We start from the raw sequence: 57,671 nt of genomic DNA, 5'->3' as shown, positions 1-57,671 counted from the left end.
GTGCGAAGATGCCGGTGTGGATGCTATTGTTGCCGAAGGTTTCGAAGCGGGCGGCCACAACGGAAGAGACGAAACCACCACCATGGTGCTGATCCCGAATGTAAAACAGCATATTTCAAAACCTTTAATCGCCGCGGGGGGAATTGCCGTCGGTTCTCAAATGAAAGCCGCCATGATTCTCGGTGCCGATGGTGTGCAGATCGGTTCCCGGTTCGCCGCGACAGAAGAAGCCAGCGCACATACCGACTGGAAAACCAAAATAACCCAGCTCAGCGAAGGCGATACCCATTTAACGCTGAAAGAACTTGCTCCTGTGCGTTTGGTGAAGAATAAATTTTTCTATGACCTGGAAAAGCTTTACGAAACCGGCAGAAACGCCGAAGCATTAAAAGAAACGCTCGGCCGTGCCCGTGCAAAACGCGGCATGTTCGAAGGCGATCTGGAAGAAGGCGAACTCGAAATAGGGCAGGTTTCTGCGTTGATTAAAGAAATCCTGCCTGTAGAAAAGGTCTTCCAGAACTTGCTGAAAGAATTTAAGCAGGCAGGCTATACAGATTTTTAGTCATCAGCTCAACCCCGTAATAACCCCGTTTTTGTCGATCGACATTCCTTCGGCAGCCGGAACATTTGGCAAGCCCGGCATCCTCATCATATCACCCAAAATCGGAATAATAAATCCGGCTCCCGCCGCAAATTCGAATTCGCGGACCGTGATTTTGAAATTGCTTGGGCGTCCGATTTTCGTTTCATCGTCGGTCAGGGATTTCTGCGTTTTCGCCATACAAACCGGCAGTTTATCGAGGTTTAAATCGTAAATCGTTTTCAGCTGGTTTTTTGCTTTCTGCGAATACACCACATTGTCGGCACCGTAAACTTCACGCGCTACGGTTTCAAGCTTATGTTCAACCGATTCGGTTACTTTATACAAAGGCTGGAAATCGTTTCCACATTCGAAAGCGCATCGTGCCACTTCTGCTGCCAGTTCGGTCATGCCGGCGCCGCCATGTAAAAACTCATCAGCAATAATGGCTTTTACACCCAATTTTTCGCATTCATCTTTTACAAACTGTATTTCCTCTTCAGCATCGTTTGCGAAATGATTGATGGCTACAATCGGTCTTAAACCGAATTTAAAGGCATTTTCAATATGCTTTTTCAGGTTGTCGATGCCGTTTTTCACGAACTGAAGATTGGGTTTGTCGAATTCCCCTTTTTTCGTTGCGCCGCCATGATAACGAAGCGCGCGGATGGTAGCGACAAGAACATACGCGTCAGGTTTTAAATTTCCATAATGACATTTAATATGGAAGAATTTTTCCGCGCCCAGATCCGCACCGAAACCTGCTTCCGTCACAACGAAATCTGCCAGAGAAAGTCCGGTTTTGGTAGCGATAATGGTGTTGGTTCCCTGCGCAATGTTCGCAAACGGACCGCCGTGAAGAATCGCCGGATTACCTTCCAGAGTCTGAACCAAATTTGGTTTTATAGCATCTCTCAACAGAATGGCCATAGCGCCTTCAGCTTTTAAATCTCTGGCGTAAATGGGTTTTTTATCAAAAGTGTACCCCACAAAAATATTACCGAGTCTTTCTCTTAAATCCTCGAAATCCTTCGAAAGACACAGGATCGCCATCACTTCAGACGCCGGAGTAATATTGAAACCTTCTTCCCGCGCAATTCCGTTGTTCGATCCACCCAAACCAATCACAATGTGTCTCAGACTTCGGTCGTTCATATCCATTACACGCTTCCAGGTAATGGTTCGTGGGTCGATGTTCAGATTATGTTTTTTGTTCTGTAAATTATTGTCGATAAGTGCAGAAAGCAGGTTGTTGGCTTTTTCAATCGCCGCAAAATCGCCGGTAAAATGCAGGTTGATATCCACCATCGGAATCACCTGCGCATAACCGCCGCCCGCTGCTCCGCCTTTAATCCCGAAAACCGGCCCCAAACTGGGTTCGCGCAACACTGCGATGGTTTTCTTCCCAATTTTATTCAGGCCGTCGCACAGGCCTACCGAAACAGTCGTTTTTCCTTCGCCCGCTGGAGTGGGGTTGATGGCAGTGACTAAAATAAGTTTTGACTTCTTAATTTTTTCTTCATCGATGTACGATAACGGGATTTTGGCTTTGTATTTTCCGTAGTATTCCAGATCATCGTGGTCGATTCCAATTTTCTCAGCGATATGCTTGATGTGCTGAATTTTGGCTGCAGATGCAATTTCTAAGTCGGTAGGGAAATTCATTTTTACTTAATTTAGGTACTCAAAATTAATCATAAGAATTTTCTCTGCTCAATTTTCCGTAATGCGATTCGTCAGTTTTACGGTTTTTTGTGCACTTCGTTTGCCGCATAAAAAAAATATCCAGCCTGTTATTAAGCTGGATATTTTTTGTTGTTCAAAGCGACTAGTTTGTGGTCAGTGCTTTTGCCTGTTTTTTTCTGGCTTGTTTCTCTTCGTATTTTTTTACGACGTAACCTATTGCAATTGGCGCGACCCACATCAGGAGTCTTCTTAAAAGTGTTGGATTCATAATAATATTTTTTTATGAAGTAGCACTTTCAAGAATTACGCCAAACATTTTTGCAGATCAGTCTTTTTCAGCCAGTGCCTCGCTCTCGAAAGCAATTCCGCCCCAGCCATATTGCATAAAGTTGCGGATGTTCTGGTGGTCGCTGCCTTCAGGATTTTTCAGTACATCAGTCCTGTAGAAATCCCCGAACAGCGCCAGCGTTTCCTGTTCGTTAAGTCCCTTCAGCTTTGCAAAACTGAAAACCTTGCACGAGCCGTTGTTTTCCCCCGCCTCATTCACCGCAGTTCCGTTCGTGAATTTGGTCGGCGTGAAATCGTAATGTTCATCAATATAGGCAATTACTTCTTTAAAGTTGATGGTGGTAGGGGAGGTTTTGAGTTGGTATAGGAGCATTGTAGTTTCTTTTAAAGTTTGAAAGATCGAAATTATTTAGCGAATTCCCAAAACATCTTCGAAGGAATTTTTAAGGCTGTCGCTATAATTTGTGCGAAACTTGCTTATATTTGGATGGATTACTAAGATAACATTGATTAGACAAACAACATTATACGGTTGGATTTGTATTATTATATGTAATATGTATAGAAGTTATCTGTAGTTTTACAAAGAAAAGTTATCAAAAACCAATTTGAACCCATGGAAAAAAACATTATTCATTTAAAAGGAATAGGACAAAAAAATGGTGTTGTCATTATTGATAAAAAATTTGAAGTAGATCATAATGAGGTTGGAAAATACACAAGTAGTTCAACAAGGAAAGAATATATCCAAAGAGCAGTTGATTTTTACTATCCAGGCTTGAAAAGTCATGACATCAAAGGGGTTAGCGTAACTCGTGAAAAAATTAACAGCAAGAAAGACTCCAACAATCTTGAAAAAGCCGTAATAGGCGCTGCCGCAGGTTACGTTGTTGGAAAATCACAAAAAAAGAAAACTAATTCAAAGGATAACGCTTCTTTTGAATATTCTTTTGTCAATGAAATTTCTACTTTTCCACAAATTGACTTTAATACTAATGACGAAAGTGAAATCAAAAATTCATTGGATAAGATTTACAATGGAATTATTGATTACAAGTGGAAAAGCACAGGCCAAGATGAAATGCAGAATAAAATCATAACTGAAAATAATCGTGTTTTGAATATGTGCTTGAGAAACTATTCAACCGGGTTAAGAAGATTAAAGTCAGTTTCAGATAATGAGGAAGAAATAAAGTATTATGAAAAGCAATACAAAAAACTTTCACGAAAAAAGTATTTTAATAAATATGGCGCAATCATAATTGGCGTAGTTGCTTTCGTAGTTCTTATGTCTTTACTTGCAATAATGGAATAGATCTATGCATTCAAAATATTACGAGAAAATTCAAGAAATTTTTCAAATAAATTCTAAATCAGCATTTGTAAACGAATTGAAAAACAGAGGCTTTTGTTTTTCAGAGTTTCAGAAAAAGAAATTGCTTTTTGTTGGCATTAATCCTTCATATCTTAAACACTCCGTAAACGAGTCCCATTCATATAGCGTTAATGATGCTGTAAACAATTATAGAAAGCACTACGGAAAATTTCAAGACTTAGTTAACAAAACCAAATATGAAAATGATTGGACATATATCGATTTATTCTTTTTTCGTGAAACTGACCAAAATAAAGTTTACGATATTATAGATACTGACGTAGATTTTATAATTCAACAACTGAATATTACACATGAAATTATAAATGAAATTAACCCCGAAATTGTGGTGGTTTGTAATAGTGGAGCAAGTAATTTTTTCGGAATCAATAACGTAGATAGTAAAAACAATATTTGGTTAGGATATGATTTCAAATTTGATGATAATTTTGGAGTTGAGGTAGTAAAATCAATCAATAAAAAATCTATTCTAATAACTCAAGACAAAGAACAAAAAGTAATTGGAACACCTTTTTTGTTTTCTTCAACTTTAACTTATCTAGACAATTTCAACAAGAAAAGATTGAAATGGATTATTGAAAGAGTTGGAAATAACATTTCAAAAATAAAAGAGGTATAAGAAACTACAGATATTAACTAAGCTTTCCCCCGCTCCCGCGCGATTCCATCGCATGGTCCACTAAGCCCCAACCTCCGTAGTCTCCCGACCTGGGAGTTTTTCCTTTCCCCTACCATTCCCTGGACTCATGAAAAAACCACCTCAATCGAGGTGGTTTCATTATTTTAAAACTGTTGATTAGAATCCTTCCGGCTTCACATCATCAGTGTTTTCGCCTTCGTTCAATGGCTTGAAGGTATCTTCGCCAGCCGGTCTTTCTTCAGTTCTTCCGCTGTGTTGTGGTCTGTCGTTTCCAGGTCTGTGGTTTCCACCCTGTCTTCTGTCGCCACCGTCTCTTCTGTCGTTTCTTGGACCACGGTTTTCGCGGTTTTCGCGGTTGTCACCTTCACCTTCTTTACGTTCCGGTCTCGGAGGTCTTGGTAAAAGAACTTTTCTTGAAAGTTTCATTTTCTTACGGTCATCATAACCCATGAATTTCACTTCCACTTCATCACCTTCGCTGTAAGGAACTTTGTCAAGTCTTGCCCATTCGATTTCGGAGATGTGAAGAAGACCTTCAGTACCTTTGGCAATTGCTACAAACGCACCGAAATCCATAACTTTCACTACTTTACCGTTATAAACTTCACCAACTGTTGGTACGAAAGTAATTTCGTTGATCGCAGCGATGGTCGCATTGATATTCTCTCTGCTAACGCCGGAGATTTCAATTCTACCGATCTCACCGATTTCTTCAATCGCAATAACCGTATCGAAATCTTTCTGCATCTGCTGGATAATTTTCCCACCAGGCCCGATAACCGCACCGATAAACTCTTTAGGAATCTCAAGAACTTCCATTTTCGGAGCGTGTGGCTTCACATCAGCTCTTGGTTTGTCGATGGTTTTCAGCATTTCTCCAAGGATATGTAGACGTCCTTCTCTTGCCTGTCTCAAAGCTGTTTCCATGATGTCCATAGAAAGTCCCTGGATTTTGATATCCATCTGACAAGCCGTTATTCCGTCTGCAGTTCCGGTTACTTTAAAATCCATATCACCTAAGTGATCTTCATCACCTAAGATATCTGAAAGTACGGTAAACTTACCTGATTCAGGATCAGTTACCAATCCCATGGCAATACCCGAAACCGGTTTTGTAATCTGTACACCGGCATCCATCAAAGCTAAAGTTCCGGCGCAAACGGTTGCCATTGAAGAAGAACCGTTAGATTCTAAAATATCAGAAACGATACGAATGGTATAAGGATTCTCGTTCGGGATAATGTTCTGTAGTGCACGCTGTGCAAGGTTTCCGTGTCCTACTTCTCTTCTTGAAGTTCCTCTTAAAGGTCTTGCTTCACCGGTAGAGAACGGCGGGAAGTTGTAGTGAAGGAAGAATTTCTCGTCGTAATTAATAGCAACTGAATCTACCATGTTGGCGTCTTTTACAGAGCCTAAAGTTACTGCTGTTAAAGACTGGGTTTCACCTCTTGTGAAGATTGAGGACCCGTGCGCTCCTGGCAAATAATCAACTTCTGACCAAATCGGACGGATGGTTTCCGGTGTACGGCCATCGAGACGGATTTTGTCGTTAAGGATCATCTGTCTCATCGCTTCTTTTTCCACATCGTGGAAGTATACTTTAGCGAAAGGCTTCACTGTTTCCAGTTCTTCTTCAGAATACTGTGCTAAGAATTCATCTAAAACAGCTTTGAAGTTTTCACCTCTTTCTTCTTTTGCAGAAGGGGTTTTTGCAACCTGATATACTTTATCGAAGGTTTCTTTCCACACTTTAGCACGAATTTCTTCGTCGTGAGTCTCGTGGCTGTATTCTCTTTTAGGGAAAGCTTTTCCTACTCTCTCAGCAAGTCTTTCCTGTGCTGCAACCTGAACTTTAATTTCTTCATGCGCAAATTTGATCGCTTCGATCATTTCCTGCTCAGAAATTTCGTCCATAATACCTTCTACCATAACGATAGAATCTTTGGTTGCACCTACCATAATATCCAGATCAGCTTTTGCAAGATCTACCATACTTGGGTTTACCGAAAGTTCGCCATCAATTCTTACCACTCTTACTTCCGACATTGGTCCGTTGAAAGGGATATCGGTTATGGCAATTGCTGCAGAAGCGGCTAAACCTGCAAGGGCTTCCGGCATTACTTCTTTATCGTAAGAAATCAATGAAATCATTACCTGTACCTCTGCATGGAAATCTTCCGGGAAAAGCGGACGCAAAACGCGGTCTACCAGTCTCATCGTTAAGATTTCTTCATCAGATGGTCTTGCTTCTCTTCGGAAAAAGTTTCCTGGGATTTTACCTCCTGAATAGAATTTTTCTCTGTAATCTACCGTTAACGGAAGAAAATCTACGCCCGGGCTTGCTTCTTTGTTGGCAACAACGGTCGCTAAAAGCATGGTGCCGCCCATTCTTACTACTACGGATCCGTTGGCCTGTTTTGCCAGCTTCCCCGTTTCGATGGTGATTTCTCTACCATCTTTTAATTGAATTGTTTCAATAATTGCTTGTGGAGCATTCATAAAATTTGTTCGTCTTTGGCACTCCGTATTGAGTGCGGTTAATATTTAATCGTTTTAAATTATCGGAGGCAAAGATAGTTAAAATCACTGAAAATCTTTGATTTTAAACCACATTAGTGCAGTGTGCTTAAATCCCTTTATGTAACAAACAAAATAGATTTGCGACGAATCCGAAAACTTTAAACATGAAAATTTTATTAAAGCTGGAGTATGTTTCTTTATTTCTGATCGGCGTTTTGGCCTTTATACAAACCGGAATTTCCTGGTGGTGGTTTGCTGCGATGTTCTTTTTGCCGGATCTTTCGATGCTTGGTTATATGGCCGGAAGCAAAGCTGGAGCATTTTTCTACAACATATTTCATCATTTTACGGTAGGAATTCTCTGTTTCGTTGTCGGTAAATATTTAGGCAGCGATTATCTTACCGTTGCAGGAATTATCCTTTTCACTCACTCCGCTTTCGACAGGATTCTTGGGTATGGATTGAAATATCCCAACGGTTTCCATAATACTCATCTGGGAATCATAGGTCATCAGCAATGATTTTACGTTTTTAAAAATTATATGTTTTCTGAAGGGTTAGTTCCAGTGGCATAATATTGGAATTTAATCCGGAAATCATTAAAAAAATATTATTATGGGAATTTTATGGACGCTTATTATTGGCGCAATCGCAGGCTGGCTAGGCTCACAGATTTTTAAAGGAGGAAGCCTTGGCCTTATCGGAAACATTATTGTAGGGATCATTGGTGGTGTAATAGGATATTACCTTTTGGGCACCACTTTCGGAACTGCAGTTATAGGTCAAATTTTAACCGGAGCTGTGGGATCTATCATCTTACTAGCGGTGATTAATCTTTTTTCCGGCAGAAGGGTATAATGAATTATACACTTTTAAGCATAAAAAAGCAACTCAATTGAGTTGCTTTAATTTTTCTCGGAAAAATGATTATTTTCTTAAACCAAGTTCTGCGATAATCGCTCTGTATCGGTTAATATCTTTCTTCTTAAGATAATCCAAAAGCGCTTTTCTTTTACCTACCAACGCAACCAAAGAACGCTCCGTGTTGAAATCGTGACGGTTTGCTTTAAGGTGTTGAGATAAGTGGTTGATTCTGTAAGTGAAAAGGGCAACTTGTCCCTCAGCGCTTCCTGTGTCTGCATCAGACTTTCCGTGTTTTGCGAAGATTTCTTTCTTCTTTTCTGTTGTTAAGTACATTCCAATATTATTTTAATGATTATTATGTAACGGGTGCAAAAGTACGATAATTTTCTTTTCTACGAAAATATTATTGGATTAATGAGGGAAAAGACTTAGATATAAATGTTAAAAAAATCTTAATTTTCTTATTGCAATTCCGTTAAATGGCAGTATTTTTGTAAACACAAAATCATGATGAATCATCTTTACCTGTTTGCTTTAGGCACTTTTTTGTTTTTTACTGGCTGCCAGTCACTTCCGGCTCAAAATATTATTACTGCAAAGGATTTGAAGAACCGGAATATCATCTATTTCAATCCTGAAGTTTTTCCTGATATTGATGAAATTAAAGAGCCCACTTACACCGCTTTTTATGCTGCTGTTTCCGAAAAAACGCAGTATTTCCGCAATTATAATATGTTGCGGGTAGATTCATACATGCCTTACGATGCGGTGGATGTTGATGCAGTTGTTGAGTATTGCAAAAATAACAATGCGCAACTCGCGGTGATTCCGAAAGTAAAGTATTTTAAAGTAGGAGTAGGGAAGTATGTTTTCTCGAATCAGGTGATCATCAGTATGAAATTATACGATTCTCTCGGCAATTTCCTGGCAGAAACCAATTACGACACCTACCGCAAAAACGCCAGAATTTTGGGCTCGGCAGAAAATTCAATTAAAATTGGCGCCACCGGTGCAATGACGAATCTTGGGAAGAATCTGCGTAAATCTAGAACGTATTCAATTTCCGGGGCGAACTGATATTCCTTCGCTTTAATCATTCTTAATTTCGTTAGTTGTAAGTTTTTGAACTATTTTTGCAGTTCAACAGAAAATTTATTGTTTTTTGGAAACCCAGGACCTCATATTTAATCCGGCAGATATTGCAGAAACGCTCAGCGAACTTCCCGTTAAAGAGCGCGTTTTGGCATTTCTGAAAGTTCCGAAACAGTACAAGGCAGAAGTGTTCTCGCATCTGGATCCCGATTTTCAGGAAGAAACCATCAGAAATATTGGCAGCGAAGAAGTTTCTGAAATCTTAAATGCCATGACGCCGGATGACCGTACGGCTTTGTTTGAGGATTTTCCGGACGAACTTATCAAATATTCCATCAATCACCTTAATCCGCAGGAAAGAAGAATTGCCCTGAAACTTTTGGGTTACGATTCCGATTCCATCGCGAGACTGATGACGCCGTATTACATCCAGATACGAAAAGAATGGACTGTGAAAAGATGCCTGCAGCAGATTAAAAAAGTAGGCAAAAAGATGGAAACAATGAACCATCTGTACGTGGTGGACGAAAGAAACCAACTTATTGATGATATTGCGATCGGTTCGTTGCTTTTAGCGGAAGAAGATACTTTGATTTCCGAAATTACAGACAATCATTTTGTAGCCATTACCACCACCACGAGTAAAGAGGATGCGGTGCAGTATTTCGAAAAGTACGACAGAACCGCGCTTCCGATTGTAACCGAAGCCGGAGTTTTGGTTGGAATTGTTACCATTGATGACATCCTAGACCAAATCGAGCAGCAAAATACCGAAGACATCCAGAAATTCGGGGGAATGGAAGCGCTTGACGAACCTTACCGCCAAACGCACTGGTTTGAAATGATTAAAAAAAGAGGTTTCTGGCTTATTCTTTTATTTTTCTTTCAGCTTTTAACGGCTTCGGCGATGGGTTATTTCGAAGATGAAATTCAGAAGGCTGTTGTACTTACTCTTTTTGTCCCACTTATTATTTCAAGTGGCGGGAATACGGGTTCACAGGCAGCTACATTGATTATCCGTGCGATGGCACTTCAGGAAATTACCGTTAAAGACTGGTGGCTTGTAATTAAAAAAGAACTTGTTACGGGAATGGTGCTGGGTGGGATTTTAGGCATTTTTGGCTTCTTCAGAATTATGCTTTGGCAATATGCTGGGTGGTTCAATTACGGTGAACATTGGGAATTTATCGGGATGAGTGTAGGTGCTTCTCTGGCGATGATCGTTATGTGGGGAACGCTTTCGGGGTCTATGGTTCCTTTTGTCCTGAAGCGTTTTAAACTGGATCCGGCTACTTCTTCGGCACCTTTTGTGGCAACTCTGGTTGATGTTACCGGTTTGGTCATTTATTTTTCTGTGGCAGGACTGCTTTTGAGCGGCAAACTTCTATAAAAACTTTTATGAAAATCATTTCACTGGTTCCGAGTATTACCGAAACCCTTTTTGATTTGGGTTTATCTGAAAATGAAATCATCGGAAGAACAAAATTCTGTATTCATCCTGCAAACCGGCTTAAAAATGTATCTGTGATTGGCGGCACGAAGAACCTTAATATTACAAAGATTAAGGCCCTGAAACCTGATCTGATCATCGCCAATAAAGAAGAGAATATAAAAGAAGATGTGGAAGAGCTTCAGAAATATTTTAAAGTTCTGGTGACCAATGTTTCTAATCTGGAAGATAATTATTACCTTCTAAAAACATTGGGAAATTTACTTGGCAAACAAGAAATCGCTCAGAAATTTAATTTGAAAATCTATGAAATTCTTGCTAAATTTTCCACTTTAGAAAAGAAAAAATGCGCCTATTTGATTTGGAAAAATCCTTATATGACCGTCGGCTTCGATACTTTTATCCATGATATTTTGGATAAAATAGGTTTTCAGAACATTTTTAGAGATCATAAAAGATATCCTGAAATTTCAGTGGAAGATTTGAAAACTGCGGATTATATTTTTCTTTCTTCGGAGCCGTTTCCGTTTCAGCAAAAACATGTTGAGGAACTCCTAAAAGAGCTTCCAGACGCCAAAATATTTTTGGTAGATGGTGAAGCATTTTCCTGGTACGGAACCCGACTTGCGAAGTGCGAAGGTTATTTTCAAAATTTGGTTGAAAAATGCCAATAAAAAAAGAACTTCAAAAAGAAGTCCTTCAATTTATTTTAGAGAATATGATTAAAATTTAGCCATTTCAGCTTTAATTTTGTCCTGCAAACCTGCGCTTGCTGCCACCAAGGGAAGTCTTAAATAATTTTTGATGATTCCTAATTCTGCCAAAACGGTTTTAATTCCTGCCGGATTTCCTTCTGCGAAAATCAAGCGTGTAATTTCTACCAGTTTGTTGTGGATTTCGTAAGCTTCTTTCACTTTTCCTTCAAAAGCCAGCTGAACCATTGTTGAGAATTCTTTCGGATAACCTTGTCCAATCACCGAAATTACACCGTTTCCGCCCGCTAGTGTTACAGGAAGCGTAAATTCGTCGTCACCGGAAACTAAATTGAAATTTGCAGGTTTCAGTCTCAAAATATCGAAATACTGCAGGATATTCGGTGTAGCTTCTTTAATCATGATTAAATTCGGGAATTCCTCAGCTAAACGAAGTGTGGTGGAAGCTTCAATGTTCTGTCCTGTCCGGGAAGGTACGTTGTAAATGATGATTTTTTTTCCCGTTTCGGCTAAAACTTTATAATGTTGGTAAAGCCCTTCCTGATTCGGTTTATTGTAGTAAGGAGAGACAGAAAGAACGGCATCGAATTCCGAAAGATCGGTTGCTTCGATTTGCTTTTTTACTTCCATTGTGTTGTTTCCACCAATTCCCAGAACAAGCGGAACGCGTTTATTATTAACCTTTATAATGTGGTTGATAACCTGGTTTTTTTCTTCGGACGAAAGCGTTGCCGCCTCTGCGGTAGTTCCCAAAACCACAAGATAGTTTGTTCCGTTTTCGATGTTGTAATCTACCAGTTTGGTAAGTGAATCGAAATCTACGGATAAATCTTCATTAAAAGGTGTAACCAAAGCAACACCAACTCCTTTTAAATTGCTCATTGTTGTATAATTATCAGTCAAAATTACAAAATTTAAAACAAGAATTTATGAAAAACAATCATAAGTTTATATTCATATCTTTATATTTGCAACACTAGATTTTATTTTCATGAAAATTAAATTCCTGCTTATAGCATCAGCGTTTTTGTCTTTTACAGCCTGCAAAACACCGCTGAATATTGCCAAAGTAAGCCCCGAAAAAAACATTTCACTTTCCAAAGATTTACCGGAAGCTCAAAATTTTAAAGATTTTATTGAGCCTTACAAACAGGAAGTGGAAGGTAAAATGAACACCAAAATTTCGCACACTGCGGTAGATCTCAACAAACAGGGCGATAACAGCAATCTGGGGAATCTTCTGGCAGATTATACTTTTGAAGGTGCTGATGACTGGGCGAAAAAAAACGGAATCCCGGCCGGTGTTGACGCCGCGGTGATTAATGTTGGCGGAATACGATCCAGCATTGGCGCAGGAGATATCCTTACCAAACATGTGTACGAAGTAATGCCTTTCGAAAACGAAGTGGTAATTGTAAAGATGAAAGGTTCGGATCTGCAGGGGCTTTTTGATTATTATCTGAAAACCCAGAAAAACAACCCCGTTTCTCATCTCTATATTGAAACTGATAATGACAAAGTTATCAAAGGCCTTGTAAAAGGAAAAGAAGTAATCGAGACGCAGGATTATTATATCGCAACTTCGGATTATTTGGCTTTGGGCGGTGATAATATGGCTTTTTTTGGAAAGGGAGAATTAATTTCTACAGGTTTAAGGCTTCGGGATTTGTTCTTAGAAAAATTTAAGGCAAACTCTGAAATCGTGGCGCCAAAAGATGTGCGTTTAAACTTTAAAAACAAAAAAAACAGAACCGATGGATAGAAAGAAATTTCTGAAAACGATAGGAGGTGGAACTTTGGCGCTCACCCTTGCTCCGAATCTGCTGCTGGCGGAAAACTTTAAATTTTTAGAGCAGAATTCAGACTACAAACTTACAATTCTTCATACCAATGACCAGCACAGCCGGATTGAGCCGTTTGATTCCAGCTACAGCCGAAATCCCAATCAGGGAGGTTTTGCAAGAAGGGCAGCTTTAATTCAGAAAATCCGCGGTGAAGAAAAAAATGTGCTTTTACTGGATTCCGGTGATATTTTTCAAGGAACACCGTATTTCAATTTTTTTGGCGGTGAACTGGAGTTTAAACTCATGTCGATGATGGGTTATGATGCCGCGACGATGGGCAATCATGATTTTGATAATGGTCTGGAGGGTTTTAAAAAAGTTCAGCCAAATGCTAAATTCCCGTTTCTGTGCTCCAACTACGATTTTAAAAATACCATTCTGGACGGGCATACATTACCGTACAAAATTTTTAATAAAAATGGAATAAAAGTCGGGATTTTCGGCGTCGGTATTGAACTTTCAGGTTTGGTTGGCAAAAAGAGCTATGGCGAAACCCTTTATCTGGATCCTGTGGAAACTGCACAGCATTATGCTACATTTTTGCGGAAAGAAAAAAAATGTGATATGATCATTTGCCTCTCGCACATCGGTTATGATTACAAAGATGATCCTAAGAAGATTTCAGATAAAATTCTGGCTGCAAAGACCGATGGTATTGATCTGATTTTGGGCGGACATACCCATACTTTTTTACCCGAACCACAGTCATTTATTAATAAATCCGGCAAGAATGTACTTGTAAATCAGGTAGGTTGGGCCGGACTGCTTTTAGGGAAAATTAATTTTTATTTCGACAAAAATAAGAATGTAAAAAATATTTCCTGGAATAACCAGGTTATTGATGAAAGCATTTTGGTTTAAGAAAATATAAAAATTCCGGAGAAATAAGCTCTTCAAAAATACAACACGAATTAACCGATGAAAAAAATATTACCGTTATTAATGCTCTTGTACGCTCTGGATATTTCTGCACAGGTAATTTCAAGCAGTAAGTGGAGCGATTTGTTTTCCTATAATAATGTTTTGGCGATCCGGGAAGATGGAAATAGACTGATCGCAGCTACAGAAAACGGGATATTTTTTTACACCCCCGCAAGCGGCGAACTTAGCAAACTTTCGAAAGCAAATGGTTTGCATGAAGTGAAGATTTCTGCTTTTGATTATAATCCACAAACCAAAATAGGTTTAGTAGGTTATCAAAATGGTTCGATGGACGTCATTACACCAGAAGGGATAACTTATGTAGTCGATATTCCGATTGCTACAGGATACGCCGGAGATAAAAAAATTAATCATATTTCGATTACAGGAAATTTGGCAGTAATTTCTGTGGGATATGGTGTTTCGATTTTTCGTTTAGACAGAAAAGAATTCGGTGACTCTGCCTTTTTCACCAGTGGAGGTGTGTACGAGGCCGCCCGCGAAGCTGTGATTAAAGATAATGTGGTGTACGCTGTTACCGCAACCGGTTTAAAATCGCACGAAATCAATGTAACCTTCCCCATCTATTCAACATGGAACACGATAGTGGGAGAAAGTTACAGCCATATCAGCAATGGAAGCGTTATTGCGTATTCTAATACAAATACAGTGAGATATGGTAACGGTACTACATTTTCAAATCTACCGAGGAGTTTTTCTAATATACAGGATGTTTTGGTAACCCCGGAACATATTGTGGTTACAGATATTTCGTCAGTTTCTCTTTTTAGCACTGCGGGAATTTTTATTAAATCCTATGATGCCGGTGAACTACTGAATTCTGCAATTTATGCAGATTCAAAAATTTATGCAGGAACGAGGGTTTCAGGAATAAAAAATGAAGCGGGAGACAGTTTAAAACCAGACGGACCATATAGCAATACCTCGTATAAAATCAATCTTCACGAAAACCAGATCGTAATTTCTACCGGAGGTCGGGATGCTTTTAATACACCAATTTACAGGAATTTAGGATATTATCACTTTAACGGAACGAGTTGGGTATATCCTGAACTGTTCAGAAACTCTACTGTTCCTTTCAATGTTTTGGATGCCGTGATCAATCCTTCAAAACCCACAGAAATCTTCTTCACTAATTATACTTTTCAAGATGGAAGCAAAGGGATTTACCGGATGGATGATAATCAGTTTGCAAAAATTTATGCAAACACCGGTGGTGCATACAACCGGGTTGTGGGCTGTGTTTTCGACGAAAATAATCAGCTCCTTATTTCACAGTGGAGTGCCAAGGGAAGTTCCGGGGAAATTGGATTTTATCACTATAATCCCACTACAGACCAGTTTGGCTTCGTTTCTTCTGTAACCGCAGGACTCGTGCAGAAGCCATTTGCAAAAGGAGGAATTTTATATATTCCGGCTCCTTTCTTTTCATCAGGTGGTTTACTGGTCTACGACTACAAAAATACACCTGCAGTTACAGGCGATGACCGTTTTAAAATCCTAAGAAAAAATAATAATTTACCTGCAGATGGAGTGGTGTCGGCGAATATTGATAAAAATGATGATATCTGGATTGGGACAAGAATAGGTCTCCGGATCATCAGTAATCCATCTTCATTTATAAGTGAAGAAAATCCGCAGACAGAACCCGTGATTATTGAAGAAAACGGTCTTGGTGAAGAACTGTTCCGCGACAGCAGCATTTTGCAGATCGAGGTAGATGCCGGAAACCAAAAATGGATTTCAATTGATGATGGCGGTGTTTTTTATCTGAGTTCAACCGGCGAACAGACGCTGATGCATTTTACAAAAGAAAATTCACCTCTCCCAAGTAACAGCGTGACCGATATAAAAGTTGACAATAAAACCGGAAAAGTATATTTTGTAACGCTCGATGGAGTGATGGTTTATCAGGGTGATGTTTTGAATGTAACAGAGGATTTCGGGGATGTATTGGTGTATCCGAATCCTGTGGTTTATTCCAAATATAAGGGCAATGTACGGATTAGAGGTTTGGCTGAAAAAACCAATATCCGCATTACAGATGCTGCCGGAAACCTTGTTCATCAGGCTATTTCCAGAGGAGGATATTACGAGTGGAATCTCAATAACCATCGGGGAGTTCGGGTAGCGTCCGGGATTTATTTTGTCCTGATGACCAATGCAGACGGAACCGATACTGCGACTGCAAAAATTGCTGTAGTAAATTAATGTTTACCCAAACCTGCTACTTACTTTCGTATGTGAAATATGGAGATAATGGTGCTGTGCTGCATTGTTTTTCGGCAGATACAGGCTACCAGAGTTTTTTTGCACGAGGCATTTATTCTTCAAAAAATAAAAAGAAACCTTATCTTCTTCCATTAAATCTTCTAAACATCACGGTCGCAAAACCCAATGCTCAAAAAGGAATTTCAACGGCATCAAAAATCGAACTTTCTGCCGGTATCCACGATTTTAATGATGTGAAGATCAACTCAGTCCTGTTTTTTACTGCAGATTTTCTTCATCAGATTTTAAGGGAAGAAGATCAGAATGACTTGGCTTTTAATGAAATAGAAGAGTTCAGGCATGAAATTGCCCTCAATAACCATAATTCGCATATATCGTTAATTTTTAATTTTTTAAAAATTTCTGGAATTGCACCGCTTTTTAAAGACGAAAAATATCTGGACCCCGAATCAGGAATTTTCAGAGACCAAATTTCGCATTCACTTTTTACTGAAGAAATTTCACAGCTTTGGAAGCATTTTTTAAGTGCGCCCCAAACGTACTCAATTAAGCTTCAGCGAGCAGAAAGAAATGCTTTTCTCGATTCGCTGATGGTTTATTATCACTTGCATTTTTCGGGATTCTATACCCCTAATTCTTTGGCTGTTTTGCGACAGATTTACGAATAACGGGATAAAAAAAAGTTCCTCATTTTTGAGGAACTTTATAATTTATGCTCAGATATTATCTTTCTGCATCAAAATGTGTTGTTTTGTAAATTTGGAAATTAAATACAAAACTCCTGTTTCTGTATGCAAGACCGGTATAATTGAAATGTACATCTCTTGCAAAAGCTGCTCTGGAAGGAACAATGATCACACCCTGAAGATTATAATTGCTGTCATCGGGCATATCAAATGCCTGGAATTTTTTAATCGCTTCCTGAAATCCTTCAATTTCATAATAACTTCTCTCTTTGGCAGCGGCAACTGTTGCACTTGTGAGAACAGATTTTTTTACGTAGAAATAAGAAGGATCTACTTCCGGAACCCCAGCACCGTCGATGGTATTTCTGAAGGTTGATGGTGATGTAAAAGTAACCTTATTATCGGTATTTGTAGCAACATAAGTTGTCGATTTACTCATTAATCTAAGCAAATCATATTGGCCGATATTTGTTCCAGTGGTTGGCTGTGCGCCGGGTCGCACGATGTAAATAACACCGGACGGCAATGTTACAGGGTTCAAATCTGCTAACTTTACGTTTACCGTATCTGTAGCAACAAAATCCTTTATATTTCCTTTCGCATCAAGGTAATGAGTATCCAGAAAGTGCTGTGCCGCCTGGTCATCATATGTATTCTGTGTTTCTATGCTTACTTCCTCTGTTGTCTCAGGATTATCATCGTTTCTGCAAGATATGATGGCTATAGATGCTAATGCGAGATATAAGAATGTTTTCTTCATTTTTAATATTATCATTAAATTGCTAAAATTTTCAATCCAGCAAAAGTATAAATAAAATATGAGAATCGATAAATTTTTATGGTGTGTGCGGTTTTACAAAACAAGAAGTATTGCGGCCGATGAAATCAAGAAAAACAGAGTTTCTGTAGGAAATAATGTGGTGAAATCATCCAAAGAGGTGAATCCGGGAGATGTGATAAAAATTCGCAAAAATCAAATCGATTATCAGATTAAGGTTCTTGAGATCCCGAAAAGCAGGTTAGGTGCGAAGTTGGTTCCGCTTCATATTGAAGACAAAACAGATAAAGAACAGTACGAAATCCTTAAACTACGTAAGCTTACCCAGGATTACTACCGAGGAAAAGGCGAGGGAAGACCTACGAAAAAAGACCGACGGGATATGGATGAATATGTAGCCGGAGATGCAAATTCCGAAATGGCTGATGATGACTGGGATTTATTTTTCAGTGATGTGAACGAAAATACTGAAGATTAAAACAACGCTGCAATTTCATCGGCAATCTGTTCTGGTTCTTTACCATCGGTATCTACAGTAAATTTTGCCTGTGAATAATAAACGTTTCTTTCAAAAAGATGTTTGGCGATAAATTCGGGGAGATCTTCATCGTTTTGCGAAGCAATAAGCGGTCTTTTCTGTTTCTGTTTTAAAAGTCTCTCAGCAAGTGTTTTTACAGAAGTTCGGAGGAAAATACTTTGCGTATGCTTATTGATAAGTTGCATATTGTTATAGTAAGCCGGTGTGCCGCCACCCAGACTTAAAATACAGTGTTCAGAAGTTGCTAAAATCTCTTCAAGTAATTCCCGTTCCTGCTTTCTAAAGTAGATTTCACCCTTTTTTTGAAAGATTTCGTGAATGGATAAATTATTTTTCAAAGAAATTTCTTTGTCGAGATCAATTAATTTTAAATGTAGCTTTTGGCTCAAAACTTTGGAAATGTGAGATTTACCACTTCCCATGTATCCTATGAGTGAAATAATCATTTTTGAATTTTGTACAAATTACTAAAAAAATTTTGAGATTTTAAAAAAAGGCCTATCTTTGCACCACTCAAAAAGGGAAAATAATTACAGACTTCGGTTTTTAATTATTCGTTTTAGAGAGTGGCCGACTCGGTAGCTCAGCTGGTAGAGCAATACACTTTTAATGTATGGGTCCTGGGTTCGAATCCCAGCCGGGTCACTAGCTAAAAATTCCGTAACTGTTACGGATTTTTTTTGCCTGCGTGGTGAAATTGGTAGACACGCCATCTTGAGGGGGTGGTTTCCTAAGGATGTGCTGGTTCGAGTCCAGTCGCAGGCACAAGTTAAATTTATTAGAAAGTAAATTTTATTGTTTACATTTTCTAAGACTCGGTAGCTCAGCTGGTAGAGCAATACACTTTTAATGTATGGGTCCTGGGTTCGAATCCCAGCCGGGTCACAATTTTACTCTTAGGAGTAAATTTTTTTCATATTAATATTTTGTGATTTGGTGATCAAAAGTCTTCCCTCAAGGAAGACTTTTGACGTTTTATTAATCCAAGTGCATATTGTCTATCAACCGTACGTCGCCAACAAATACGACGATGAATGCGCGGTAATTGCGGTCTTTATAAAAAAAGTCGGTTTCTTTCAGGGTGGCTTCGTCCGCAATTTCAAAATATTCTAAAACCATTCCCCGCTGATCTTCGAATATATCTCTAACCCTTTGGTAGATTTCAGAAACGGTGATGATCCGGAACCAGTCGTTTACTTTTACCAGTGTTTCATAAATAACTTTTGCGGCTTCGCATTGCTCATGATCTAATCTTTTGTTTCTGGAACTCATCGCGAGCCCGTTTTTTTCACGGTAGATCGGTACGCCATGGATTTTTATTGGTAAATTGAGTTTCTCAACAAGTTTTTTTATGATGGCGAGCTGTTGGTAATCTTTGTCTCCGAAGTAAGCGTTGTCGGGTTTTACCTGGCGGAAGAGTTCTTCTACCACAGTGCCAACACCATTGAAATGTCCCGGACGAAATTTGCCTTCCATTTCATTTTCTAAACCATCGAAGTTATATTCCTTGCTTTTAAGTCCTTCGGGATAAATATCAGTGACTTCAGGGATGTAAACAGCATCTACGAATGCGGATTTTTCCAGAATTTCTATGTCCTTTTCAATTGTGCGCGGATATTTTTCAAGATCTGATGCGTTGTTGAATTGCGTAGGGTTAACGAAGATCGAGGAGATTACCAGGTCGTTTTCTTTTCTTGCGGCTTCGTACAGAGAGATATGTCCATCATGTAATGCGCCCATAGTTGGAGCAAAACCCACTTTTTTACCCATCTCTTTCTGCCTTTCTATATAATCCAGAAGAGTTTTCTTTGTTTTAAAAATTTCCATAGTTTATTAATGTAATGGTAAAAATAGTTATTTCTGAGAAAAAATAATACACTTGTAAAGAAATGTTTTTTACGCATAAACAGAGCAAATTCAATTATAATTATTAAAATTTGTTAATTGAAAAATATTAGCTTAAAATTTCGTAATTTTGCCCGACAGAATATTCTGCTTGATAATTGAAGAAACGATAGATTTTATGCCGAACCAAAAAATATTATACGTCACTACAGAAATGTTTCCATACCAGGAAGACAGCAATATGGCCGCCATGGTTAACAAAATGTCGCTAAAGATGCACCAGGAAGGCAACGATGTACGCGTTTTTATGCCAAGATTTGGCCAGATCAGCGAACGGAAGTTTCAGCTCCATGAGGTCATCCGCCTTTCTGGGATGAACATCATTATTAATGATCTGGATCAACCGCTGATTATTAAAGTGGCTTCTCTGCCGGGCGAAAGACTTCAGGTTTATTTTATAGATAACGATGAGTATTTTAAGAGAAAGCAGTTTTATGCAGACGATGAAGGAAATTATTTTCCTGATAATGATGAACGTGCGATTTTCTTTGCCAGAGGCGTAATTGAAACCATCAAAAAGCTCAACTGGGTTCCGGATGTAATTCATCTTAACGGCTGGATGGCTTCTTTCATCCCGGTTTATCTAAAAACTTTTTATAAGAACGATTCTTATTTTAAAGATTCAAAGCTTGTACTTTCTGTTTATAACGAAGAAGATGCAGCGCTTTCACCCACTGTAGAACAAAAATTGAATTTCGACAATATTACTTCACTAAAAGCGTTTAAGAAACCTAGTTTTCAGCAGTTCGTTATCGAAAGCATGGATATGGTAGATGTCGTGGTAAAAGGTGATGAATTTCTGCAGGATGAACTTGATGCGGCCTTCAATAAGACAAAAACTGCAAAATCTGAATATTTAGACGCTGAATCAATCGCAAAATTATACTAATCAATTTAAAATTTAATGACAAAAGATATTAAGAAATTCTTCAATATTACAGCTTCGCTGGTAATTGGAAGTTTAATTTTATGGAATTGTGAACCCGATGCAGATCAACTGGGTTCACAGTTTTTTCAGAACGGAGCTCAGGGGATAGATTCAACATATAGCGTAATTGCTTATAGCGTAAATAATAACGACACCATACGTACAGATGCGACAAGACTCCAAAGCGCTACTTTAGGAGCTTTCAACGAGCCGCAGTTCGGTCTTCAGAAATCAGCTTACGTTTCGCAGGTCAGACTTTCTTCTTACAGCCCGGATTTTGGGACAAACGCCGTTCTGGATTCAGCTGTTTTGGTTATTAAGCCGGCTTATGCTTCAGATTCTGCTACCACTACAACTGCAGATGATTATATTTATCCGGTGGGAGCAGTGCCTGCAAAAAAGGTGGTTGTGACTTATCCGGTGACCAAATACGGCAAAACCAAAATCGATGGTAAAACATTATTTAATATAAAAGTTAATGAAGTTAACGACTTTTTAGGCTCTAATACCGATAAGATTTTTTCAAACAAAGCTGTTACGACCGGGAATTTATTGGCAAATAAGGTTTTCAACGGTACGATTAACTCTATTAAAATTACAAAAGATTCAGATAATTCAGATCTTTATATACGCGAGGCTTCCCTTAGAATTGCTTTAGACAGTGCTTTTTTTCAGAATAAAATTATTGCCAAAGCTTCTTCACCTGAACTTGCCGACGCTGCGTCTTTCATCAGGTATTTTAAAGGATTGAAATTATCTGTGGAACAAAACGACGGATATATTTTCAATTTCGATCCCAACAGTGTTGTGATTAATCTTTATTATAAGAAGGATAAAGTTGAAAACGGCACCACAACAAGAGAAGAAGGTGTGTTTCCTCTTGATTTAGGCTCTGCGAACACCCACTTTAACCAAATTACCTATGACAGGACAAATGCTCCTGCAGCATCTGTCGCTGCGGTTCAGGACACCATCAGCGGAATGCTTAAAGTATATGCCCAGGGAATGGGAGGTCCGGGAATAGGAATTAAAATCCCGGAGACTACGATTGCAAGCATTAAGGATTTATATAACAATGATAAAGCAGGAATTATTTCAGCAAAATTAAGGCTTTACACCGATGTAGCGAGCTGGAGCAATAATTACCAGAAACCTTCTTATTTTGTAGTAAAACAAAAAGATCTTAACACCTATCTTGAGGATATGAGCACGCTTGCCTATACTGGAGTTTATAATCTAGTGAAGGCTTATGATCTAGATAAAAATCCGGCTAAGTACGAGATTGGTATTACGCAAACTTTGAAAAATATTGTCGAGAAAGAAGCTAAGTCCCGCCATTTCATCCTGAACGTAGGTAATTATACCTATGACCAAACCGGTGCTTTGTTGGGTTCGTTTTATGCAGATCTTGGAGCGCAGAACTTCAATACGAGGTCTTATACACCTCACAGAGCTGTATTCGTAGGAACAGATCCTGGTAATGCAAGAAGTGCGCAGCTCATTATTACTTACGGAAAAAAATAGATTAAGAATTTAAATAAAAATATAATTATATGTGTGGTATTGTAGGATACACCGGTTTTCAGGATGCATATGAAGTGGTAATCAACGGTCTTCGCCGTTTAGAATACCGCGGATACGACAGTGCAGGAATTGTACTCGACAGTGAAAACTCAGATTTTGCTGTAGCTAAAACCAAAGGCAAGGTTGATGATTTAGTTGCCATTTCCAAAGATCTTTCCGGCAAGGCAAATGTAGGAATGGGTCATACAAGATGGGCAACCCATGGCGTGCCGAGTGACAGAAATTCGCATCCGCATGTTTCAAATAACGGCAAAATAGCATTAGTTCATAATGGGATTATCGAAAATTACGATACCATTAAAATTATGCTTACCGATAAAGGCTTCACTTTTCAGTCAGAAACCGATACCGAAATTTTGGTAAACCTGATCCAGTATTTTATGGATACCAATTCGGAAATCGATTTTCCTACGGCAGTACGTTTCGCTTTGAATGAAGTTTATGGTGCCTATGCAATCACGGTAATGCACGATGATTTCCCAGGTGTACTTGTAGTAGCAAGATTAGGTTCTCCGTTGGCGATTGGTCTTGGCGAAAAAGAATATTTTATTGCTTCAGATGCTTCACCTTTCGTCGAATTTACCAAGGAAGCTGTTTATCTCGAAGAAGGGCATATGGCAACAATCTCTTTGGAAAAAGGAGTTGACATTAGAAACATTAAAGACAATGAAAAAGTTATCCCTGAAGTTCAGGAACTAAAATTAAGTCTGGAGCAAATTGAGAAAGGTGGATACGAGCATTTTATGCTTAAAGAAATTTTCGAACAGCCTAAATCAATTCATGATACTTTAAGAGGAAGATTACTTGTTGATGAAGGCATTATTAAGATGGCCGGAATCTGGGATCATCTTGACAGAATCAGCCAGGCACAGAAAATTACGATTATTGCGTGCGGTACTTCTTGGCATGCAGGTTTAATTGGTGAATATTTAATAGAGGAGTTTGCAAGGATTCCGGTAGAGGTAGAATACGCATCAGAATTCCGTTACAGAAATCCAATTATCTCCGAAAAAGATGTGGTTATTGCAATTTCCCAGTCCGGTGAAACGGCAGATACCATGGCAGCCATTAAAATGGCGAGAGAAAAAGGAGCTTTCATTTACGGAATCTGTAATGTAGTAGATTCTTCAATCGCAAGAATTACCGATGCAGGATCTTATACTCATGCTGGACCTGAAATTGGTGTGGCTTCTACAAAAGCATTCACAGCCCAGCTTACCATACTTTCGCTTATCGCTTTGAAATTAGGTAAACATAATGGTCATCTCAGCAACCAGGAATTCATGAAACTTATTACTGAGCTGGATGCTATTCCGAAAAAAGTTGAAGAAGTCCTTGAATCTACCAATGAAATTACCCAGAATATTGCTAAGAATTTTGTTGACGCACAAAACTTCCTTTATTTAGGAAGAGGATACAATTTTCCGGCAGCGTTGGAAGGTGCTCTGAAGCTTAAGGAAATCTCTTACATTCATGCGGAGGGATATCCGGCTGCTGAAATGAAACACGGACCAATTGCACTGATCGACGAGAACATGCCGATTGTGATCATTGCACCAAAACAGGGACATTATGATAAAATTGTAAGCAACGTACAGGAAATTAAGGCACGAAAAGGGAAAGTAATCGCGGTAGTTAACAAAGGAGATACACAGGTAGCTTCCATGGCAGACTATGTTATCGAGTTTCCCGAAACTTCAGAATGTTTCTCTCCAATTATTGCGTCAGTTCCATTACAGTTACTGGCTTACTACATTGCTGTTTACAGGGGAGCAAATGTTGATCAGCCGAGAAATCTTGCAAAATCTGTGACTGTAGAGTAAAATAAATGTTAATTTTTGTAAAATAATCCAAGCAATTTTACGTTCTGCAAAAAAAATCATAATTGTTTTCTAAAAAATTATATATATTTACCGCTTAATTTCTAAAAAATAGCATGAAAAGAATATTTCTTATATTAATATCAGCATCTGTAGTAATCTCTTGTTCCAAAGGTGGTGGTGCCTCTGCAGGTAAGCCCGGAATGAAAGGAGAACTTGTCCCAAAGGGAAAATCTAAATCTTTTGTAGCCGAAAGACCTTACGGGATGGTAGCGGTGCCGGCAGGTTCCTATGTGATGGGTATGGCTGATCAGGACTTTACTAATACTCCGGAAAAAGCAACTCTTAAAACAGTTACCGTTTCTTCATTTTTTATGGATGAAACAGAAATTACCAATGCGGAATATCGTGTTTTCATTAATTATGTAAGAGACTCAATTGCTCGTTCTCTTCTAGCAGAAGCTGCTGGGGAAGGTGGTTCCGGTGGTGACGGAACGTCGATCGCAGATTTTGCCTATGCTTCAAAAAAAGCAGCTGACGAGAAGAATGCTTATCAGGAATTTATGGAATCTCAGGGCGGGAGAGAAGGTTATGATGAATCTAAAAAACTCGACTGGTCTGTGCCTCTCCGTTGGAAAACTTCTGATTATCCGGATGCACAGTATGCAGAGATTCTGGAATCTATGTATCTTCCACCAGCTGAAAGAATTAATAATGAAAGAATTTTAGATAGTAGAAAACTTCTTTATGCTTACACCTGGGAAGATATAGAATCAGCGGTTAAAGATAAATCGAGAGGTGCAAATTATCTTAAGAAAGAAAGTATTGCTGTATATCCGGACACTACTGTTTGGATCAAAGATTTCAACTACGCTTACAACGAACCTTTATATGATGGATATTTCTGGCACAGTGCTTACAAAAACTATCCTGTTGTTGGGGTAACTTGGGATCAAGCAAGAGCATTCTGTGACTTCAGATCAAAACTGAAATCTGATTATAATGAAGCACTGAAAAAGAAAAAACAAAAGCCAATGGCCTTCCGTCTTCCTACAGAAGCGGAATGGGAGTACGCCGCGAGAGGAGGTAGAGAAAATGCAACATATCCGTGGGGTGGTCCGTACCTTCAGGATGACAGAGGATGTTACCTCGCCAACTTTAAACCAAAACGTGGTAATTATATAGAAGACGAGAAAAAAGGAACCTATACTTATACAGCACCTGTAAAACAGTTCCAGAAGAATGGTTTTGGTCTTTATGACATGGCTGGTAACGTAGCAGAATGGACCGAGTCTCCTTACAACAATTCAACGTATCAGTTTGCTTCAACTTTAAATCCTTATTTATCAAATGAAGCTTACAAAGAGCCAAGAAAATCTGTACGTGGCGGTTCCTGGAAAGATGTAGGATACCTCCTGATGACGGGCGCCAGAGATTACGAAAGAAAAGATTCGGCGAGAAGTTATATTGGCTTCAGAACGGTTCAGGATATTCCGGAGGGAACTGCAAAATTCAAGAAAAGAACAAACTAAATTCAGCGATAAAAAAACTAAACAAATAATTAACTACTAAAAATTCAACTGACATGTTTAAGACTAAAGAAGCTATTTATAATTTTATTTACTCCATAGGAGCTGCAATCGTAATTTTTGGTGCACTATTTAAAATCACGCACTGGAGTTTAGGCCCACTTTCCGGGAATACTCTATTGGCAATAGGACTGATTACGGAAGCGATTATCTTTATTATTTTCGCATTCGATCCACCGAAAACTGAAGAATCTTACGCGTGGGAAAATGTATATCCTGAATTGTTAGACAAAGATGCAAACCCAAACCCTAAACACTCTACATTAGGCATTCAATCTGCAGAAGTTAAAGAATTGGAAGTTTCTCTATCCGATAAATTAGATCAAATGCTTGCTGATGCAAAATTAGATGTAAACTTATTCGAAAGATTAAGAACCGGTATTGATAAGTTTTCAAGCTCAGTTGATCAGATCAATCAAACTGTTGATGTTACCACTTCTACGCAGAAGTATAACGATCAGTTAACTTTAGCTGCAAGTCATTTGGAAAGCATGAACGCTTTATATGCACTTCAGTTAGAGCATGGTAAAACACAAACTGAGTACAGCAAAAAATATGTTGAAGATATGCAGAAATCTGCAGCACATTCAGAAAAATTCAATGAAGAATTAACAGGATTAACAGCAAACCTTAATAGTCTTAACAGAGTTTACGGCGGCATGCTTAGTGCAATGAAATCATAGTTTTCTAACCATTTATAATTAAAATTTAAGATTATTAACAAAATTTACTAAAATGGCACAAGGAAAACAGACCCCTCGTCAGAAGATGATTAACCTGATGTACCTGGTCTTTATTGCAATGCTTGCACTGCAGATCGATCAGGAAATCGTGAGATCATTTTATGATACACAGGTTTCACTTACCGAAACCCGTAAATTAACAGATGCAAAAAACCAGTTATTTGAATATAATCTCTCGGAAAAAGCACAAATTTCACCTGAAGATAAAGCATCTTACGACAATTACATGCAGCTTAAGCAGCTCGGCGACGATCTCATTGGTGATATCGAAGGTAAAAAACAGAAAATGATCACACTCTCCGGCTTTAAGTATAGTGAAACAGATTTTGATTACAACACTTTAAACAGTGCAGATCCTGCTACCTCTCTTTTTTTCCAGGGAGGGGAAGAGTCTAAACCTTCAGCCGAAGCAAAATCAATGATGTCAAAGATTGATGTACTTCGAAATTTTATTGTTCAGAAATTTGAGGGAGAAGAAAATTTCCAGAACGTAGTAGCACGCGCTAAGCAGAATATCATTACAGAATATCCAAAGAAGAAGAACGGCAAATCATGGCTGGTTCACAAGTTCTACAACCAACCTATGGTAGCTGCACTGGCAAATTTAGAAGTATTGGAAACCGAGATACGAAACATCCAGTCAGACGTTTTATCCGTTTATCTACAGGGGAAAAGTGTCATGGCTGATCCTAACGCAACTCTGGTAACTGATACGCCTAAAACAGTTCCTCCGATGATTTCCAATTCTACTCATCAGGAAGATAAAAAAGAAGATTTTACCGCAACAATTACCTCTGGAACTGTATTATATCAGGGCTTCCCGAACCCGGTTAATGTTGACGGTGCAACTTCCTCAACTTCCATTTCGGCATCAGGTGCTACGGTATCAGGTGGCGGTGGGAAATGGACAGTAACTCCTGGTCCGGTGGATGAGGTAACCCTTACAGTGGGAGGTAAATCAACCAAATATATGGTTAAGAAATTACCGCCAGTGGTAGGAACAGTTAGAGGCAAAAGTGCAGTAGCAATGCCTGCAACGTCTATCAAAAATCAAACTGTAGCGGTAGATATGCCAGGATTTGTATATCCTGTAAGTTTTGCGGTAAACGGTTTTAAAGTGAAAGTTCCAAATAAACCATCGGTATCGGTAACAGGTAATTCTTTAGCTGAAGTGGCTAACTTATTTACGAACCTGAGAGCTGGTGATAAAGTGACCATCCACGACATCGAGGTTACTGCAACCGGAATGGGGAACAGTATTCCGAAAACGCCAAGCAACGTTACAATAAATGTGACGAATTAATATGAGATAAAATTAAATTCATCTACCATAATGAAAAAGTTAATAGTAAGTATATTCCTCGCATCAGTAGGTTTCTCGCAGGCACAAACCATTCTTAATTCGAAGTCTCCCGAAGAGTTCCGGCAACTGCGCGAAGAAAATAAGATGATGAAAGGAGACAGCATCATCTCCAAAGAAGTGGTACCGCTTTCTTACGGGTATATCGATGAGAAAGACGTGCTGAAAAGTATCGTGGTTTGGGAAATCATTGATATGAATGATAAACTCAACCAGCAATTATACCATAATTCCGACGGTCTCGTTACACAGAACAAGTCGCTTTTCCAAATTTTAATAGATGGAATTAACTCAGGTAAAATCAGCGAAGTGTATGATGACGAATATTTTACCACACGATTAGAGCCGGAAGAAATCAAGAAGAGAACCAGTAAATTAGTAATTTCTGATGATCTGATTGATAAAATTAATTCCGGAGCTAAAGTGACAGAAGCAGATAGAGCAGCCGGTACAGACGTGTACGAAACCAAGTCCGAGGATGTGAAACTCCTCAAGATTAAGGGAATGTGGTATATTGACAAAAGAGATTCCCAAATGAAATACCGCTTGCTGGGAATCGCGGCAATGGGGAAAGATCCACAGACAATGGGCGTAATTGGTGGTGATGGAGAACTGGTGGATTCTGGTGACGACTATATCGACTTATTTTGGGTATATTACCCAAATGTACGGCCACTTTTGGCTAATTACGTCGTATTCAACGGTAAAAACCTTTCCTCGGATATTACTTATGATGATGTGATGAATGCAAGGAGATTTTCGTCGATTATCTACAAATCTGACAATGGTTTAGGAAACGGTGTAATCAAAGATTATATCCCACGTGATGCTGATGCACAGCTTGAAGAGAGCGAGCGAATCAAAGCACAGATTCTTCAGATGGAAAATGATATGTGGAATTACTAATCATTTCCTTTGAATATATACTAAAACCTGAGTACTTTTACTCAGGTTTTTTTTTAACCAAATTTCTAAAGAATGAAAAATGTAGATTATATCATAGTTGGAGGCGGATATGCAGGATTTTTTTTCGCCCATCAGTTAATACAGAACAATAAAAGTTTCCTCATTTTTTCTGAAAACGGTAAAAGTGCGTCTCAGGTTTCTGCAGGCATCGTGAATCCTGTTGTTTTAAAGAAATTTACCACCTTTTGGCTTGCTCAAGAACAGATCAGTTTTCTGAAAGGTACATTAAACGAAATTGAAAAATATACTGGTAAAAACTACTTAATCAACGAAAATATTCACCGGATTTTTCACGATAAAAAAGAGCAGGAACTCTGGCTATCAAAATCTGAAACAGAACAACTGGAGCCTTTCTTAAACCCAGAATTTAAGAATCTGGAGACTGTTCTGAACCCGTTTGCGGCTGGATCTGTAAATTTATCTGCGAGGCTTAATGTGGAAGAATTTTTTAATGATTTTAAAGCTTTTCTCAAGGAAAATAATCATCTAAGAGAACAACATTTTGATTATTCAATAATTACTGATAATTCATATGAACAAATCAGTTTTAAACATATTGTTTTTTGTGAAGGTATAGGAGTGAAAAATAATCCATTTTTTTCCGAAATTCCTGTAATGGCAAACAAAGGGCATCACTTGAAAGTGCAGCTATCAAAACCACTCACAAACTCATTTACGCTGAAGAAAAAACATTTTCTTTTTCCTTTAAACGGAGATAATTATTATTACGGTGGAACTTACGACCCCAACGAAAGGACGAACGAAATTGATGATTTCGCAAAGCAGCAGCTAATAGAAGGACTTTCGGAATTCTATCCTCACGACTTCGAAATTAATGAAGTAAACTTTGGGTTCCGCCCCACCGTAAGAGACCGAAGACCAATTTTGGGAAGTTATCCCGAACATCCCAATTTCTACGTTTTCAATGGCTTGGGCGCACGTGGAATTTTAAACGGATGTTTCTTTTCAAAAGAATTATATGAACATATTGAAAATCAAAAACCTTTAATGCCTGAAGTAGATTTAAAGAGGTTTAGTAAATAAAAAAATCTCTGAAGAAAACTTCAGAGATTTTTTTTGCAGAGAGGAAGGGATTCGAACCCTCGATACAGTTACCCGTATACTAGCTTTCCAGGCTAGCTCCTTCAACCACTCGGACACCTCTCTAATTGAAGACTGCAAAAATAGAATATTTAATCGAGAACTGAAAATTGAAACTCATTTTTTTGAAGTTTAATTCACAGAAACTTCACCACAGATATTTCTGGAGAATATTTCGGCAAAATTACCCTCCAATTTTGGGTTGTCCAGCAAATGCATTGCTTTGGTAATGGCACTTTCAGCAGTCATGTCATGCCCGCTGATGGCCCCTATTTTAGTAAAAATATTAGAATTCGAGTACTTGCCAAAACTTATTCCACCCGAAACACATTGCGATACCACCACAATTTCGGTTCCCCGGTCGCGAAGCAGCTGTAGCGTCTGTTGTGTTTTCTCGGTATTAAAAATCGTTCCGGAGCCAAAAACCTGCAGAATCAGTACTTTCATTTTTGGCATTTGTAACAAATGCTCAAGATGCATTCCGGGAAAAATCCTCCAGAACAGTACATCCGTTGAGATGTGGTTATCAACGCTGAAATTTTCTTTGGTTTCAGAACGCCACAGGAAATCTTTCTCGATATTCAAATGAACGCCCGATTGTCCCAAAACAGGATAGTTTGGCGTTTGGTAAGCATCAAAATATTCCGCAGAATATTTCAAGGTTCTGTTTCCCCGCAGCAGTTTATATTCAAAATAAATGGTAACTTCCTGTATTACCGCTTCGTTGTTTTCGTAAAGACTTGCATAATAAAGACTTGTGAGGAGATTTTCTTTCGCATCAGTTCGTAAGTCACCAATTGGTAGCTGCGATCCTGTAAGCACAACGGGTTTTCGGAGATTTTTCAGCATAAAACTCAGAGCAGAAGCCGTATAAGACATGGTGTCGGTGCCGTGAAGAATCAAAAATCCGTCGTAATGATCGTAATTTTTACCGATATAGTTCGCGATAATTTTCCACTCCTGGGGCCCCATATCCGATGAATCCAGTGGTTTTTTGAAAGGATGCACAGAAACTTCACATTCAATAAGTTTCATTTCCGGAAGTTTTTGAAAGATATTTCCGAAGTCGAAAGCCCGCAGGCTGCCTGTTTCATAATCTTTTTCCATGCCGATGGTTCCACCGGTGTAGATCAGGAGTACTTTTCTTTTCATAGCTTCAAAAATACATCTTTTCACGCTAATTTCTTTTGTTTAAAAGTTTGTTTCAGAACGAGGGCATTGAAATTTAATTTTTTTTGGGCGCCAGTTTCCGTCTTCCACTCCCGCTTTTTTGCTCCGCTTCGCTACACAAAAAGAGCTCCGTTCAAGCCGGGGCGCGGTAAAGTTTTTAAAAATCATTCGAGTTACAAATTATTCAAAATTTATTAATTGCACCTTTCAACACTTTTTGGCGCTCGCTTCGCTCGCGCCTCCTACAAAAATCCTTATTTTTGAAATATGAATCATCAGCATACCTTCAACTATCTCAAACAATTTTTAACCGATGAAAGACTCAAAAAAATCGAACATTTCGCGCCGGAAAGTTCAGATTTTGTATTGCCGGTAATGGAAGATATTTTTCAGTTCCGCAATGCCGCTGCGATTGTAAGGTCGGTAGAAGCGTGCGGATTTCATAAGATTGTAGCGATGGAAAGCGAGAACGAATTCAATCCGAATCTTCGCGTGACCAAAGGAGCTGAAACCTGGGTGGAAGTTGAAAAACTTCCGCATAACCTGGAGAGTTTGATGGAAATAAAAAACCGTGGTTACAAAATTCTGGCGGTTTCACCCGAAAAAAATGCGACGATGCTTCCGGATTACGAGGTCAAAGAACCTGTAGCGTTGGTCTTCGGGACGGAAAAAGAAGGCGTTACGGAAGAAATTCTGGAATTTGCTGATGAAACGTTAGCAATTCCCATGTATGGATTTACCCGGAGTTTTAATGTTTCGGTTGCTGCCGCAATTTGTTTTTATGAACTGAAGCAGAAACTGATTAAATCCGGACTCGACTACAAACTTTCTGAAGAGAAAATTTGGAAGATGAAAGTAAGATGGGCGGTGAATTCTATTCCCAGCGGTCCGCAGATTTTAGCGAAATATTTAAAAGAACAGAAAATATAATGAATCAGCTTTTTGACGATCCGTTTTTCAATATAACGGCACTTGTAGGAGGAGTTTTTGTAGTCGCAGGATTTATTATGTTGAAATTTCCACCAAAGAAAATAAATTATCTATACGGCTATAGAACAAGTGCTTCTATGAAAAATCAGGATCAGTGGGATTTCGCGCAGAGCTATGCAGCCAAGGAAATGATGTTAACCGGAATTGTATTAGCAACAAGCGGCCTGCTTACATTAATTACAGATTTTGCAACTTCCGTAAAGCTTCTGGTTGGTCTGGCAATGGTTGGTTTGGCAGTTATAGTTCTTCTGGTTAGAGTTGAAAAGGCGATTAAGAAACGTTTTCCCGTGTAATAAACTTTTTACATCATCTTAAAATAATTCCACGCCGCGACAAAAACACCGGCTGTTTCCGTTCGCAGTCTTTGACTTCCCAGCGAAACTGCTTTAATTCCGCGTTCTGCCAAAAGTTGGATTTCTTTATCGGAGAAATCACCTTCAGGACCAATTAAAAAAGTGATATTTTTTTCTGGGGTAATTTCTTTTATATCAATTCTTTCCAGATTTTCATTACAGTGTGCGACAAATGTTGTTTGCGGATCCAATGTTTTTATGAAATCGGAGAATTTTACCAACTCATTAACCACCGGGAAATGAAATCTCAGACTTTGTTTCGACGCAGCGATACTCTGCTTTCTGAGTTTATCGATGTTGAGGATTTTCCGTTCCGTTTTTTCGGTTTGAATTAAGGTGACTTCAGAAATTCCCATTTCGGTGGCTTTTTCCAGAAAGAATTCAATTCTGTCGATGTTTTTGGTAGGCGCAATTGCGATATGAAGTTTCGGCGAAAAATCCGGAAGATTTTCTTGGATTACTTTCGCGTTTAATGAAACTTTTTTGCCTTCAAATACCAGATTTCCTTTGGCGAGATTTCCTTTTCCGTCGGTTACGAAAATTTCTTCGCCTTCACGCATACGGAGGACTTTTGAGATGTGCGTTTGTTCCTCGCCGTTAATTTTTACTTCCGGTAATATTTCTCCAAAAAATAATTTCATATCCTAATCATTTTTCTGGCGGAAACCTTCTTCAATATCATATCTTGCAGTAGCAGAAACCGAAAGGTCAGCAAATTCACCTCGGTCGAATTTCAGTTTGGCAACCATAGCGATCATTGCTGCGTTGTCTGTGGTGTATTCGAATTTTGGGATGTAAATATTCCATCCCAGTTTTTCGGCGTTTTGCTGCATTGCTTCCCGAAGTCCGGAATTTGCTGAAACGCCACCTGCGATTGCCACTTCGTTGATATTTAATTCTTTTGAAGCTTTTTCAAGTTTATCCATTAAAATTTCAACAATAGATTTCTGTACAGAAGCGCACAGATCTGCGAGATTTTCTTTAATAAATTCCGGATTTTTTTTCACTTCTTTCTGAATAAAATAAAGTACAGACGTTTTTATACCGCTGAAAGAATAATCGTATTGCTCAAGTTTCGGTTTATTAAATTTAAATGAATTTTTATCACCTGTTTTCGCAAGCCGGTCAACAATAGGTCCAGCCGGATAATCAAGATTTAATATTTTTCCGATTTTGTCGAATGCTTCTCCTGCAGCATCATCAATTGTTTTTCCGATAATTTCCATATCGAAATAGTCTTTCACGAGGACAATCATGGTGTGCCCACCGGAGACGGTGAGGCACAGAAAAGGAAATTTCGGGGGCATAATATTTGCATCGTCGATGAAGTGCGCCAGAATGTGTGCCTGAAGGTGATTAACTTCAATCAAAGGGACATTTAAACTCATCGCAAGTGATTTGGCGAAAGATGTACCTACGAGCAACGAGCCGAGAAGTCCGGGGCCGCGCGTAAATCCCACGGCAGAAATATCTTTTTGTTGTATATTTGCTTTGGACAGTGATTTTTCAACCACGGGAATAATATTTTGCTGGTGCGCACGTGAAGCCAGTTCCGGAACCACACCGCCATAATCGTTGTGAATTTCCTGATTAGCTGCAATGTTTGAAAGGATTTTATTCCCCTGAATAATTGCTGCTGAAGTATCGTCGCAGGACGATTCTATCCCTAAAATTATTGAGTCGCTCATAACAATGGCAAATTTAGAGAATAATAACGATAACGAAAACAAAAAATCTGTAGCCCAGAACATTGGCGATTCTGTGCAGAAAGGTGTGGAAAACGTTCAGGAAACTGTAAAAGAAACCGTAAAAGGTGCTGCAGAACTGGCTTCCGACGCAATTACAAAACCTGTAGAAACTGCCGGCGAATTTGTGGATCAGGCTGCCAAAGATGTTACCAGCTATAAGTGGTGGGCAAAACTTTTACTTATTTTATTTTGGTCCGGGCTTTTTCTGGTCGCGTCTTTTTTGGTTATTGTAAGTCTTCCTTCAACAAAGAATTGGGCAGCACAAAAAGTGATTGCAAAACTTAATACCGACATGAAATCGCAGATGTCGTTTAAAAGTGTTGACATCAATTATTTTGGAGATATCCATATTCACGAAGTTGCGATTAAAGATTATAAAAACTTCCCTTTTCTGAAAGCCAAGGAACTTTACGCAGACTCTAATTGGTTTGCAATCATCAGTGATTCGCGGAATCTGCAGTTTCAATCGCTGTCTTTGGAAAAAATGGATTTAAAGGTCATTACGTATAAAGGCGACAGTATTTCGAATTTCATCCGATTTGTGGATCTCTTTAATACCCCGGCACCTACGGTTAAAAAAGAGCCATTTCAGTTAAAATCCAGAATCTTTATTACTGATTCCAAAATATCTATTGTAAATCAGAATAGTGAAGGTGAAGCCGGTAAATGGCTTACTGCGCAGAATGTTAATCTTGTGGTACCAGAACTTCGTGTAAATGGATCTGATGTTTTTGCGCAGATTAATAATATGCGTTTTACTACCGAAAGATGGGGTAAAAAACATTTTGTCGATACATTTTCTGCGGATTTTGGATTGACAAAAGAAGCCCTTACGCTGAAGGACTTAACCCTAAATACAGATCATTCACTGCTTCAGGGCGATTTAATTTTAAATCTGAATAACGGTTCCTGGGCTGATTTTACGAATAAAGTGAAATGGGATATGACCTTGCAGCCCGGAAGCCAGATCAGCGGTTACGATATCAGCTATTTTGTCACCAATTGGGATAATTATAAACCGATTAATATTTCTGGTGATATGACCGGCCCACTGAACGATTTTTATCTCGATAATTTTTTGGTTAGAAATCCGCAGGTTAACATAAGAACTGCTAAAATGAAGGTTGAAAATATTCTGAATGGTAACTTTCAGATCGAGACCAACTCACTTTCTACCGATTTTACGTACAAAGAACTGAAAGCAATGATGCCCACTTTCATTTCATCAAAAATGAAAAATTTTGCTGATGATTTCGGAAGGTTAAAATACAATGGCGCTGTACGCCTAAATCCTAAGCAGGTTTATGTGTCCAACGCAAATTTAATTACCGGGATTGGCCAGGCAAAAATAAATAATTTCTACCTTGAAGATTACAGTTCTAATCTCCCGAAATACCGTGGTTATGCAGAATTAAACGATTTGAATACTTCGGTGATTACCAAAATGAATCAGGTGGGATTAATTTCCGGTAAGTTTAATATCCAGGGGCAGAGTTTTGATGTAAATACCATGAAACTGAGAACCCGTTCACAGATTTCGAAAATTGAAATCATGAACAGGGAAATTAATAACGTTTATCTGGATGGTTTGCTGGATCACAAAACCTATAACGGAATTGTAAATGTAAATGACGAACAGGCGCGAGCAAATGTAAAAGGATTTGTAGATTTCCGCACCAGCCGTTTGCTTGCAGATGTTGTTGCGGATGTGAAGTATCTGAATATCAACTATTTTACTGGCGGAAAAGGCACGCAGATTGTGAGTGGATTGGTTGACGGTAAAATTGCAATGACCAATATCAACGACTTAAATCTTGATGCTGATTTGCGGAACGTAAGTTTTACAAATGCCGCACAAAAGTACTTGATTCCCAATGCTAAAGTAAGAGCTTATTTTGAAAACGGAAACCGTATTGTTTCTGTTGACGCGCCGGGAGCTGTAAATGGCAGAATTTCCGGAAAATTCAATCTTGGTGATTTAGCCGGGATGGTTCAGAATGGGCTCGGTAAGATATTAGTCGGGCCACCGCCACGAAAATTATACAGAGGGCAGCACTTTACGATGGACTTTGATGTGAAACAGGGATTGGTAAGTTATTTTGAGCCCAATCTGCAGATTCCAAAAGGTGCGACTGTTAGTGGCGCCTACGATGGTAACAGTAATAATCTGGTCTTAAATGTTGATGCAGCTTCGCTAAAATATTTGATGACCAAAAAAGAAGAAATTACCGATGCCGACAAAGCCTTAGCCGCCGCGAATCCTGCATATAAAATTACAGAACGCGATAAAATTACCCGCGACAGTGCGATGGTCGACAGTTTAATCGTTCGGATTAATACGGCAAATCTTAATGAACAGATTTTCGCGAAGGTAAATAGAGTAGAATACAATACCAATATTCTGAAAGACATCACTTTAAGCGGACGTAACGAAAATAACAGAATTCTGCATATTGCAGCTAATTTCAAACACGGCACTCCAGAAGACGAAATTAAAGAAACACTTAAGGAATATGCGGTAAATCTTAACCAAACTACAGATCGGGCGGGAGATTATGTTTTCCGTTTCGAGCCTACTACCGTGAAATTTAATGATGTCGCATGGAGTGTGGACACGAGTCCGGAATTAAATCATTCGATTACATACAGAAAAAAAGCCGGTGATTTCTACATTCAGCGTTTGAGGCTCTATTCCGATAACAGCGAACTTTTCCTGAATCAGGCTGTCTTCAAATCAGCCAAGGATTTTTCAGCAGATGGAGAAATTAAAAACCTGGATATTGCCAAAGTTTTTGCACTTACCAATAGCGACAACAGTATGGATGTACAGGGAATTGCTAACGGAACCTTCGATATTACCATGGATAAAAACAATCTTGAACCGCTTATCGATTTGAATATAACTGATATTCTGATGAATGGAAAAGATATGGGTAATGTAGTTGTATCCGCTAAAAAAAGCAGTGTACCGAATGTTTTCGATGTTGAAGCCAAGGTGGTTTCCGCAGGAATTATTGGTGACAATAACCTTCACCTTACCGGGACCATTAACAACAATACTTCTTCACCAACGCTTGATTTAACGGCTGATATGAATGATTTTGATATCGCTTTTGCCCAGGAATTCGTAAAAGGTGTTTTCGGAAATCTAAGAGGAAAAGCTTCAGGAGATCTTAAAATATCCGGTAAACTTAGTGATGTTGACTACAGTGGCGATATCGCGATGAAAGACATGGGGCTGAAACTTAACTTTACCGGCGTTGATTATTCGTTTGAAGATACCGTGATTTCACTTTCCAAAGGTTTGGCGATTCTGAATGACATTGGCGTAAAAGACGGAAGATCGAACTCCCGCGGATCAATTTCCGGAGCGATTCAGTTTGAAACTTTATCTTCAATGGGCGTCAACTTAGTGATGAGGGCTGATAATTTAATGCTGCTCAACACCACGCAGAAAGATTATGATCTTTTCTGGGGACGGATTTACGGTACCGGAACTTTATACGTGGACGGACCGGTTTCGGCTTTAAATATTTCCACGCCGGAAATGCGGGCTTTAAACAACAGTGTCTTTACCTTTAATTCAAATTCAACTTCTAATGTTGAAGAATTCAAGATGCTGAGATTCCTGAAAAGAGACGAAGCGGGAATTGTTTCCGTAGAAGAAAAGAAAAGATCCAGCGCCAACATGAATATCGATTTTACGATTGCGGTTGATAAGGGAACTACCGTAAACGTTATGGTGGGCGATGATATTGGTGATATAACCGTACGTGGAAATTCTGAGAAACTCCGATTCCAGATGTCCAGAACCGGAGCAATTTCAATGAACGGAAATTATTTCGTCGATAACGGAACCTTTGTTTCCAAAGCGATTCTTAACCGAACGTTCCAGATTTCCAAAGGAAGTAGCATCCGTTGGGATGGTGATGCAATGGCGCCGCAACTCGATATTAATGCAACTTATTTAAGAACCGTAACCAATGCCGGAGCCTATCTCAACATGGGAAGTCTGCAGCCAATCAATGTTTTGCTTTCCACAAGAATTTCGCAGACACTGAATAATCCGAAAATTGAATTGGGTGTTTCCGCACAGGATGTATCGAGCAGTTTGAGGGAAACTCTCGCTGAAAAAATGAGTAATGAAGACGAAAAAATCATTCAGTTTGGATCTGTTCTGGTGATGAGCAGTTTTAATGTTGGAAATTCTGCATTCGATATCAATCTTGGTAATACACTGGAAACTTCTGGTTATAATATGCTTTTCAAGCAGTTAGGTTCTGTATTGAACCAGATCAGTAACGAATTTCAGGTAGATTTAAATTACCTGAAAGGCGATGCAAATTCTAACAGTGGCGACCGCGCTAATGCAAGTGTGAGTATTGCGCTTTCGCCGAGAGTAACGGTAAAAACAGGGTTAGGAATCCCAATTTCCAGATCAGATAACGCGAATACCGATTATCTTTCGGGTGAAGGGATTGTAGAATACGATTGGTCTAAGAAAAACGACGGTACAAGATTGTTGCGAGCTTACAGTAAACCGACAAATATCGGATTGAACGGTGCTGGAGCCGGAAATGCAAGTGCCAACCAAAGCTACGGAGTAGGTGTAGTTTATAGTAAAAGTTTCAATACCATCTTCAAAAGGAAGAAAAAAGACAAAAATAATAATCCTAAACAGGCAGAATCTAAAAGAGATTCAATTATAAATGATACAATTAAATAAGGATAATCACTTAAATACTAAAGATTGCGTTAAAACCTGTTAATATTTATCTAAATTTTTTCATTTTAATATTTTTTTGTAAATTTGCAAAAATATTTGCAAACGATTATCAATTATACAATACATATATAAAATGAACTATCAACTCGACGAAATAGATAAAAAAATCCTAGATTTTTTAGTAGAAAACACCAGAATGCCTTTCACGGAAATCGCTAAACAAATGGAAGTTTCTGCAGGAACCATTCACGTAAGAGTTAAAAAGATGGAAGATGCCGGGATTATCTTAGGCTCTTCACTTAATATCGATTACGGTAAACTCGATTATCATTTCACAGCTTTCATCGGAATTCTGCTCACCAAATCAAACAGAACCCAGGAAGTTTTGAAAGAACTTTCGACCATCCCGAACGTTATCGAGGCAAGTGTAATTTCCGGTAAGTACAATATTTTCTGTAAAGTAAAAGCCAAAAATACAGAAGATGCTAAAAGAATCATTTACCAGATTGATGACATTCAGGATGTAATGAGAACTGAAAGTATGATCTCAATGCAGGAATATCTTTCTGATAAAAACAGATTAATCGACGCAGTTTCAATCTAACTGAACTGAATCTTTAGTAATAACTGAAAACTTTTGAATTCTTTCAAAAGTTTTTTTAATTTTACCCTATGAACGAAGAATTTTCTAACGAAAGTCCGAAAAAAGATTTAGGATTTATTTTATCACTTTCGGCTTTGCTGCTCTTCACGCTGATGGGAATTGGGATCGATTCCGACGAATATGTTCAGCAGAACGACCTCAATATTCCCGGATTTTACTTCATCCTTATTTTCCTTATCGATTTGCTGATGATTATTGGGCTAATCCTCATCTTTTTCTACAGAAAAATGGGAGTTTATATGTTCCCAGCGGCAGTGGTGCTGCATTTCTTTCTTCATAATTTTTATCTTTCGACCTTTTTGTATACCGATGTTACCAATCTTTTTATTTTTATATCGGTTGGTTTACTCGCATTCATCCCGAAGTGGCAATTCTTTAAATAACATTTATGTTTTCAAAAGCCTGCGAATACGCCATTAAAGCTTCCATTTACATTGCGCGGCAAAGTCTGCAGCAAAAAAGAGTGAATGTGAAAGAAGTATCCCAATCGATTGATGCTCCCGTAGCCTTTACCGCTAAAATTCTTCAGCAACTGTGCAGAGAAAATATTTTGGAATCGGTTCGTGGTCAGCAGGGAGGATTTGTTTTTGATAAAACTAAACAAAAAGAAATTACAATTTTTCATTTGGTAAGAATTTTTGATGGAGACGGACTTTTCACCCAGTGTGGTTTGGGACTTCAGAAATGTTCAGCAGAGAATCCTTGTCCCGTGCACGATGATTTTAAGGTAGTGCGTGAAAAACTTCTCGAAATGACCCAGAAACATTCCCTCTACGACTTAGGACTTAAAACCGAAAGCGGTCTCGCCTGGCTGAAATAAAATAGATATTTCAGTTTTCAAAATTTAAAGAACTCAACAATAAATTACTTTTAAAATTAATTAGGATAAATTTGTCCGAATTAAAAATATTTTTTAAATTTGTACTATAATTTAAAACCAAAAGTAAATGCTTACTCAAGAAAAAACAATCGGCGACTTCGTTGCAGAAAATTTCAGAACTGCAGAAGTTTTTAAAAAATACAATATCGATTTCTGCTGCAAAGGCGGAAGAACGGTAGAAGAGGCTTGTGATAACAAAAAAGTAAGTCCGGAAGAAATTTATAGAGAACTGGAAGAAGTAGCCAACAGAAAATCTGAAGATATCGATTTCAATTCGTGGCCACTGGATTTATTGGCAGATTATGTTGAGAAAACCCACCACCGTTACGTGGAAGAAAAATCTGCAATGTTGATTCCTTATTTGAATAAACTTTGCAAAGTACACGGTGAAAGACATCCTGAACTTTTTGATATTAACGAACTTTTTATAGGCAGTGCCCAGGATTTGGCAGCACACATGAAAAAAGAAGAACTCATTCTTTTCCCGTTCATCAAGCAGATGGTAGAAGCGAAGAAAAATGGCGACGCATTGCCGGCGCCTCGTTTCGGAACAGTAGAAAATCCTGTTGCCATGATGAAGCACGAGCATGAAGCTGAAGGCGAACGTTTCGTAAAAATTGCTGAACTTACCAATAATTATGAGTTTCCAGATGACGCCTGTGGAACTTACCAGGTAACGTACAGAATGCTGGAAGACTTCCAGAACGACCTGCACAAACACATTCACTTAGAAAATAACATTCTTTTTCCAAAAGCAATCGCGATGGAAAAAACATTCTAAATTAATTCCGTAGTTGTTTATTTGATAAGAATCCGTTTCAGAATTTTTGAGGCGGATTTTGTTTTTTGCCTATTTTTGAGGAAAATTTATAAATCATGAGCAAAGCCATATTCACGATTTTATTTCTCGTGATTTCCAACGTTTTCATGACACTCGCTTGGTGCGGACATTTAAAATTCGAGGAGATGGGTTGGCTGAAAAAGACAGGAATTTTTTCCATCATCATTTTAAGTTGGGGACTGGCTTTATTTGAGTACATGTTCCAAGTTCCCGCAAACAGAATTGGTTTTGAGGGGAATGGCGGTCCTTTTAGTTTATTTCAGCTGAAAGTGATCCAGGAAGTGATAACGTTGGTCGTTTTCGTGATTTTTGCCGTGGTTGCTTTTAAGAATATTAAACTTAATATGAATCATCTTTATGCTTCTGTATGTTTGGTTTTGGCGGTGTATTTTGTGTTTAAAAAATAATTGATGATGAAGATTCAAAATATATTGCGCTTTTTTATTTTGTGCGTGACTTTCGCATTTTCAATTTTCATAAATTATGAAAACCGAAGCTATGACTGGGATTTACCGGGCTATGTCGGAAGTGTTTTGGCGGCTGAATTTCCCGGGAATTTTGATAAAGTTCATCAACTCACGTTCCAGTCAATAAAACAGGAAGCTCCAGAAAGTGAATTCACCCAAATCATCAAAGGAAATAATGCGAGGAAATCCTTTTATGAAAATGCGCAATCATTCTCTGAACAGTTGCCGTATTATCAGGTTAAAGTTTTATTTGTTGCCGCAATTGATTTCTTCTACAAATTGGGATTTTCTTTGCCAAAATCGGTTTTGGTGACCAATTTAACGAGCTGTTTTCTTGCAGGAATTTTTGTTTTCTTAATTCTGGGACATATTTTTCCGCAGAGAGGTTGGTTGGTTTTTTCGCTTTCGCTCTTCATTTTTTTACTTCCACTCTTTTCGGATTTAGCCATCGCACCAAATCCTGATATGTTTGGCTTTATGGTTTTGCTGGCTTTTTTCTATGCCTATTTAAAAAAGTATCCGTTATTGTTGAGGTTTCTTTTGATGGTCTGTCTAGTTTTAATCAGAGCAGATTATTTGATTTTCGGGTTAAGTTATCTCTTCTTTGAATTATTAGTTAATTATTCAAAATCTAAGAAAGTTGATTTTAAAATTATTGGGTATTCATTGATATTGTTCGCGATGTATTTTTCCCTCATCAAATTTTACCATTATCCAGGTTGGAAAGATTTGTTTTACGATTCTTTCATCAGCAGAAGGAATTTTATTTCTAAACAGAACCCCGACTTTACTTGGAGAGAATACACCAATGTTGCTTTCGGAAACTTGCTGAACATGAAAAAAGTAATTCTGTCCTCATCAATTTTAATGATTGCTTCGCTTTATCTCGGAAAAAAGAAAGAAGAAAAGCTGTTTGCCATTCTTCTTTTTGTGAATATTTATATGAAGTTCTTCTTATTTCCTGCGGCGGGACAGTTCCGTTTTTTCTTTCCGTTCATTATTTTGCAATTGTTTTGGATGTTTATTTTGATGCAAAAAAATCTTAATAACAAATCCCTGAAAACAGTTTTTGGTCAATAATTATGGTCTTAAAATCTTTTCAATCGCTTTTCCTTTTGCCAACTCGTCGACCAACTTATCCAAATATCTAATTTTCTGCATTAAAGGATTTTCAATTTCCTCCACACGGTAACCACAGATGACGCCCGTAATTTTGGAAACATTAGGATGGAGTTGCGGAGCATTCTTAAAGAAATCCTCAAAATTGGTTTTGTCTGCAATGATTTTATGTAAAGTCGCTTCATCATATCCCGTTAACCAAAAAATAACTTCGTGAAGTTCGGCAATGGTTCGTCCTTTTTTCTCCACTTTTGTCATGTAATGCGGATAAACTGAGGCGAACGACATTTTGAAAATGCGGTTATAATTTTTCTCATTCATAAACTAAATTTAACAAAAAAACACGCCTTAAAAAAAGCGTGTTTTAAAATTTAGGAGACCTAACAAGTTTTTAAAAGATTGTTAGGTCTTATTTTTTACGATTATCTTTCCAAAATCCTCATCACCGCCTCTTTCACAGCAGCAGCATCGATTTTATATTTCTTCATCAGTTCCGCCGGTGTTGCTGATTCACCGAAAGTATCGTTTACTGCAACAAATTCCTGGATTGTAGGTCTTTTTCTGGCTAACATACCTGCAACCGATTCGCCTAAACCACCTAAATAATTGTGTTCTTCAGCGGTTACGATTTTGCCGGTTTTTTCAACAGATTTCAGAATAATTTCTTCGTCCAGAGGTTTAATGGTGTGAATGTTAATCACCTCACACGAAATTCCCTCTTTCTCCAGTTCATCTGCAGCAACCAAAGATTCCCAAACCAAATGTCCGGTTGCAACGATGGTTACATCTTTTCCTTCTTGAAGTAAAATTCCTTTCCCAATTTCGAACTTCATATCTTCCGGAATAAAAACCGGAACGACGGGACGACCAAATCTCAAATAAACCGGACCTTCAAAATCGGCAATCGCCAAAGTTGCGGCTTTTGTTTGGTTGTAGTCGCAAGTGTTGATAACCGTCATTCCCGGAAGCATTTTCATCATTCCGATGTCTTCCAAAACCTGGTGTGTTGCGCCGTCTTCACCCAAAGTTAATCCGGCGTGAGAAGCACAAATTTTTACATTTTTGTTGGAATAAGCGATACTTTGACGAATTTGGTCATACACTCTTGATGTTGAAAAATTCGCAAAAGTTCCCGTGAAGGGAATTTTACCATTAATAGTTAATCCGGCAGCAACGCCAATCATATTCGCTTCTGCAATCCCGACCTGAAAGAATCTTTCCGGTGCTTTTTCGATGAATTTTTCCATCTTTAAAGAACCGATAAGGTCTGCGCAAAGTGCTACAACATTAGGGTTTTTATCCGCCAATTCAGCCAATCCGGCTCCGAATCCGCTTCTTGTATCTTTTTTATCTAAAACTTCGTATTTCATTTTTTACTTTTTGGTGGAACTTTTGGTTCCTTATTTACTTTTTATTGATTTAATCTAAATTTTCCAGATAACGGTCCACTTTCCGTTGGTCTGATTTGTTGAGTTTCCCTTTATTTTTGTTGATGTAGAGATATTCCCGACGAATATCATCCAAAGTCATCTTAACGGCAACGGTGTGTTGGCTGGATTGTGTAAGATACATATCGCACATTTGTCCGGAAAGGTTTCTCAGATGTCCTTCAAATTCTTTGTTGGAAAGTTGCGGTAAATCTTTATCCAAATTTCTGCAGTGCTTCGGAATTCCGTCCCAAAGTTTTTCGGTATTAACACTTTCAATCGCGTAAGAGGTTTCCTCCGGCGCTTTTTTCCAGGTAGATTCATATTTTGGCAGTTCGTCATAATAGTCGTCCCAATTTGCTGCTGCTACAGAGTCCACAATTGCTGCTGCTGAATCTGCATAAACAGCAGCTGTATCTACAGCATATTCGCTTTCCCACTTTTGTCTTTGCAAAGCAATAGAATCCATCATTTTTTGCTGTTTCATCATCGCAGAACGGTGGTCGAAATATACAAAATCTTTAGATTCTTTCATGGAACTCAACACCATGTAATCTTTAGAATATTCTTCTTCCGGAGCGATTTTCATCACCAAACCTTTCATAGAACCTAAAGCAATTTTTTTACGCCCAAACTGACCTAAAATTCCGGTAAGAACCGGAACATTGTTCAGCGAATTTTTATCATCAAGACAAACTTTCATGGTTTCTTTTCCGGCATCTACAGCATCTTCACCTTCGTAATAATGCTCATCATAACTTTTTGGATAGGTTATAAGATAATGACTGCACGAAAGTCCCAAAATGGTTTCCTTCGTATTCAGCTTTTTGATTTCCGCGTCATACGTTTTACCGTCTGAAAAAGCACTTCCGTGTCCAAACATCATCATTCCAGCGGAAGAATTGCTCAACTTGTTGTTTAAGCCAATATTCACCGTGGACATGCCCAAATTATCAGAAAACATATTAATGGGAAACATATTAAAACTGGCTTGCGTAAGGAATTCTCCGGAAGTATTTCCCAAAGATTTAAAGGAAATGTCCGTCGTTTTTTCTTTTCCACCAACAAAACTGTATTTCAGTTCTTTGCTGAAATCAATTCTTTTTTCCTGCGCATTTAAGGCCAGAAAAAGAAAAGCCGCAATAAAGGTTAAAGTTTTTTTCATTTATTTTTTTTCTGTGTTTTAGTAATCTGCAGGAGCTTCAAGATAAAGCTGTTTGAAAGCGGTATCCAACTGTTCGTCGTTTGGTGCTTTTCCGTGCCATGCGTGAGTTCCCATCATATAATCTACACCATAACCCATTTCTGTATGTAGGATAATCGCGATTGGTTTCCCGTTTCCGGTTTTGGCTTTGGCGTTTTCCAGAACTGCAATAACGGCTTCCAAATCGTTTCCGTTTTTCTCTTCCAAAACGTCCCAACCAAAAGCACGAAGTTTTGCATTTAAATCTCCCAAACTCAAGACATCATCAACGTCACCGTCAATTTGTCTGTTATTGAAATCGATGGTAGAAATTAAATTATCCACTTTGTTGTGAGCGGCATACATCAATGCTTCCCAAATTTGTCCTTCCTGAAGTTCACCGTCACCGTGAAGCGAGTAAACTAACGATTGATCTCCGTCCAATTTTTTTCCTAAAGCAGCTCCAATCGCAACAGAAAGTCCTTGTCCAAGCGAGCCCGAAGCGATTCTAACTCCCGGCAAACCTTCATGAGTTGTTGGGTGACCCTGCAATCTGGAATTCAATCTTCTGAAAGTTTTCAGTTCTTCTACCGGAAAGTAGCCAAATCTCGCCAAAGTTGAATAGAACACCGGCGAAATGTGTCCGTTGGAAAGGAAGAATAGATCTTCATTTTTACCTTCCATGGTGAACGGAAGTTTATAGTTCATCACTTTTCCGTACAGTGCGGTGAAGTACTCGGTACAGCCCAAACTACCACCGGGATGCCCGGAATTCACGGCATGAACCATTCTTAAAATGTCTCTTCTGATCTGTGTTGTAAGAGATTTCAGCTCTTCAATACTTTTACTCATTATTTTGATTTATTTGCCAGCGAATTTACGAATTTTTGATGGTTTTGCGAAATGAAAAATTCCGGGTTTTCGCCCCGGAATATTGTTGATTATTTGTTAAGATTTTATTTCTTTCTGATCAGCCACAGCCCTATAAAAGTGAGAAGACCGTTAATTATAATAAGTTCTACACCAATTCTGTAATCTGTATTCTGGGTTACCAGATAGTTGATGAAATAGGTTAAAACCGGTGCCAGCAAAGTTACGGCAATGATTGCATATTTTTTGGTAATCTGATATTTGGTTAAAATCCCGAAGGCAAAAAGTCCCAGAAGCGGTCCGTAAGTATAACCGGCAACTTCCATGATGAGATATACGATTGATTTATCATCAATGGCTTTGAAAATCATGATTAAAGCGAAGAAAATGGCGGTGAAGATTAAATGAATCTTCATCCGCAGTCTTTTTTTCTGCTTTTCAGTTTTGGTTGTGTCTTCATTGATGTTTAATAAATCTACACAGTATGAGCTTGTAACGGCAGTTAATGCGCCATCTGCAGAAGGAAAAAGTGCGGAAATTAAACCAATGATGAAAATTACCGAGATAAACAGCGGGAAATAGCCCTGAAGCGAAAGTGCAGGAAAAAGATCGTCGCCCATGATATTATGTACAGTGCCTGTTGCAGCATCTTTAAAACCAAAAACATTGGTAATGTTTTCTTTCCCGTTTACGATATCAACGATTTTTGCGTATTCAGCACCATTTTCCATGGCGAACAGGTATAGAAGTCCTCCCAGGAAAAGAAAGGCAAGATTCACAAGTAAAAGTGTTCCTGCAAAAGTGAGCATATTCTTCTTGGAATTTTTAAGATTGTCTACAGAAATGTTCTTCTGCATCATCTCCTGATCCAGACCAGTCATGGCGATCGTGATAAACATACCGCCGAGAATTGTTTTCAGGAAAAATGTTTTCGAGTTTACATCGAAATTAACGAAATGCGTATAGTTTTTAGCCGCCAGCACATTGTATGCTTCGCCTGCGGATAAATTAAGATTGGAGAGAATAAAGATAATACAAACCACCAAACTCAGGATCATAAATGAAGTCTGAAGTGTATCGGTAATTACAATTGTTTTTACCCCGCCTTCGAATGTATAGAGTAAAACCATGATAAGAATAACAGCAGAAGTTACCCAAAACGGTACGCCTAAAGCCGAGAGAAGAAATATCTGCAATACATTTACCACTAAGTATAATCTTGCTGTTGCACCAATGGAACGTGAAATAATAAAGAACAGAGAACCGATTTTGTGAGCTTCTACATTAAACCTCCGCCCCAGATAGGTATAAATGGAAGTGAGATTCATCCGGTAATAAAGAGGCAGAAGAACGAATGCCACGATAAAGTAGCCGATAAAAAAACCGATTACCAGCATATAGTATTCGAATCCACCGAAGGGATAATCTCCTGCTGTTATTTTGCCGACAGTTCCCGGAACCGAAATAAACGTAACGCCACTCAAACTGGTGCCAATCATCCCAAACGCTACAAGCCACCATTTGCTTTTTTTGTTTCCGATAAAGAATGACTGGTTGTCGGCATTTCTGCTGGTGATGTACGAGATCACCAATAAACCGATAAAATACGCGAAAACAAATAAGAGCAAAATCGTTCCTGGGTTCATTTTTTTAAGAATTTAATGAGCAAATATAGTTTTTTTACGGTATTTCTCCAGAAGCCTGTCCTGCGTTTCTTATCGGTGATAGATTTCTCTGGTTTTACTTTCCTTTAGCATTACTTGGTTGGTCAGTCACCAGTAACAAAAAACCCCTCAGTTTTAGCTGATGGGGTTTGGAAAGTAAGTATTTAATTCTTTATGCCAGAACATCTTGCAGTTCTGCATTTCTTGCAATCGTAGCTTTAGCGTACGAGCAAAGGGGGATCACTTTTTTCCCATTTTCTCTTGCGTATTCTATACCTGCAATTACCAGCTGTTTTGCATATCCTTTTCCATTAAAGGCCTCATCAACACCGGTGTGATCGATGATGAATTTATCTGTACCTGCCCAAGTGTAGGTCATTTCTCCGACTTTTACGCCGTCTTCATAAATTTCGAATACGCCGTTTTTTTCGTTGTTGTGATGTTGTATTTCTGCCATGTTTTTATTTTTATAGTATTGTATAAAAGAAAAAAGTGAAAGGTTGAGTTTCACTTTTTTCTGGATTTAAGATTGAGTTGGTGCCCACTGATCATAAGGCGACATATCGAAAGCAAAAACCTCCATCATATCCAGTCCAAGGGCTTTTGCTACTCCTTCCCCATATTCAGGATCTGCTTTGTAGCAATTTCTGATATGGCGGATTTGGATGAATTTCTCGGCTCCACCTACATTTGCGGCAGTGTTTTTAAATAAAACATCGGCTTTTCCATCGGCTTTGATGATTCTGAACAAATCCCCTGGTTGGGTGAAGTAATCTTCATCATCATCCCGGAAATTGTGAGCATAAGCATCACCGGAAAGTTCCAATGGTGGTTCTTTCGCGCTTGGTTGTTCCTGCCATTCACCGTAACTGTTTGGTTCATAATGTTTTGTTGCGCCGTAATTTCCGTCCACGCGCATTTGTCCGTCTCTGTGGAAAGCATGATAAGGACATCTTGGCTTGTTTACAGGAATCTGAAAATGGTTTACGCCCAATCGGTATCGCTGCGCGTCGCCGTAAGAAAATAATCTTCCCTGGAGCATTTTGTCCGGTGAAAAACCAATTCCGGGAACAATATTGGTGGGGTTGAAAGCCGCCTGTTCAACATCCTGAAAATAATTTTCTGGGTTTTTATTAAGTTCAAATTCACCAACTTCAATGAGTGGAAAATCTTTTTTAGACCAAACTTTGGTTAAATCAAACGGATGGAACCGGTAAGTTTTTGCCTGTTCTTCGGTCATGATCTGTATAAACATTTTCCATTTCGGGAAATTACCTTTTTCAATATTTTCGAACAAATCTTTCTGTGAAGATTCGCGATCCATTCCGATGATTTCAGCAGCTTCTTCATCTGATAAATTTTCAATTCCCTGCTGCGTTCTGAAATGGAATTTCACCCAATGACGGACATTGGCGTGATTGATAAAGCTGTAAGTATGGCTTCCGAAGCCATGCATGTGGCGGTAACCGTTTGGGATTCCCCGGTCGCTCATCACAATGGTTACCTGATGCAGAGATTCCGGCAGTAAAGTCCAAAAATCCCAGTTGTTATTGGCGCTCCTCATATTGGTTTTCGGATCGCGTTTTACGGCATGATTCAGATCAGGAAATTTCATCGGATCACGGAAAAAGAATACCGGAGTATTGTTTCCCACCAAATCCCAAATTCCCTCGTCGGTATAAAATTTTAAGGCAAAACCACGAATGTCTCTTTCTGCATCGGCAGCACCGCGTTCTCCGGCCACGGTAGAAAACCGTGCAAACATTTCTGTTTTTTTGCCTATTTCATTAAAGATATGGGCTTTTGTATATTGCGAAATATCGTGGGTTACGGTAAATGTTCCAAATGCGCCGGAACCTTTGGCGTGCATCCTTCTTTCCGGGATAACTTCTCTGTCGAAGTTGGCCATTTTTTCCAGAAACCAGAAGTCCTGCATCAGCATCGGTCCTCTGGCTCCCGCGGTCTGTACGTTTTGGTTGTCTGGCACAGGCGCTCCGGTCTGTCTTGTCAGTTTTTTCTTTTCTTCCATGATTATAATATTTTGTCAGATAAAGTTACAAATTAAAATAGCTTCATAAAATTCATTCTATCTAATTGTATGATATTTTTGGGTGAAAAGATAAACTGACAGGCAAGTTAAATGAAGATAGCGTTTGTTATTTCGAAAGTTTTCCGTTCAAAATCGCTTTTGGAAGTGGTACATATTCTTCTTCATCACCCGGAACGAGTGGAAATGCTTCGTGGTTTTGTTTATGCCAGTTGATTTTGGCTTTCTCGATGATTTCTTTATCAGAATTCACGAAATTCCAGAAAATAAAACGTTCCTCTTCGAAAGGATCGCCACCAAAAAGATAGATGGTGGAATTTTCACTGATTTCAAATTCGCATAAATTCGCATTTTTAGCAACCAACAATTGTTTTCCGCCGAAAGTATTTCCTTCGATGGTTACATTTCCTTCCAATACATACATCGCCACTTCGCCGAATAAATCCTTTCCGATGCTTACCAGCTGAGATTTTTTACTCTTAATTTCAAGAAAAAACAGTTTGGAATGTACCGGAACCGGGGATCTTCTTCCGAAAAGTTCGCCCGCAATCAGTTTGTACTGCAAATCTCCTTCGTTCCAAACCGGAACGTCTTCCGCCTCGGTGTGATGAAAGGTAGGTTCGCTTTGTTCCAGATTTTTCGGTAAACCTACCCAAATTTGAAAACCGTGAAGATTTTTTTCGGAACTTCTAAGGTATTCCGGGGTTCTTTCGGAGTGCACTACGCCTTTTCCGGCAGTCATCCAGTTCACCGCACCTGGTTTTATTTCGATATTACTTCCCAAACTATCTTTGTGCTGAATGGATCCTTCAAAAAGATACGTTAGGGTAGAAAGTCCAATGTGCGGATGAGGCGGAACTTCTAAATTCTGATATTCCTTCAACGAAGCAGGGCCCATGTGATCGATGAAAACGAAAGGTCCAACAGCGCGTTTTTCTCTGAAAGGAAGCAGCCTTCCTACTAAAAAGTTTCCAATGTCCGCAGCTTTTTCTTCAATGATGAGTCCGATGTTTGACATGATTAAATTGGGTTTTAATGTTATAGAATAAACAAGTTCGGCAATATTTTAGTGCATTCCTAATCTTCTTTTGACCTCCGGAATGACCTGCGTTGCAAACAATTCGATGGATTTCATCGTTGTTTCATGTGGGACAAATCCCATGCTCGCCTGCGCAAAAAATCGGGTGAAGCCGAAAAGTTCATATTCATAAATAATTTTTTCAACAACTTGTTCTACGCTTCCGACCATCAGTGATCCTTCCGGACTTCTCATGAACTCAAATTGTTCGCGGGACATCGGTTGCCAACCGCGGCTTTTCCCTACACGATCCATCATTTGGGCGTAATAAGGGAAAAATTCGTCGGCAGTTTTTTCGCCATCTTCTCCTACAAACATATGGTTATTGATTCCCACCTGTAAATCTTCTGGTTTTACTCCATTTTCTAAAGCGGATTTTTTATAAAGATTAATAAATGGCGCAAACTGACTTGGCATTCCACCGATAATTGCAAGCATTAGTGGAAGTTGAAGTTTTGCAGCTCGCACTGCCGAAGCCGGAGTTCCTCCCGCTGCAAGCCAAAAGGGAAGTTCTCCGTTTAATGCTCTTGGATAAACACCTAAATCATGAATCGGCGCACGAAGAGTTCCCTGCCAAGAAACTATTTCTTCTTTATTAATTTTAAGCAAAAGATCGAGTTTCTCATCAAAAAGCTCGTTGTAATCATTCAAATCAAAACCAAATAATGGAAAAGATTCTATGAAAGAACCTCGTCCGGCCATGATTTCTGCTCTCCCGCCGGAAATTGCGTCCACCGTTGCAAATTGCTGATAAACGCGAACCGGATCTTCGGAACTTAAAACTGTTACCGCACTCGATAATTTAATATTTTTGGTGATTGCAGCAGCTGCCGCCAAAACCGTGGTTGGTGACGATACAGCGTAATCCGGACGGTGATGTTCGCCAATTCCGAAAACATCAACGCCCAGTTCATCGGCTAGTTTTATTTCTTCTAAAAGATTTTGTATTCTTTGGTGTGCATTAAATCCTTTCCCGGAAGCAGTTTCCGGAGCCATATCGGCAAAGGTCATCAATCCAAATTCGATCTTTTTCATATTTGCTGTTAAATTTAATAAGCCGCCGTGAAAATTTGATGTTTGAATTTTTTGTTTTCAAGTTCATCAACAACCGCAACTGCCAAATCCTGAACGGAATGTCTGGAACGTCCCTCTTCATCAAAAATAGGTGAGTCGGTTGCCACTCTGTATTTTCCGGTTTTTACTTGGTCTTCGCTGAACATGCTCATTTCAATGGCGGGACTGAAAAATTCCCAATCGAGATTTTCGTTTTTGGAAAGGTTTTCAACAAAATAATTCTTCACCGCACTTGCAGCGGGATAAATTTCTTTCGGGAAATTTGGTCCGTCAACCAGGTGGTTTCCATCAATTTTTAATGTTCCTGCACCTCCGATAACGATTAATCTTTTCACTCCTGAATTTTCAACTGCATTTTGAATGGAAGCTGCACCTTTTTGATATTCCTCGTGAATGTTGGGATTGGTCCATCCTGGGTTGTAAGCGCTTATTACGGCATCGCTACCTTTCACTGCTTCAGCCAACTCAGCTTCGCTAAAAACATCAACGTTTTTTTTCTCCAGATTTTCATTTTCGATAGTGATTTTATCTGTATTTCTTGCGATTGCAGTTACGTGAAAATTTCTTTCCAAAAGTTCATTTAGAATGGCATTTCCTACAAAACCTGTAGCGCCGATCAGTGATATTTTCATTTTTTTATATTTTAAAATTTAAAGATTTTTTTTCATTAATAAAGTTAGAGGAAAAATAACAACTCAAATAGTTCGCGGTTATTTTTAACAAAACTTTAATCTTCCAGATATCCAAACTTGCCAGTATTGAAATCATCAAAAGCTTGAATGATTTCTTCGCGGGAATTCATTACAAAAGGACCATGAGGGAAAATTGGTTCGTTCAACGGTTCACCGCTAATGATTAAAACGATAGCGTTTTCCGATGCCTCGATGGTGAAATCTTCACCTTGATTTTCGAACAAAACGAAATGATCAGTGGGAACTTTTTCTTTACCATTAACCAAAATATTTCCTTCAATCACCAAAGCTGCGGTATTGAAATGGGGAGGAAAACTAAAATTTGCTTTTCCATGTTCTTTCAATTTCGCATTCATCAAATTTACGGGACTGAAAGTGGAAGCCGGACCTTTTTGGCTGTTGTATTCTCCCGCAATTACTTCAATAAAACCATTTTCTCCTAAATCCACCAACTTCATCTCAGAATTTTTAATGGCTTGATATTTTGGAGCGCTCATTTTATCTTTGGCAGGCAAATTCACCCAGAGTTGCACCATCTGGAAAATTCCACCTTCTTTTGCCCATTCTGTTTCGTGAAATTCTTTGTGAAGAACGCCTGAAGCAGCGGTCATCCATTGCACATCACCTTCACCGATGATTCCTCCGCCACCTGCACTGTCGCCATGTTCAACACGACCTTTGTAAGCGATGGTTACCGTTTCGAAACCGCGGTGTGGATGTACACCAACTCCGCGCGGCGTGTCTGTGCCGGAGAAATGAAATTTCGAATTATAATCCAACATAAGAAAAGGATCCATTCTTTTCATGTCCAAATGATATCCGCTGGGAATAAAATTATGTACCCTGAAACCATCACCAACAAAATGTGGAGGTTTTGGAGCTGCGATTAATTCTATATTTTTTGTTGCCATTGTGTTATTTTTTGATGATACAAAAGTACTTCATCACAAAGGCAAAAGCATTGATGTAAGATAAGAACGAATCCCGTTGTAAATCAGTTTTTTTTTCTGAAAAACTATTGATTATTCCGATTTCATGTTTTCTCCATCTTTTACATGAAGGCGTCGGAAAACAAAACCTGAGAGAATAGTGAGAATTCCTACCACAAAGAAGGTGTAACGAAAGGCAAGGTGGGGATTTTTCAACTTTGCTTCGAAGGATTTTAAAATAATCAGCCCGAATGCGATTCCGAAACCAATGGCTAATTGCTGGTTTACGGCAAGCAATGAGTTTCCACTGCTCGTATGATCATTTCGCAAATCGGCGATAGAAATCGTATTCATCGAAGTGAACTGAATGGAATTGAAAAATCCGAGCACTGCAATAATGGGAATAAACCAGAAAATGGAAGTATGAATTCCCGGAATTCCGAGGCAAGAAATGAGTGCACCGATGATAAAGGTATTGGTCATCAGTGTTTTTCGGTAGCCGAATTTATTTAAAATAGGTATCACGAAAGATTTCCCAAACATCGCAGTTAAAGCCATCGGGGCGACAATCCAACCCGAAATTACCGCACTTTCCTGGTAAGCAATTTGAATCACTAAAGGTAACAGCAAAGGAATTGAGCTGATTCCCAATCGTGTAGCGAGATTTCCTAGAATTCCTACTCGAAAGGTTCTTACCTGAAAAAGGTTTAAAGGAAAAATCGGATTTCTGGTTTTAGTGGCGTGTTTATAATAGTAATAAATCATTAAAAATCCCAAAATGAAAATCAGCAATACGGGAGTGGTATGTGTAGTATTTCCAAATAATTCCAAGGAAATTGAAAGCAGCAAAGACGCTGAGGCGAAGATGATAAACCCTTTCAAATCAAATTCCGAAGACGCAGACTGATAATTGGGCATGTACCTGAGTCCTAAAATTATTCCCAGCAAGCCAATAGGAATATTGATGAGAAAAATCCAGTGCCAAGAAAGATAATCCACCATGTATCCGCCAACCAGTGGCCCTAAAACCGGACCGATTAATGCAGGGATAATTGCGAAATTCATCGCTTTTAGCAATTCGTTTTTCGGAAAAGTTTTGATCAGTGCCAATTTGCCCACTGGTGTCATTAAGCTTCCACCAATACCCTGTATCACTCGGGAAATTACCAAATGCATCAGGTTTTGAGAGATTGCGCAAAATAACGATCCTATACTGAAAATAATCAGAGCGAAAATGAAAACTTTCTTGGTTCCGAATTTATCGGCCAAAAAACCGCTTACCGGCATGAATAAAGCCAAAGTTAATACATAACTGATAATTGCATTTTGCATATTCAGTGGCGATTCGTTTAAATCTTTTGCGATTGATGGCAACGATGTGTTCAGAATAGTAGAATCGAGCATCTGCATGAAAATTGCCGTCGCCAGAATAATGGGGAGAAATTTTTTAACAGATGGTTTTGGTGTATTGATGGATTCAGACATTAAACAAAAATAAAAAAATCCCGTGATAACTCGCGGGATTTAGTAATTAATAAAATCGATTAGTAACTATCTTCGTGAACTGTTTTCACGGCTCTACCACTTGGATCGTTGGCGTTTTTGAAGGCTTCATCCCATTCTAACGCGATGGGAGTGGAGCACGCAACTGACGGAACCGACGGAACGGTAGCCGCTGCGGTTTCGCTAGGGAAATGCTCTTCGAAAATCGTTCTGTAGCGATATTCTTCTTTGTTTTGTGGCGTGTTCAGCGGGAATCGGAATTTTGCGTTCACCATCATCTCATCTGTCACTTCTTTTTCGGCAACTTCTTTTAAGGAATCAATCCATGAATAGCCAACTCCGTCGGAGAATTGCTCTTTTTGCCTCCACGCAATAGATTCCGGCAACAAATCTTCAAAAGCTTTTCTTAACATCCATTTCTCTATTTTTGGCTCGTGCGCGGTCACCATTTTGTCTTTTGGATTTTGGCGCATCGCCACATCCATAAATTCTTTATCCAGGAAAGGTACGCGACCTTCGATTCCCCAACTCATCAAGGCTTTATTGGCACGCAAACAATCATACAAGTGAAGTTTTCCCAGTTTTCTCACGTTTTCTTCATGAAATTCTTTTGCATTAGGCGCTTTGTGGAAATACAGATATCCTCCGAATAATTCATCACTACCTTCGCCCGAAAGCACCATTTTTATTCCCATCGATTTGATTACTCTTGCTAATAAATACATCGGTGTGGAAGCCCTTACGGTAGTTACATCATAAGTTTCCAAGTGATAGATCACATCGCGAACCGCATCCAAACCTTCCTGAACGGTAAAATGAACTTCATGATGAATAGAACCGATGTGATCCGCAGCTTTTTGTGCAGCAGCCAAATCTGGGCTTCCTTCCAAACCTACCGCAAAACTGTGTAAACGAGGATACCAGGCTTCCTGAGTATCGCCACTTTCGATACGGTTTCGCGAATATTTTGCAGTTACCGCAGAAATAATGGAAGAATCCAGTCCTCCGGAAAGCAAAACACCGTAAGGAACGTCACTCATCAACTGTCTGTGAACAGCTTCTTCCAAAGCTTTTCTAAGTTCAGCTAAATCGGTCTTATTGTCTTTTACGTTCTCGAAATCCTCCCAATCTCTCTTGTACCATTGTTGCAGTTGATAACCTTCCGGGCTGTAAAGAAAATGGCCAGGTAAAAAAGTTTCGATGGTTTTGCAAACACCTTCCAAAGCTTTAAGTTCAGAAGCTACATAATAATTTCCGTGTTGGTCCCAACCTTGGTAAAGCGGGCAGATTCCCATGTGATCGCGGGAAACAAAATATACATTGTTTTCGGTATCGTATAAGGAGAAAGCAAAAATTCCGTTTAGTTTGTCCACGAAATCTTTGCCGTATTTTTTAAATAAAGGAATAATTACTTCGCAATCGGATTCGGTTTGAAATTCGTAGTCCGGAAACTCTTTTCTAAGTTCGCGGTGATTGTAGATTTCACCATTTACGGCAAGAACGATTTTTTTATCATTAGAAAATAATGGCTGTTTCCCAGAAGTTGGGTCTACAATAGCCAATCTTTCGTGGGAGAAAATCACTTTTTCGTCCTGAAAAATTCCGCTCCAATCTGGTCCGCGGTGGCGAATTTTTTTAGACATTTCTAAAACCTGAGGTCTTAGAATTTCGGTTTTTTGTTTAGCATCAAACAAGCATACAATTCCGCACATAGATTTATAATTATAAGTAATTGTTAATAATTGATTAATTTTGTTCTGCAAACATAAAGTAAATGTTTATAAAACAAAATAATATTAAGCAAAATAAGAATATTTTACTAAAATTAGCTTTTAAAGCGGAAAAAATTAAGTTGAAAGGAGAAATTTAGAGAATCTGGTGGAAAAAATTCAAAAAAAAGCAGACAAATGCCTGCTTTTGGTTTCGTTAATCACTTTTATTTAATCATTCCGCTGAATCAGCGCCATATAGAAACCATCGAAACCATCGCTCGGCATTATT

General features: G+C 38.8%; 56 protein-coding genes and 4 tRNA genes (2 of these 60 cut by a window edge). 33 read left to right on the top strand and 27 right to left on the bottom strand.

All coding sequences use genetic code 11. The features are described 5' to 3' along the window. Positions 1-562, top strand: the 3' portion of a protein-coding gene (locus CDW55_RS00825; RefSeq protein ID WP_179285884.1) for an NAD(P)H-dependent flavin oxidoreductase. The gene continues 422 nt to the left of window position 1, outside the view; 562 of the gene's 984 nt are visible here — the last part of the coding sequence; its start codon lies off the left edge, out of view; the stop codon is at positions 560-562. Positions 563-565: 3 nt separating this feature from the next. On the opposite strand, the gene CDW55_RS00820 is transcribed toward CDW55_RS00825, so the two are convergent. From CDW55_RS00820 to CDW55_RS00815, 3 genes are all read right to left on the bottom strand, one after another. Next, the gene (locus CDW55_RS00820; RefSeq protein WP_088467847.1) at positions 566-2,245 is read right to left on the bottom strand and encodes a formate--tetrahydrofolate ligase; all 1,680 of its coding nucleotides are present in this window, start codon (positions 2,243-2,245) and stop codon (positions 566-568) included. Positions 2,246-2,408: 163 nt separating this feature from the next. Then, positions 2,409-2,534 carry a hypothetical protein gene (locus tag CDW55_RS12590; protein ID WP_262484627.1) on the bottom strand — a complete coding sequence of 42 codons (126 nt, stop codon included), beginning with the start codon at positions 2,532-2,534 and terminating at the stop codon, positions 2,409-2,411. Between the two features lie 57 nt (positions 2,535-2,591). Continuing rightward, the gene (locus tag CDW55_RS00815; RefSeq protein ID WP_088467846.1) at positions 2,592-2,927 is read right to left on the bottom strand and encodes a HopJ type III effector protein; all 336 of its coding nucleotides are present in this window, start codon (positions 2,925-2,927) and stop codon (positions 2,592-2,594) included. A 243-nt stretch (positions 2,928-3,170) separates the two neighbouring features. On the opposite strand from CDW55_RS00815, the gene CDW55_RS00810 reads away from it, so the two are divergent. Both CDW55_RS00810 and CDW55_RS00805 read left to right on the top strand, forming a co-directional pair. Beyond that, positions 3,171-3,869 carry a hypothetical protein gene (locus CDW55_RS00810; protein WP_088467845.1) on the top strand — a complete coding sequence of 233 codons (699 nt, stop codon included), beginning with the start codon at positions 3,171-3,173 and terminating at the stop codon, positions 3,867-3,869. A gap of 4 nt (positions 3,870-3,873) precedes the next feature. Then, positions 3,874-4,569, top strand: coding sequence for a hypothetical protein (locus tag CDW55_RS00805; RefSeq protein ID WP_088467844.1), 696 nt, complete (start codon positions 3,874-3,876; stop codon positions 4,567-4,569). A gap of 177 nt (positions 4,570-4,746) precedes the next feature. Here the strand turns inward: CDW55_RS00805 and CDW55_RS00800 are convergent, their stop codons facing one another. After that, positions 4,747-7,089, bottom strand: coding sequence for a polyribonucleotide nucleotidyltransferase (locus tag CDW55_RS00800; RefSeq protein ID WP_088467843.1), 2,343 nt, complete (start codon positions 7,087-7,089; stop codon positions 4,747-4,749). 185 nt (positions 7,090-7,274) lie between these two features. Between CDW55_RS00800 and CDW55_RS00795 the strand changes: the two genes are divergently transcribed. After that, positions 7,275-7,631, top strand: a complete 357-nt coding sequence (locus CDW55_RS00795; protein WP_088467842.1) for a DUF4260 domain-containing protein — start codon at positions 7,275-7,277, stop codon at positions 7,629-7,631. Positions 7,632-7,725: 94 nt separating this feature from the next. Further along, complete coding sequence (locus CDW55_RS00790; RefSeq protein ID WP_088467841.1) at positions 7,726-7,968, top strand: GlsB/YeaQ/YmgE family stress response membrane protein; 243 nt, start codon at positions 7,726-7,728, stop codon at positions 7,966-7,968. Positions 7,969-8,037: 69 nt separating this feature from the next. On the opposite strand, the gene rpsO is transcribed toward CDW55_RS00790, so the two are convergent. Beyond that, on the bottom strand, positions 8,038-8,307 hold the full coding sequence (gene rpsO, locus CDW55_RS00785; protein WP_088467840.1) for a 30S ribosomal protein S15: 270 nt from the start codon (positions 8,305-8,307) through the stop codon (positions 8,038-8,040). Positions 8,308-8,481: 174 nt separating this feature from the next. On the opposite strand from rpsO, the gene CDW55_RS00780 reads away from it, so the two are divergent. The 3 genes from CDW55_RS00780 to CDW55_RS00770 all read left to right on the top strand — a co-directional run bounded on the left by CDW55_RS00780 (position 8,482) and on the right by CDW55_RS00770 (position 11,190). Continuing rightward, positions 8,482-9,051 (top strand): pyruvate decarboxylase, encoded by a 570-nt coding sequence (locus CDW55_RS00780; RefSeq protein ID WP_228399584.1) that lies wholly within the window; start codon positions 8,482-8,484, stop codon positions 9,049-9,051. Between the two features lie 85 nt (positions 9,052-9,136). Beyond that, positions 9,137-10,456: a magnesium transporter gene (mgtE, locus tag CDW55_RS00775; protein ID WP_088467838.1), complete on the top strand. Its 1,320-nt coding sequence runs from the start codon at positions 9,137-9,139 to the stop codon at positions 10,454-10,456. Positions 10,457-10,464: 8 nt separating this feature from the next. After that, positions 10,465-11,190 carry an ABC transporter substrate-binding protein gene (locus tag CDW55_RS00770; RefSeq protein WP_088467837.1) on the top strand — a complete coding sequence of 242 codons (726 nt, stop codon included), beginning with the start codon at positions 10,465-10,467 and terminating at the stop codon, positions 11,188-11,190. A gap of 48 nt (positions 11,191-11,238) precedes the next feature. On the opposite strand, the gene dapA is transcribed toward CDW55_RS00770, so the two are convergent. Further along, on the bottom strand, positions 11,239-12,111 hold the full coding sequence (dapA, locus tag CDW55_RS00765; RefSeq protein ID WP_088467836.1) for a 4-hydroxy-tetrahydrodipicolinate synthase: 873 nt from the start codon (positions 12,109-12,111) through the stop codon (positions 11,239-11,241). A gap of 109 nt (positions 12,112-12,220) precedes the next feature. Between dapA and CDW55_RS00760 the strand changes: the two genes are divergently transcribed. From CDW55_RS00760 to recO, 4 genes are read left to right on the top strand one after another with little or no spacing between them, the layout of a single operon-like run. Continuing rightward, entirely contained in the window at positions 12,221-12,991 is a 771-nt protein-coding gene (locus tag CDW55_RS00760) for a 5'-nucleotidase C-terminal domain-containing protein (protein WP_088467835.1), read from the top strand. Next, positions 12,984-13,934, top strand: a complete 951-nt coding sequence (locus CDW55_RS00755) for a bifunctional metallophosphatase/5'-nucleotidase (RefSeq protein WP_088467834.1) — start codon at positions 12,984-12,986, stop codon at positions 13,932-13,934. The genes CDW55_RS00760 and CDW55_RS00755 overlap by 8 nt, the downstream gene beginning before the upstream one ends. A 57-nt stretch (positions 13,935-13,991) precedes the next feature. Next, the gene (locus tag CDW55_RS00750; RefSeq protein ID WP_088467833.1) at positions 13,992-16,226 is read left to right on the top strand and encodes a T9SS type A sorting domain-containing protein; all 2,235 of its coding nucleotides are present in this window, start codon (positions 13,992-13,994) and stop codon (positions 16,224-16,226) included. Then, on the top strand, positions 16,226-16,915 hold the full coding sequence (recO, locus tag CDW55_RS00745; RefSeq protein WP_088467832.1) for a DNA repair protein RecO: 690 nt from the start codon (positions 16,226-16,228) through the stop codon (positions 16,913-16,915). The genes CDW55_RS00750 and recO overlap by 1 nt, the downstream gene beginning before the upstream one ends. Positions 16,916-16,970: 55 nt before the next feature. Here the strand turns inward: recO and CDW55_RS00740 are convergent, their stop codons facing one another. Continuing rightward, entirely contained in the window at positions 16,971-17,693 is a 723-nt protein-coding gene (locus tag CDW55_RS00740; RefSeq protein WP_088468650.1) for a hypothetical protein, read from the bottom strand. Positions 17,694-17,751: 58 nt separating this feature from the next. On the opposite strand from CDW55_RS00740, the gene CDW55_RS00735 reads away from it, so the two are divergent. Beyond that, a complete protein-coding gene (locus tag CDW55_RS00735; protein WP_088467831.1) occupies positions 17,752-18,189 on the top strand; it encodes an RNA-binding S4 domain-containing protein in 438 nt (145 codons plus the stop codon). Here CDW55_RS00735 and CDW55_RS00730 read toward each other — a convergent pair. Then, positions 18,186-18,695 carry a shikimate kinase gene (locus CDW55_RS00730; RefSeq protein ID WP_088467830.1) on the bottom strand — a complete coding sequence of 170 codons (510 nt, stop codon included), beginning with the start codon at positions 18,693-18,695 and terminating at the stop codon, positions 18,186-18,188. The two genes, CDW55_RS00735 and CDW55_RS00730, sit on opposite strands and share 4 nt — an antisense overlap. Positions 18,696-18,821: 126 nt before the next feature. Here CDW55_RS00730 and CDW55_RS00725 point away from each other — a divergent pair. From CDW55_RS00725 to CDW55_RS00715, 3 genes are all read left to right on the top strand, one after another. Continuing rightward, positions 18,822-18,894: transfer RNA gene (locus CDW55_RS00725), tRNA-Lys, on the top strand. A 37-nt stretch (positions 18,895-18,931) separates the two neighbouring features. Beyond that, positions 18,932-19,014 (top strand) — tRNA-Leu (locus tag CDW55_RS00720). A 47-nt stretch (positions 19,015-19,061) separates the two neighbouring features. Next, positions 19,062-19,134 (top strand) — tRNA-Lys (locus CDW55_RS00715). A 93-nt stretch (positions 19,135-19,227) separates the two neighbouring features. Here the strand turns inward: CDW55_RS00715 and panC are convergent. Next, complete coding sequence (gene panC, locus CDW55_RS00710; protein WP_088467829.1) at positions 19,228-20,076, bottom strand: pantoate--beta-alanine ligase; 849 nt, start codon at positions 20,074-20,076, stop codon at positions 19,228-19,230. Between the two features lie 196 nt (positions 20,077-20,272). On the opposite strand from panC, the gene CDW55_RS00705 reads away from it, so the two are divergent. The 8 genes from CDW55_RS00705 to CDW55_RS00670 all read left to right on the top strand — a co-directional run bounded on the left by CDW55_RS00705 (position 20,273) and on the right by CDW55_RS00670 (position 30,188). After that, positions 20,273-21,043, top strand: coding sequence for a glycogen/starch synthase (locus CDW55_RS00705; protein ID WP_088468649.1), 771 nt, complete (start codon positions 20,273-20,275; stop codon positions 21,041-21,043). A 15-nt stretch (positions 21,044-21,058) separates the two neighbouring features. Further along, entirely contained in the window at positions 21,059-22,606 is a 1,548-nt protein-coding gene (locus CDW55_RS00700; RefSeq protein ID WP_088467828.1) for a DUF4270 family protein, read from the top strand. 29 nt (positions 22,607-22,635) lie between these two features. Continuing rightward, a complete protein-coding gene (glmS, locus tag CDW55_RS00695; protein ID WP_088467827.1) occupies positions 22,636-24,489 on the top strand; it encodes a glutamine--fructose-6-phosphate transaminase (isomerizing) in 1,854 nt (617 codons plus the stop codon). Positions 24,490-24,602: 113 nt separating this feature from the next. Beyond that, positions 24,603-26,018: a gliding motility lipoprotein GldK gene (gene gldK / locus CDW55_RS00690; protein ID WP_088467826.1), complete on the top strand. Its 1,416-nt coding sequence runs from the start codon at positions 24,603-24,605 to the stop codon at positions 26,016-26,018. Positions 26,019-26,071: 53 nt separating this feature from the next. Then, positions 26,072-26,758: a gliding motility protein GldL gene (gene gldL / locus CDW55_RS00685; protein WP_088467825.1), complete on the top strand. Its 687-nt coding sequence runs from the start codon at positions 26,072-26,074 to the stop codon at positions 26,756-26,758. Between the two features lie 52 nt (positions 26,759-26,810). After that, complete coding sequence (locus CDW55_RS00680; RefSeq protein WP_088467824.1) at positions 26,811-28,121, top strand: GldM family protein; 1,311 nt, start codon at positions 26,811-26,813, stop codon at positions 28,119-28,121. Positions 28,122-28,151: 30 nt separating this feature from the next. Further along, positions 28,152-29,084: a gliding motility protein GldN gene (gene gldN / locus CDW55_RS00675; protein ID WP_088467823.1), complete on the top strand. Its 933-nt coding sequence runs from the start codon at positions 28,152-28,154 to the stop codon at positions 29,082-29,084. A 72-nt stretch (positions 29,085-29,156) separates the two neighbouring features. After that, a complete protein-coding gene (locus CDW55_RS00670; protein ID WP_088467822.1) occupies positions 29,157-30,188 on the top strand; it encodes an NAD(P)/FAD-dependent oxidoreductase in 1,032 nt (343 codons plus the stop codon). A gap of 36 nt (positions 30,189-30,224) precedes the next feature. Here the strand turns inward: CDW55_RS00670 and CDW55_RS00665 are convergent. Next, positions 30,225-30,311, bottom strand: a tRNA-Ser gene (locus CDW55_RS00665). Positions 30,312-30,377: 66 nt separating this feature from the next. Beyond that, entirely contained in the window at positions 30,378-31,397 is a 1,020-nt protein-coding gene (locus CDW55_RS00660) for an asparaginase (RefSeq protein ID WP_088467821.1), read from the bottom strand. Between the two features lie 285 nt (positions 31,398-31,682). Between CDW55_RS00660 and CDW55_RS00655 the strand changes: the two genes are divergently transcribed. Together CDW55_RS00655 and CDW55_RS00650 are read left to right on the top strand one after the other, a co-directional pair. Continuing rightward, positions 31,683-32,345, top strand: a complete 663-nt coding sequence (locus CDW55_RS00655) for a TrmH family RNA methyltransferase (protein ID WP_088467820.1) — start codon at positions 31,683-31,685, stop codon at positions 32,343-32,345. Next, positions 32,345-32,698, top strand: a complete 354-nt coding sequence (locus CDW55_RS00650) for an SdpI family protein (protein ID WP_179285883.1) — start codon at positions 32,345-32,347, stop codon at positions 32,696-32,698. The genes CDW55_RS00655 and CDW55_RS00650 overlap by 1 nt, the downstream gene beginning before the upstream one ends. Positions 32,699-32,706: 8 nt before the next feature. Here the strand turns inward: CDW55_RS00650 and CDW55_RS00645 are convergent, their stop codons facing one another. Then, positions 32,707-33,399, bottom strand: coding sequence for an RsmE family RNA methyltransferase (locus tag CDW55_RS00645; RefSeq protein WP_088467818.1), 693 nt, complete (start codon positions 33,397-33,399; stop codon positions 32,707-32,709). Positions 33,400-33,402: 3 nt separating this feature from the next. Continuing rightward, entirely contained in the window at positions 33,403-34,446 is a 1,044-nt protein-coding gene (tsaD, locus tag CDW55_RS00640) for a tRNA (adenosine(37)-N6)-threonylcarbamoyltransferase complex transferase subunit TsaD (RefSeq protein WP_088467817.1), read from the bottom strand. Between the two features lie 4 nt (positions 34,447-34,450). Between tsaD and CDW55_RS00635 the strand changes: the two genes are divergently transcribed. The 7 genes from CDW55_RS00635 to CDW55_RS00605 all read left to right on the top strand — a co-directional run bounded on the left by CDW55_RS00635 (position 34,451) and on the right by CDW55_RS00605 (position 43,164). Then, positions 34,451-39,232, top strand: a complete 4,782-nt coding sequence (locus CDW55_RS00635; RefSeq protein ID WP_088467816.1) for a translocation/assembly module TamB domain-containing protein — start codon at positions 34,451-34,453, stop codon at positions 39,230-39,232. 133 nt (positions 39,233-39,365) lie between these two features. Beyond that, the gene (locus CDW55_RS00630) at positions 39,366-39,836 is read left to right on the top strand and encodes an Lrp/AsnC family transcriptional regulator (protein ID WP_088467815.1); all 471 of its coding nucleotides are present in this window, start codon (positions 39,366-39,368) and stop codon (positions 39,834-39,836) included. 68 nt (positions 39,837-39,904) lie between these two features. Continuing rightward, positions 39,905-40,279, top strand: coding sequence for a hypothetical protein (locus CDW55_RS00625; protein ID WP_088467814.1), 375 nt, complete (start codon positions 39,905-39,907; stop codon positions 40,277-40,279). A gap of 5 nt (positions 40,280-40,284) precedes the next feature. Beyond that, on the top strand, positions 40,285-40,716 hold the full coding sequence (locus tag CDW55_RS00620) for an RrF2 family transcriptional regulator (protein WP_088467813.1): 432 nt from the start codon (positions 40,285-40,287) through the stop codon (positions 40,714-40,716). 127 nt (positions 40,717-40,843) lie between these two features. Continuing rightward, positions 40,844-41,557 carry an iron-sulfur cluster repair di-iron protein gene (ric, locus tag CDW55_RS00615; RefSeq protein ID WP_088467812.1) on the top strand — a complete coding sequence of 238 codons (714 nt, stop codon included), beginning with the start codon at positions 40,844-40,846 and terminating at the stop codon, positions 41,555-41,557. Positions 41,558-41,652: 95 nt separating this feature from the next. Beyond that, complete coding sequence (locus CDW55_RS00610; RefSeq protein WP_088467811.1) at positions 41,653-42,024, top strand: DMT family protein; 372 nt, start codon at positions 41,653-41,655, stop codon at positions 42,022-42,024. A gap of 3 nt (positions 42,025-42,027) precedes the next feature. Beyond that, positions 42,028-43,164 (top strand): hypothetical protein, encoded by a 1,137-nt coding sequence (locus CDW55_RS00605; protein WP_088467810.1) that lies wholly within the window; start codon positions 42,028-42,030, stop codon positions 43,162-43,164. Here the strand turns inward: CDW55_RS00605 and CDW55_RS00600 are convergent, their stop codons facing one another. The 14 genes from CDW55_RS00600 to CDW55_RS00535 form a co-directional block, all read right to left on the bottom strand. Then, complete coding sequence (locus CDW55_RS00600) at positions 43,165-43,524, bottom strand: DUF2200 domain-containing protein (RefSeq protein ID WP_088467809.1); 360 nt, start codon at positions 43,522-43,524, stop codon at positions 43,165-43,167. 101 nt (positions 43,525-43,625) lie between these two features. Then, positions 43,626-44,573: a transketolase family protein gene (locus CDW55_RS00595; RefSeq protein WP_088467808.1), complete on the bottom strand. Its 948-nt coding sequence runs from the start codon at positions 44,571-44,573 to the stop codon at positions 43,626-43,628. A 49-nt stretch (positions 44,574-44,622) separates the two neighbouring features. Further along, positions 44,623-45,795 carry a hypothetical protein gene (locus CDW55_RS00590; RefSeq protein ID WP_088467807.1) on the bottom strand — a complete coding sequence of 391 codons (1,173 nt, stop codon included), beginning with the start codon at positions 45,793-45,795 and terminating at the stop codon, positions 44,623-44,625. A gap of 18 nt (positions 45,796-45,813) precedes the next feature. After that, positions 45,814-46,665, bottom strand: coding sequence for a transketolase (locus CDW55_RS00585; RefSeq protein ID WP_088467806.1), 852 nt, complete (start codon positions 46,663-46,665; stop codon positions 45,814-45,816). A gap of 104 nt (positions 46,666-46,769) precedes the next feature. Then, the gene (locus CDW55_RS00580; protein WP_088467805.1) at positions 46,770-48,329 is read right to left on the bottom strand and encodes a sodium:solute symporter; all 1,560 of its coding nucleotides are present in this window, start codon (positions 48,327-48,329) and stop codon (positions 46,770-46,772) included. Between the two features lie 190 nt (positions 48,330-48,519). Next, the gene (locus CDW55_RS00575; RefSeq protein ID WP_410492768.1) at positions 48,520-48,828 is read right to left on the bottom strand and encodes a GNAT family N-acetyltransferase; all 309 of its coding nucleotides are present in this window, start codon (positions 48,826-48,828) and stop codon (positions 48,520-48,522) included. A gap of 42 nt (positions 48,829-48,870) precedes the next feature. Next, positions 48,871-50,376: a catalase gene (locus tag CDW55_RS00570; protein ID WP_088467803.1), complete on the bottom strand. Its 1,506-nt coding sequence runs from the start codon at positions 50,374-50,376 to the stop codon at positions 48,871-48,873. A 127-nt stretch (positions 50,377-50,503) separates the two neighbouring features. After that, positions 50,504-51,412, bottom strand: a complete 909-nt coding sequence (locus tag CDW55_RS00565) for a pirin family protein (protein WP_088467802.1) — start codon at positions 51,410-51,412, stop codon at positions 50,504-50,506. Positions 51,413-51,460: 48 nt separating this feature from the next. Further along, the gene (locus CDW55_RS00560) at positions 51,461-52,507 is read right to left on the bottom strand and encodes an LLM class flavin-dependent oxidoreductase (RefSeq protein ID WP_088467801.1); all 1,047 of its coding nucleotides are present in this window, start codon (positions 52,505-52,507) and stop codon (positions 51,461-51,463) included. A 14-nt stretch (positions 52,508-52,521) separates the two neighbouring features. Continuing rightward, the gene (locus CDW55_RS00555) at positions 52,522-53,178 is read right to left on the bottom strand and encodes an NAD(P)-dependent oxidoreductase (protein ID WP_088467800.1); all 657 of its coding nucleotides are present in this window, start codon (positions 53,176-53,178) and stop codon (positions 52,522-52,524) included. A gap of 95 nt (positions 53,179-53,273) precedes the next feature. Then, on the bottom strand, positions 53,274-54,149 hold the full coding sequence (locus CDW55_RS00550) for a pirin family protein (protein ID WP_088467799.1): 876 nt from the start codon (positions 54,147-54,149) through the stop codon (positions 53,274-53,276). A gap of 111 nt (positions 54,150-54,260) precedes the next feature. Further along, on the bottom strand, positions 54,261-55,652 hold the full coding sequence (locus CDW55_RS00545; protein ID WP_088467798.1) for an MFS transporter: 1,392 nt from the start codon (positions 55,650-55,652) through the stop codon (positions 54,261-54,263). A gap of 59 nt (positions 55,653-55,711) precedes the next feature. Further along, positions 55,712-57,382, bottom strand: coding sequence for an asparagine synthase B (gene asnB / locus CDW55_RS00540; protein WP_088468648.1), 1,671 nt, complete (start codon positions 57,380-57,382; stop codon positions 55,712-55,714). A gap of 228 nt (positions 57,383-57,610) precedes the next feature. Beyond that, positions 57,611-57,671, bottom strand: the 3' portion of a protein-coding gene (locus tag CDW55_RS00535; RefSeq protein WP_088467797.1) for an RsmB/NOP family class I SAM-dependent RNA methyltransferase. The gene runs 1,145 nt beyond the window's last position; only the last 61 of its 1,206 coding nucleotides appear in the window; its start codon lies off the right edge, out of view — the gene reads right to left on this strand; the stop codon is at positions 57,611-57,613.

Source organism: Chryseobacterium sp. VAUSW3 (genome assembly GCF_002205795.1).
Lineage (GTDB): Bacteria > Bacteroidota > Bacteroidia > Flavobacteriales > Weeksellaceae > Kaistella > Kaistella yananensis.
The sequence above is the reverse complement of the archived record's forward strand: the minus strand, read 5'-3'. Positions and strand labels throughout refer to the sequence as shown.

Excerpts from the sequence above, each read along its gene's own strand:
- CDW55_RS00570 (WP_088467803.1), bottom strand. The coding sequence starts at position 50,376 with ATGGAAGAAAAGAAAAAACTGACAAGACAGACCGGAGCGCCTGTGCCA.
- asnB (WP_088468648.1), bottom strand. The coding sequence starts at position 57,382 with ATGTGCGGAATTGTATGCTTGTTTGATGCTAAACAAAAAACCGAAATT.
- ric (WP_088467812.1), top strand. The coding sequence starts at position 40,844 with ATGCTTACTCAAGAAAAAACAATCGGCGACTTCGTTGCAGAAAATTTC.
- CDW55_RS00810 (WP_088467845.1), top strand. The coding sequence starts at position 3,171 with ATGGAAAAAAACATTATTCATTTAAAAGGAATAGGACAAAAAAATGGT.
- CDW55_RS00760 (WP_088467835.1), top strand. The coding sequence starts at position 12,221 with ATGAAAATTAAATTCCTGCTTATAGCATCAGCGTTTTTGTCTTTTACA.
- CDW55_RS00800 (WP_088467843.1), bottom strand. The coding sequence starts at position 7,089 with ATGAATGCTCCACAAGCAATTATTGAAACAATTCAATTAAAAGATGGT.
- dapA (WP_088467836.1), bottom strand. The coding sequence starts at position 12,111 with ATGAGCAATTTAAAAGGAGTTGGTGTTGCTTTGGTTACACCTTTTAAT.
- CDW55_RS00670 (WP_088467822.1), top strand. The coding sequence starts at position 29,157 with ATGAAAAATGTAGATTATATCATAGTTGGAGGCGGATATGCAGGATTT.
- CDW55_RS00770 (WP_088467837.1), top strand. The coding sequence starts at position 10,465 with ATGAAAATCATTTCACTGGTTCCGAGTATTACCGAAACCCTTTTTGAT.
- CDW55_RS00590 (WP_088467807.1), bottom strand. The coding sequence starts at position 45,795 with ATGAAAAAAACTTTAACCTTTATTGCGGCTTTTCTTTTTCTGGCCTTA.
- panC (WP_088467829.1), bottom strand. The coding sequence starts at position 20,076 with ATGGAAATTTTTAAAACAAAGAAAACTCTTCTGGATTATATAGAAAGG.
- CDW55_RS00610 (WP_088467811.1), top strand. The coding sequence starts at position 41,653 with ATGAGCAAAGCCATATTCACGATTTTATTTCTCGTGATTTCCAACGTT.
- CDW55_RS00625 (WP_088467814.1), top strand. The coding sequence starts at position 39,905 with ATGAACGAAGAATTTTCTAACGAAAGTCCGAAAAAAGATTTAGGATTT.
- CDW55_RS00790 (WP_088467841.1), top strand. The coding sequence starts at position 7,726 with ATGGGAATTTTATGGACGCTTATTATTGGCGCAATCGCAGGCTGGCTA.
- CDW55_RS00700 (WP_088467828.1), top strand. The coding sequence starts at position 21,059 with ATGACAAAAGATATTAAGAAATTCTTCAATATTACAGCTTCGCTGGTA.
- CDW55_RS00560 (WP_088467801.1), bottom strand. The coding sequence starts at position 52,507 with ATGAAAAAGATCGAATTTGGATTGATGACCTTTGCCGATATGGCTCCG.
- CDW55_RS00630 (WP_088467815.1), top strand. The coding sequence starts at position 39,366 with ATGAACTATCAACTCGACGAAATAGATAAAAAAATCCTAGATTTTTTA.
- CDW55_RS00805 (WP_088467844.1), top strand. The coding sequence starts at position 3,874 with ATGCATTCAAAATATTACGAGAAAATTCAAGAAATTTTTCAAATAAAT.
- CDW55_RS00680 (WP_088467824.1), top strand. The coding sequence starts at position 26,811 with ATGGCACAAGGAAAACAGACCCCTCGTCAGAAGATGATTAACCTGATG.
- CDW55_RS00730 (WP_088467830.1), bottom strand. The coding sequence starts at position 18,695 with ATGATTATTTCACTCATAGGATACATGGGAAGTGGTAAATCTCACATT.
- gldK (WP_088467826.1), top strand. The coding sequence starts at position 24,603 with ATGAAAAGAATATTTCTTATATTAATATCAGCATCTGTAGTAATCTCT.
- CDW55_RS00545 (WP_088467798.1), bottom strand. The coding sequence starts at position 55,652 with ATGTCTGAATCCATCAATACACCAAAACCATCTGTTAAAAAATTTCTC.
- CDW55_RS00565 (WP_088467802.1), bottom strand. The coding sequence starts at position 51,412 with ATGTCAAACATCGGACTCATCATTGAAGAAAAAGCTGCGGACATTGGA.
- CDW55_RS00705 (WP_088468649.1), top strand. The coding sequence starts at position 20,273 with ATGCCGAACCAAAAAATATTATACGTCACTACAGAAATGTTTCCATAC.
- CDW55_RS00585 (WP_088467806.1), bottom strand. The coding sequence starts at position 46,665 with ATGAGTAAAAGTATTGAAGAGCTGAAATCTCTTACAACACAGATCAGA.
- CDW55_RS00555 (WP_088467800.1), bottom strand. The coding sequence starts at position 53,178 with ATGAAAATATCACTGATCGGCGCTACAGGTTTTGTAGGAAATGCCATT.
- CDW55_RS00580 (WP_088467805.1), bottom strand. The coding sequence starts at position 48,329 with ATGAACCCAGGAACGATTTTGCTCTTATTTGTTTTCGCGTATTTTATC.
- recO (WP_088467832.1), top strand. The coding sequence starts at position 16,226 with ATGTTTACCCAAACCTGCTACTTACTTTCGTATGTGAAATATGGAGAT.
- CDW55_RS00780 (WP_228399584.1), top strand. The coding sequence starts at position 8,482 with ATGATGAATCATCTTTACCTGTTTGCTTTAGGCACTTTTTTGTTTTTT.
- CDW55_RS00750 (WP_088467833.1), top strand. The coding sequence starts at position 13,992 with ATGAAAAAAATATTACCGTTATTAATGCTCTTGTACGCTCTGGATATT.
- CDW55_RS00820 (WP_088467847.1), bottom strand. The coding sequence starts at position 2,245 with ATGAATTTCCCTACCGACTTAGAAATTGCATCTGCAGCCAAAATTCAG.
- gldN (WP_088467823.1), top strand. The coding sequence starts at position 28,152 with ATGAAAAAGTTAATAGTAAGTATATTCCTCGCATCAGTAGGTTTCTCG.
- CDW55_RS00600 (WP_088467809.1), bottom strand. The coding sequence starts at position 43,524 with ATGAATGAGAAAAATTATAACCGCATTTTCAAAATGTCGTTCGCCTCA.
- CDW55_RS00660 (WP_088467821.1), bottom strand. The coding sequence starts at position 31,397 with ATGAAAAGAAAAGTACTCCTGATCTACACCGGTGGAACCATCGGCATG.
- CDW55_RS00735 (WP_088467831.1), top strand. The coding sequence starts at position 17,752 with ATGAGAATCGATAAATTTTTATGGTGTGTGCGGTTTTACAAAACAAGA.
- rpsO (WP_088467840.1), bottom strand. The coding sequence starts at position 8,307 with ATGTACTTAACAACAGAAAAGAAGAAAGAAATCTTCGCAAAACACGGA.
- CDW55_RS00635 (WP_088467816.1), top strand. The coding sequence starts at position 34,451 with ATGGCAAATTTAGAGAATAATAACGATAACGAAAACAAAAAATCTGTA.
- CDW55_RS00815 (WP_088467846.1), bottom strand. The coding sequence starts at position 2,927 with ATGCTCCTATACCAACTCAAAACCTCCCCTACCACCATCAACTTTAAA.
- CDW55_RS00740 (WP_088468650.1), bottom strand. The coding sequence starts at position 17,693 with ATGAAGAAAACATTCTTATATCTCGCATTAGCATCTATAGCCATCATA.
- CDW55_RS00655 (WP_088467820.1), top strand. The coding sequence starts at position 31,683 with ATGAATCATCAGCATACCTTCAACTATCTCAAACAATTTTTAACCGAT.
- CDW55_RS00755 (WP_088467834.1), top strand. The coding sequence starts at position 12,984 with ATGGATAGAAAGAAATTTCTGAAAACGATAGGAGGTGGAACTTTGGCG.
- CDW55_RS00645 (WP_088467818.1), bottom strand. The coding sequence starts at position 33,399 with ATGAAATTATTTTTTGGAGAAATATTACCGGAAGTAAAAATTAACGGC.
- tsaD (WP_088467817.1), bottom strand. The coding sequence starts at position 34,446 with ATGAGCGACTCAATAATTTTAGGGATAGAATCGTCCTGCGACGATACT.
- CDW55_RS12590 (WP_262484627.1), bottom strand. The coding sequence starts at position 2,534 with ATGAATCCAACACTTTTAAGAAGACTCCTGATGTGGGTCGCGCCAATT.
- CDW55_RS00650 (WP_179285883.1), top strand. The coding sequence starts at position 32,345 with ATGAATCAGCTTTTTGACGATCCGTTTTTCAATATAACGGCACTTGTA.
- CDW55_RS00550 (WP_088467799.1), bottom strand. The coding sequence starts at position 54,149 with ATGGCAACAAAAAATATAGAATTAATCGCAGCTCCAAAACCTCCACAT.
- CDW55_RS00595 (WP_088467808.1), bottom strand. The coding sequence starts at position 44,573 with ATGAAATACGAAGTTTTAGATAAAAAAGATACAAGAAGCGGATTCGGA.
- CDW55_RS00795 (WP_088467842.1), top strand. The coding sequence starts at position 7,275 with ATGAAAATTTTATTAAAGCTGGAGTATGTTTCTTTATTTCTGATCGGC.
- CDW55_RS00620 (WP_088467813.1), top strand. The coding sequence starts at position 40,285 with ATGTTTTCAAAAGCCTGCGAATACGCCATTAAAGCTTCCATTTACATT.
- gldL (WP_088467825.1), top strand. The coding sequence starts at position 26,072 with ATGTTTAAGACTAAAGAAGCTATTTATAATTTTATTTACTCCATAGGA.
- glmS (WP_088467827.1), top strand. The coding sequence starts at position 22,636 with ATGTGTGGTATTGTAGGATACACCGGTTTTCAGGATGCATATGAAGTG.
- CDW55_RS00605 (WP_088467810.1), top strand. The coding sequence starts at position 42,028 with ATGATGAAGATTCAAAATATATTGCGCTTTTTTATTTTGTGCGTGACT.